The organism is Spongiibacter sp. UBA1325, assembly GCF_002306875.1.
Lineage (GTDB): Bacteria > Pseudomonadota > Gammaproteobacteria > Pseudomonadales > Spongiibacteraceae > Spongiibacter > Spongiibacter marinus.
Map to the genome: position 1 here is coordinate 1 of NZ_DBTD01000007.1, position 57,671 is coordinate 57,671.

A 57,671-nucleotide genomic window follows, 5' to 3' on the forward strand; every position below is an offset into this window, starting at 1 on the left:
CGACCCTGATGCTGACGGCGACGGCATCGCAAACGGTGATGATCCAACGCCCCACGGTGGCGGCTCCGGCCCTGATAAGGGCGATGAAGAGGGCGACAAGGGCAGCGGCACGGCCACCAACTGCGACCAGCCGCCGACCAGTGAGGGCGATCCTCAGCTTGCAGCGATTCATAAACAGCTCTGGATCAACGAGTGTGAGGGCAGCGACGAAGAGTACCCCGAAACCGATGATTATTACGAAAAGGCCACCGATAGCGCGGGGGCTGAGCTTTCCTACGACGGAATAATGACTAAATTCAGGGATCGCATGCAGCAGTCCGCGGTAGTCAGTGGGCTATCAGGTTTCTTTGACGTGTCGTTCACTGGCTCATGTCCTGTCTACAGCGTGAACGCTTGGGTGTTTGATATAACGCTCGATCAATGGTGTTCCTCCCAAGTGCCTTGGGGGCTTATTCAGGGAATTATCATAGCGACAGCGTTGTTTATTTCTGCGCGAATTGCGTTCACATAGGGGGCGCTCGGTGTCTATTGAAAAACTAACGGATTATATAAAAGGCCTTTGGGACGAGTTCGTCGAGTTCCTGCTAGATATTCCGCTTATCGTATTCGATGGGCTAATGAGTGCGCTTGCTGCCGCTCTTGAGGCCGTCCCTGTCCCTGATTTCGTCACGACTGCCGACATAACAAATTACATTCATCCCGATGTTGGCTTTTTTCTCGCGCAATCCGGTGTATCTACTGGCCTCGCTTTCATCGGATCGGCGATGGTGTTTCGCTTCTTCCGTCGAGTCCTCACGCTGGGTATCTGGTAATGATAGTTTTTCACGAAGGTCTGCCTGGCTCGGGTAAAAGTTACGAAGCCTGCGCAATGCACATACTGCCGGCCATAGAGCAGGGCAGGCGGGTAGTCACAAATATTGAAGGCATCAACCACGAAAAATTCTCCGAGCTGTCCGGCGTCCCTTTGCCTTACGTCGTGGAAAAACTCCAGTGCATCTACACACCGGACGTTGACGAGCAGCGCCAGGCATTCCTTGAGCATTCCGGTAAAGACGCGCTGATAGTCTTGGACGAAGTGCAAAACCTGTTCCCCAGTGAGCGGCAAAAGCTCTCTGACGAATGGAATAGATACATCACCGAACACCGCCATGACGGCCTTGATATTGTGCTGATGGGTCAGGATCGGCGCGACTGCCATTCTATGTGGCGCCGTCGAATTCAGCGTGTAATCACGTTTAACAAGCTGTCGGCTGTGGGCATGGATAACCGTTATCGCTGGGTCGTGCTTGAGGCCACGCGGCCGGAAAAGTACAAAGAAACGACCAGTGGCACCCGAACCTACGACCCCAAATACTTTGGGCTTTATAAAAGCCACACTGACGGCACAGATAACAAAAACGTCTATGCAGACAAGAGGGCCACCGTATTTGCTGGCAAAACGCTGCGCGTCGGTGTTCCCGTTTTCGTCGTTATACTTTTCTTCGCGGTTTCGTCGCTTGGTGGATTTTTCGAGCCTCACAAGCCACTTGAAGCTCCTGAGAATACGCCCAAAATCGCCCAGCAGCAGCTTCGACCAACTGAGCCGCTACCAAAGCCAGCCGCTAAGCCCAAACCTGATCCGGCGCAGGAAAAAGAGCCCGAGCTGCCTCCGGCGTTGGACATTTTCGACGAGTACGCCAGAAAGCATAGAATTCGTCTCTCGGCTGTACTAGTTGGCGATGACAAGCCCGACAAATTCTACGCCCAGATAGATATTCTCAATTCCAGTTATCACCGACAGGAAGTCTTTACCGCCCAAGGGCTGCGCGACATGGGCTGGAAGCTCAATTACCGGCATTCGGGTCTATACATCAAGAAGGGCAACACCGTACACATCGCAAGGCCGTGGCCCATTGATAAATTCGGCAAAGTGGACAACCACACAATGGCGCAGCTTTGACGCCTGACGCGCACGCGGCAGCCGTCAAAGATCGCCATAACATTTGACACTTACAGTTAACCTGCCACATAAAGCGACCAGTAATTAAACCTTCGACTTTGGTTTGAGTCGGTCGGCTTTTTGACCGACTCGGGCCATAGTCCGCCTGCGGCAGCATTCCTCATTATCCCCAGGCTAACCTAAGCTGTGCTTTTTCGGCGGCTTCTTTGCCGCGCTCATAGGCCAATTTTTCAGCCCAGCGCATATTGTCGATTTCTTCCTTGGTGATCAGCTCGCCAGTCGGTGTGGCTATGATCCCTTCGCCGATTTTGAAGCCTTGCCAGTGCGGGTGGTATCCGGCGCGTAACTCCAGTAGTTCGCGCAGTGCGGGTGAAATTTTTTGATGGTGAATTGCGTTGTTGTATTGGTATCGGCTCATGCCGATTTTCTTCGCGTGGGAGGGGGAGTAAATGCCAGCTTCTCGCAGTAAGTCCTTGATATCCATAAAAATGCAGCTCCGTCAATTTCCGCGCCGCCAATCATAGTTACGCTTCAATTAAGCAGCAAGGAGCCTTTTTCTGTCCCAATGCCCTATTTAACATAATATATATTATGCGAACATTTGGTATTTGCTAAATCAACTCCGGATCCTCCCTGGAGCGGTTAACACCGCTCCAACAACATTGCCGTTCCTGTGCCTGCGGCGCCGCTTGCGGCAACAATACCTCGTTTCAGGCCGCGGCGCTCAAGCTCGTCAATTAAGGTGCCTGCCATGATGGCGCCGGTTGCGCCCATGGGGTGGCCGAGTGCGATCACTCCGCCATTGACGTTGAGCTTGTCTTCGCTGATCCCGAGGTCGCGCTGGCATTTGATCACCGTGGCGGCAAAGGCTTCATGCAGTTCGAACAAGTCGATGTCGTCGGCGGTTAACGCCTGCTCCTGCATGAGCTTTTGCGTGGCGGCGCAGCAGCCTGAGATGACGGTTAATGGATCGTCGCAAACACTGGCGACGGCGCAGATACGTGCGCGTGGCGCTTTACCCAGCGTTTCGCCCAATGCTTCGTCGCCCACCAACACCAAGGCAGCGCCATCGGCCATAGCTGGCGAATTACCAGCGGTGTGAATATGCTGGATCTCGGTGAGCTTGGCATGTCCCTGAAGTTGCAGGGCATCGATGCCTTTTGCGCCAAGCTCAGCAAAGGCTGGCGGCATTTGCGCCAGGGACTCCATGTTTGCGTTGTCGCGGATGCATTCATCGTGAACCACATTTGCACCTGCCTCTGGGTTTACGACCGGAACGACCGAGCGGAACCAGCCATTGTCACGCGCTCGGGCGGCGCGCTGCTGACTGGTTACGGCGACCTGGTCGGCGTCTTCGCGACTAATTTGATACTGGGAGGCAATCAGGTCCGCGCCGTTGCCCATCATTAACATTTGGCAGCGGGCCGCCATCTTGGGGTCGGTAAAAACGGTGGCTTTGTCAGACAACATCGGCACGCGGGACATCATTTCCACGCCGCCAGCAATGACCATACCGGCTTGCCCGCCCTGCACTTTCAGTGCGGCAAAATTGATGGCGTCCAAACCGGAGGAACAAAAACGGTTTACAGTAATACCGGGAACATGGCTGGGCCAGCCAGCATATAACAGTGAGGTTTTGGCGATATTTGCCGCCTGATCACCCGCCTGTGTTACACAGCCTAGAATCACATCATCAACCTGACTTTTGTCCAGTGGATTGCGCTCTGCCAAGGCATCATAAAGGGTTTTTAGCAGCGCCAGTGGCGACAATGCATGCAGGCTACCCGTTTCCTTGGCGCGGCCGCGCGGTGTGCGAATAGCGTCGTAAATATAAGCGTGTGTCATTCGTTAATTCCTACTATAAAGCTGGCACAGGTTGTGGCGCTGCCGCCAAGGTTGAAGGTGGCCATGTTTTTGGCATTGGTGATTTGCGTCTCCCCTGCTTGGCCGCTGACCTGCTTGTAGCAGTCCAACAGCATGCGTACGCCGGTCGCGCCCACGGGATGGCCCAGGCCGATCAAGCCGCCGCTGGCATTAATGGGGAAGTCGCCGTCTTTGCATATGCGCCCCTCCTCTATTGCTTTCCAGCTTTCACCGGGCGCCGTTAAACCGCAGTGATCGATCACCATGTATTCGGTAATGGAAAAACAGTCGTGCACCTCAAGGCCGTCGAGTTGCAGCAAGTCAGTCATGTTTGCGCGTTTTAAGGCGTCGCGAATCAGCTGATTAACATGAGGGAAAAGCAGTGGCTGACCCTCGCTAAGGCGCAGCTTGCTGCGCAGATCGATGGCAGACGAGCGATGCCCCCAGCCTTTGATGCGGGGAATGTCACTCAGCGAAATGCTCTGCTGCGCGGCATAGCGTTTGGCGGCCGATTCACTTGCCAGGAAGACGCAGGCGGCGCCATCGGTGATTTGGCCGCAGTCTGATTTACGAACGCGCCCTTCTATCGGTGGATTGTGTGCATCGCTTGAGCTGAAAAATGCCGGCTCGAAGTTCCAGTGGCGACTTTGCGCCAAGGGGTTGTGCTTAGCGTTGCCGTAGTTGATACGCGATATCGTATGCAAGTGGTCAGTGTTAATGCCGTGGCGGCGGTCATATTCATCGATGATATCGCTAAACATGTAAGGCCAGGGGTAGTTAGCCTCTTGCGCCTCGTAGCCCTTCCACGTGGCGGCACCCAAATATTCAGCGCCGGTTTGCCCCGGTACATTGCGCATAATCTCCATGCCCAATACACAGGCTACATCGTAGTGGCCGCATTCTATGTCTTTCATTGCCCCCAGTATTGCCATCGAACCCGAGGCACACGCGGCTTCGTGGCGACTGGTGGGTATGCCGTTTAACTCGGGGTACGCTTGCGCGAAAAAGCCGCCCAGCAGGCCCTGGCCGGTGAATAAATCGCCGACGAAATTTCCTACGTGCCCTACCTCGATTTGCTCCGGCGACACGCCCGTGGCCGCCAGCGCATCGTCGAGAACCGCCTTGAACATATCAAAGCTGTCCAGGCCTTCTCGAGCCCAGTTACGCGCGAAATCTGTTTGGCTGCCGCCCAATATGTATACCGTCATCATGGACTCCTTTTTGCTGAATGGCTGATGCTGTTATTCGGCGGATATCTGTTCTTGCAGGGCAAAACGCTGCACTTTTCCGAGGGCGTTTCGCGGCAGCGTTTCTAATAACTCCAGGCGCTCGGGCAATTTGATTTTGGCAACGCCCTTGGCCTGAAGAAAGGCGATAACATCCTGTAGACTAGGCGGCGCCTCGGCGGCATTGGGCACGACACAGGCGCAAATACGTTCGCCTAAGATGCTGTCTGGATAAGCGCACACGGCGGCCTCCTGTGCGCCGGGCAGCCCTTCGAGCAACACGTCGATCTCCGAGGGAGACAGCTTCATACCGCCGCGATTAATAATGTCTTTACAGCGCCCGGCAATGCGATAGAACTGCTGCTGGTCGCCGCAAATTTCCACCAAATCACCGGTTAGAAAGTAGCCGTCGTCGGTGAAAACATCGCTGTTATCCGTTTGCCAGTATCCGTCGAAAACCGTCGGGCCTTTCACCGCAAGCTCGCCGGCCACACCTGACGCCGTAATTTCTTCGCCAGTATCCGGGTTGAGCACTTTAGTCCAGATGGTTTTGCTCGCGGACGACGGCCACTCCAGCCCGGCACTGCCAAAGCGAGGAAACATAAAGGCGCGCACCGCCGGGTCGGCAACATCTTTCGGCTTAGAAAGGAGGTTAATACCCTCGTTAGAGCCGTAGTAATTGACAATGCATTTCCCGTAGTCGCGCTCAAACTTCTCCATCATCCACGGTGCCAACGGCGCCGAACCCGAGCCGATAGAGCGCAATGCCGAGAAGTCGAACTGCTGCCACATGGCCTCGTTTTTCGCGAGCTGATTGAGCACCGCAGGCGGGATAATGGTGAAGTTCACCTTCTCGTCCTGCATCTGCTGAAGAAAGACGCCGGGATCAAAGGGATGGTGCAGTACCAGGCTGCAACGCTTCAGCAGCCATGCATACAAGAACGCACTGATAGAGGCCATATTGACCATTGGAAAGGCATTTAACAGCACATCGCCGCTTTGGTAGTCGCCGGCTTCAATACAGTTGCGGCCAACAGTTACCCACATATTGTGCGAGCGAGGCACCCCTTTAGGCATGCCAGTGGTCCCAGAGGTCCAGCAGACAGTGGTAATACGGTTGGCATCGCTTGAAACGGCCTCAAGCGCGCGAAGCTTTGCCGCGGCACCCTCATCCGCTCGCGTCTGCAAATGCAGGTCTTTACCAAACAACAATACGCTGAGGTTTGTGGGTAAATTGGCGCCCCGCTCGCTGCCCAGCGGCTCGCCTTTAAACTGCGCGATACTGATTAGTGCGCGAGCGTTTAGCGATTCGGCAAAGTGCTTAAGTTCGTAGTCGCCGTATTGCACCGGCACCGGTGAAATGATCGCACCAATACGACTCAGCGCCAGATAACACACCACCAGTTCGACAATATTCGGCAGTTGTACGATCACCGTATCGTCTTCGCCGATACCGCGTTCCACCAAGGCTAGCGCGAGGTTGTAGCTGGCATGTTGCAGGGATTCATAGCTTAAACGCAGCGGCTCAGAACCGACCAGGTCCTGCCGGTTCGGTGCATCGGCCACGGCCATTTGTTGCGGCACGTTGGCACTGTGCTCGTCGAGTAATTGATGCAATACGCGGCCTTCCCAAAGCCCGCTAGCTTGATAGGTGTCGATGGTATGTTGTGGTGATGTAATCATGGCTTACCGTTCGTTTTATTATTGAATTGGAAAAGACGAGCCGCCCATAGGCGCTATTGGCTCGACGCCTGGCGATATTCTTCTTCCAGCTGGTCGACCACCTCGCTGATCGACTGCTCGGCGCGAATCGCGCCAACGCCCTGCCCCGCTGCCCATATATCGCGCCAGCGTTTGGCATCGCCAGCGGCTTTCATAAAATCAATATCCGCAGCGGCGGGCATATTGGCGGGATCGTAGCCGCCCTGCTCCAGGCTCTTGCGTAGCCAATTGGCTTTCACCCCGGTGATCGCATCACTGGTGATAATGTCGGCCCCGGAGGACTCAACCACCATTTGCTTATAGGCGTCTTGCGCCCGGCTTTCGTGGGTGGGAATGAAGCGAGTGCCCATGTACACGTAATCGGCCCCCATTACTTCGGCCGCGCGCAGGGCGCGGCCACTGCTAATCGCGCCAGAGAGAATGATGTCGCCGTCAAAAAAGCTACGCACCTCTTCAACAAAGGCAAAAGGCGATAATTGACCGGTGTGGCCGCCCGCCCCGGCACAAACCAGCGCCAAACCATCCACACCCGATGCCGCCGCCTTGCGGGCAAACTCCAGCGAAACGACATCTGCATAAATTTTTCCGCCGTAGCTGTGTACCTGCTCCACGGCATCCTTCGGACTACCCAAGGCGGTAATCACAATCGGTGCGCGGTATTTAACGGCTAATGCTAAGTCCTCGTAACAGCGCGGATTGGTTCGATGCATCACCAGGTTCATTGCCCAGGGAGCGGCATCAGGGCTGTCGGCCAGCGCCTGAGTGATTTCCGCCAACCAGGCGTCCAGGTCTTCAACGGTGCGCGCATTCGGCGACGGGAACGAACCAACGATGCCTGCTCGGCAACTGGCAATCACCATTTCCGGCCCTGACAACAAAAACATGGGGGCCTGAATGATCGGCAGACGCAAATTACCGGCGCTGCGGTGGCGTGGATGCGCCCCCTCAGAAAGAGGCTTCGATGCAGGGTGCTGTGACATTTACGGTCGCTCCAAATCAACAATATTACTTTTCTTATTGAACCAACATGCTATACCAAATCCTTTTGAAACGACAATAGAACTCCAGCAATTAAAATTTTTAACACCATAAATATATGTTTTTAAATATCTTTTATCGATTACGATACATCGGCTTATCGACATCGCAAAAAAAGACTTGCGCTATTAGACCATAAATTTATAGACTCCTGATCAAACGCTGAGCGATACCGCCGTAGCGACCGCCGGATAACGTTAATAAAAACAAGGGAGAGGACTATGACCCGCCAAACCAACCCACAGAGTGACTTCCCCATTACTGAGGCCTCTCTGGGAGCGGCGCCACAACTCAACGATGCCCCGTCTTGGATCTATGAGATTGATAACCCCTACTTGCATGGTGTTTACGCGCCGACGGAAAACATCAATATCAGTGCAGATCAGTTAACCGTCGAAGGTGAGATACCCACGGATATGCATGGTGCCTACCTGCGCAATGGGCCAAATCCGCGTCAAAAGCCGAAGAACCAGTACCACTCTTTCGATGGCGACGGCTTAGTTCACGGCGTCTACTTTGCCGATGGCAAGGTGAGTTATCGCAATAGCCAAATTCTGACGGCAGCGTTATTGCGCGAACAGCAAGAGCAGCAAGCCGTATGGCCCGGCGTGATGGGCCCGTATGATTTTTCGCTGCCAGACTTTCCCATTAAAGACACCTCCAACACAGATATCATTTGGCACAACGGCCGCCTGATTACGCTGTGGTACAACTCTGGCATCCCCTACACCATGGACCCGATAACGCTGGAGAATCTTGGGCCACTGGACTCCCCCAGCGCCCTGACGCGCAAAATGTCTGCGCATTCGCGGGTGGACTGGCAAACCGGAGAGATGTTCTTTTTCGACTACGGCGATACGCCGCCTTATATGACCTACGGCGTATTGAATCCGGACGGCACACTCAAGCACGAATGCGCGATCAACCTACCCGCACCACGGCTGCCGCACGAGATCACCTTCACAGAAAATTACGCGATCCTGCACGACCACCCCCTGTTCCATGACATCGATGTGCTTAAACGGCATAACATGCGCGTTATTCGCTTTCATCGCGACATGCCGTCGCGGTTTGGTCTCATTCCGCGCCTGGGTACTCAGGTTCGTTGGTTTGAGTGCGAGCCCTGCTATGTATTGCATACGTCAAACGCGTGGGAAGACGGCGACTGGGTAACCATTGACGGCTGTCGCTCGACCAACCCGATGCCCGATGCCGACCCCAGCGAAGGCGCACTTTCGCACATGCTGGCCTACATGCGCCTGGAGGCAAACAACTATCGCTGGCGCTTTAATTTGCGTACCGGAGAGGTTCGCGAAGGGCCTATTTGTGACCTGAACTCAGAGTTCAATAAATCCAATCAGATCTTTCACGGCGTGAAGACTCGCTATGCCTATCACCAAAAAATCCCCCTGCGCGCCGAAGGCGGCCATACCCTGCGCTTCACTGGCCTAATCAAATACGACAATGATACCGGCCACCGCCAGGAGTGGGATTACGGCCCCGGCGTGTTCGGTAGCGAGGCAGTCTTCGTGCCCAAACGCGGTGCCGATCGCAGCAGTGAAGAGGACGATGGCTACGTCACCAATATCGTGACCGACACCAAAGACTGGACGTCTTATTGCCTGGTGTTCAACGCCAAAGACGTCAGCCTCGGCCCCATTGCCAAAATAAAACTGCCTCACCGCGTGCCCTATGGCTTTCATGGATGGTGGGCGCGGGGCCAGGACATCTACTGATAATTGCCCCACCTGCGGTTACACACATAACAATAAGGTTTTACCTATGACCGTCGTTACTCGCCTCGCGCTGCTGCTTGCCAGTATCGCGATCAGCAGCTCAGCGCTTGCACAACGCGCTGACCCCGAACCCGCGCTGGCAAAACGTTGCCCGAGCTTGGCCGCTCCCGCCGGCACGGTATTGGCCCTGCCTCCCTCGTGGCACAGCAGCGAGCCGCTGCCTGCGCACTGCCGAGTGCGCGGGCAGATACAAGGTCGTACCCATTTCGAATTACGGCTCCCCGAGTCGTGGAATGGCCGTTTTGTGATGGCGGGCTGCGGCGGTTTTTGCGGCAGTTTGCTGCCCGACAAACCGGGGTTTTCCAACAGCATTAACGAGGCACTGAAAAAAGGCTATGCGGCGATCAGTCACGACGGCGGGCACAGCGGCCAAAGCTGGGAGACCCAATGGGCCTATAACGACCCCGAAGCGCTGGCACTTTATGCCCACAAAGTACTGCCAGTGGTTACCGACGTCGGCGTAGCGCTCACCACAGCGTTCTACGGCAAAGCGCCCCACCACCGCTACTTTTCCGGCTGCTCCAACGGTGGCCGACTGGGCATGATAGCCGCCCAACGCTACCCGGACTTGTTTGACGGTATCGCCGCCGGCGGCAGTATTTTCAGCCTGAGCGAAATTGCCGGTAAATGGGGCAATTGGATGACCCGCCAAACCACCCATGACGGCAAGCCGGTGATTCCTCGCCGCAACAACGACTTATTAAAAGACGCCGTCATGGCGCAGTGCGACGGCATAGACGGCCAGCGCGACGGTATTATTTCTGCGCCACAGCAGTGTCGGCCTAGCTTCGCCGCGCTCGCGTGCAAATCGGGCGACGCGTCTGAGCGATGCTTTACCAAAAACGCCATCGCACGCCTTGAGCGCCTGTACAGCGGCCAACCCGTTCCCGGAGCACCGCCAGTCACCCAGACCCTCGCACCTGGCGCCGAGCACTACACCGACATCTGGTTATTTGGCGATGACGAGAACGCGGCATGGGGTCTGGCCGCGTCAACAGGCTACCGCAACCTACTTTCACAGGAACTCTTTCAGCGCGATCACAACGCCGCGCTGGACCACAACACCCTAGCGGCGTGGCTGGACAAATCGGCCCTACCCGCCCTGATCGACGCCGACAATCCCGACCTGTCTGCGCTGGCTCAGACGGGCGGCAAATTATTCCTCTACCACGGCTGGGCGGACCCACTGATTATTCCTGGGCCAATCGTGGATTACTACCGCGCGGCGGCCGCACATAGCGGCGGCGTGGACAAACTGAAGAATCACGCGCGGCTATTTATGCTGCCGGGCTGGGGACACTGCTGGGAGCGCCCCGCCGATGCCCCCGATCAATTTGACCCGCTTGAGCTCGTGGCGAACTGGGTAGAAACCGGTGTTGCACCAGAGCAATTTACCGCGAGTCAGCACGATGATCAGCAGCATGCCGTACGAACGCGCCCCATTTGCGCCTACCCAAATGTCGCGACGTTAAGCAAGCCCTATTCCCCCGATCACGCCGCCAGCTATACCTGCTCGCCGCCGTGATCCCACTAATGATTTCAATTTGGAATAACAATAAAACAGCGGAGAAATAGCGATGTTTACGACCCGTAATTTTAAACTCAAACGGTTACCAGCGGCCCTACTGGCCACTACAGTGTGCAGCGGCGCGGCCGCCGCGACGCAGCTGGAAGAGGTATTAGTCACCGCCGAGAAAAAGTCGGCCAGTATCCAAGATGTCCCCATGTCTGTGGCGGCGATTTCCGGTGATGACGTTGGCATGGGAAAAGTCACTGAAATGAATGACGTGGCGATGCAAACACCGGGTATGTCCTTCACGCAGTTCAACCTGGGCGAGCCACGGGTGTACATTCGCGGCATCGGCAATAGCTCAGACTCAGCGGCCAGCGATTCTGCGGTGGGTATTTTTATTGACGAAATTTATATTGGTCGCGCTGGCGGCTCCGGTTTCGATCTGTTCGACCTTGAGCGCATTGAAATTCTAAAGGGCCCACAAGGCACGCTATACGGTAAAAACACCAATGGCGGTGCCATTAACTTTATCACCAGTCGCCCCGATTACGACCCCATGACCAAGCTGAGCGTAACGGCAGGCAACAAGGGCCTGTTCCATGCGCAGGCGCTGGTGACAGGCGGGTTAACCGATACCATCGCCGGGAAGATAAGTGTGGCGAGCAAGCAGCGCGACGGTTTTCAAAAAAATGTTATTCGTCCCTCCGACGTTACCGTTGATACCAACCTGAGCAATAGCCCCATCATTGGCAACTCAAAGGGAGCATCCGGACAGGGTGACGAGCTGGGCGACATCGAGAGTATTAATCTGCGCGGCCAACTACTGTTCGACCTTAGCGACACCACCCTGCTGTTGCTCAGCGCCGATTACTCCAAGGACGAAACCAATGGCAGTTGCAGTCATTTAATGGACTTGTCGGCCGGTGTAATGGGAACCGGCGCGCTCTGGCAAGCTGGTGTGGACAGCTTGTCAGCGGGCTATCGCAGCAATATTCGCAGCTGTGCATCGCAATTTGATACCTCACAGGAACGCGAGATTCAGGGCTTCAGTGCGCGTGTTGAGCACGGTTTGGAATGGGCTGATCTCTTGTCCATCACCGCTTGGCGCGCCAGCGATGTGTTCCATGTAGACGACCTGACCGGCCTGCCCCTCACCGACATCACGGTTGCCAATTCAGTACCGGAAAACGTGATCAATGGCGCCGAGGAAAGTGCCTCGCAATTCTCCCAGGAATTTCGCCTCAGCGGCAGCCTGGAAAATATCGACTGGATTGCCGGTGTGTTTTATATGCAGGAAGACGTCGAGCGCGATGAGCAATTTTACACGCGCTATAACGCTGCACTCAGCGGCGGTCTGGGCCTGGCGCCGGAAGGCAATGTGCTGTTTCTGCAGGATAACACCACTACCAGCATTGCAACCTATGCCCAGGCTGACTGGCATATCGATAACTGGACCCTGACCTACGGAGTGCGCTGGAGTCAGGACGAAAAAGAAATCAGCCAAGACGCTAAAGACCTACTGGGTACAGGCGCGCCCACAGGGGTACCGCTCATACTTCCTGAATTCCCAACCGCCGTGAAGGGCAAGGAAGACTGGGAAGAGATTACCCATAAAGCCTCGGTAAACTATCGCTTTGGTGAGGATGCGATGGTCTACCTGACCTACTCGGAAGGTTTTAAAAGTGGCGCCTTCCCCTCTCAAACCAACTTGCCGGAGAACGCGACGAAAACCGTTGACCCGGAGTTTGTGGAAAACATCGAAGTGGGGCTAAAGTCCACCTGGTTCGATAACCGTTTGCAATTCAACATTGCCTACTACGACATCGACTACGACAATTTGCAGGTGTTTGAGCTAACCCCCACCCTGCTGCTGGTGCTCAACAGCGCCCAAGCTGAGTCCACAGGCTTTGAAACCAGCGTCGCCCTGGCTGCCTCAGATCGGCTGGTGATCAGTGCCAATTACAACCACGGGAAAGCGCGCTACGAAGACTTTGTCACCTCAGGTGGTAATGACTACAGTGGCAATCAATTGCAGTGGTCGCCAGACCGCTCGGGCAGCATTGATGCCGACTACACCATCCCCCTGGAGGGCGGCTCAATTGTCGAATTCAATGTGAGCTATTCCTGGAAGGATGACTACTACACGGCGGCCAGCAACGCAGCGGTCACCAAACAAAAATCGCTGTCTAATCTGGGCGTTTCCGCGGGCTGGACTAGCGCTGATCAGTCGCTGTCGGTAAGACTCTGGGGGAAAAACCTGGGTGATAAAGACCAAACCACCAATGTGGTGGTGGACCCAACTGGGGTAACGTCAAACAAGTTTGCCGACCCCACTACATTTGGGGTAACGGTAAGCAAAACCTTCTAAACCCTTCCCCGCGCTCATGCCGAGTGCGGGGGCACTACCCAGATTTTTTACTGGCTCCAAGTTTACTGAAAGCGTACTTCATCAGTTCGGGGAACGGTGTGGCAACTGTCGCAAATCACGTCGGTTGCCAGCTCTTTACCGCAGGGACGATGTACCAGGGTTAAGGGGTGCTTCACTTTGGGTAACCACTCAAGCACCCACTGGCGCAGCGCCATGGTGAGTGGGTACAGCGCCTTGCCCTTTTCAGTCAGGTGGTATTCGTAGCGCGGTGGATTACTACTGTATGCATCTTTGGAAAAAATACCGGTGTACACCAACAGCTTTAAGCGGTCGGCTAGCACATTGGTCGCCACACCGAGATGTTGGCGAAAGTCGTCGTAGCGAGTCAGGCCAACAAAGGCCATTGCCATTAACAACAGTGTCCAACGGTCGCCAATGATATCGGTGACGTGACCCAGCATTTGCTGATTGCCACCGCGGGTACGTCGTTGGCTGCCAATTTCAGTCAATGCGCCGGCAGTAGCCCCTTCGGGAGAGGCTTTTACCACGCGCTCTACATCATCGTAATGGAGAGGCTCACCGCAATGTCGACACACCGCCAGTGGCGTGAGGCGATGCCCGTCTCCCTCGCCATAGGAATGCCACAACTGAGTAGGCAATTCCGCGTCGGAGGCATCGGCCCATTCGCTCTCCCACTGCCAGATCAACAGTGCCCAGGGGTAAAGCGCCAAACCTTTTCCGGTCAGCCGGTACTCGTAGCGCAGTGGCGACGTTTGATAGGGGTTTTTATAGAGAATGCCATTGGCAACCAAATTCTCTAAACGAGAGCTCAATGTGCCACGTGACGCGCCGGTGCGGCGCCGGAATTCATCAAAGCGATGTTGCCCGAGAAAGGTTTCCCTAAGAATCAGGATCGTCCAACGGTCACCGAGGATATTTAGCCCGCGGGCCACTGGGTTGGAAAGTAATTGCTGGGCGGCTTGCATGCAGCGAACACTACAACAAAAGTGACAAACGATAAATAAAAAATAGGTAAAAACGCGCTTGTTTACCCTCCCGGCAGACTGTTAGTCTAATAAAGAAAGTAACAAGCCAGCCCAAACAGATTTGGCCATACCAACATTAACAAAGCGCTAATCTAGCGCCGTTTACGATTCACCAACAATAACGAGACTAGCCATGAGCAATTGGTTCACCCGCCATAAATCAATGTTAGACAAAGCCCTGGACGCCTGCGAAAAGCGCTATTCCTGGACCGCGTTCAGCGAGAGTCCCAGCAGTAAAATACATGGGGTTGAGCTTCCAGCGGCTGGGAAAGCACGCTTTGAGGCACTGCTCGGCAAGGACTACCCGCTGCATCAGGCCGGTAACAACGGTTGGGTAGGCGCTGAAATTTCCCCCTACACTGGCGAACGTCTTGGGGTTCGTTACCCCAAGGCGGATGTCGACACGCTGTTTCAAGCCATTTCCAAAGCTCAGCCCGCATGGCGAGATGCCGGCGTGGAAACACGCATGGGGGTGTGTCTTGAAATACTTGAGCGCTGTTCACAGCAATTGTTTGAAAACGCTCACGCCACCATGCATACCGCCGGGCAAAGCTACATTATGGCCTTTGCTGGCAGTGGTGCGAATGCACTGGATCGCGGCCTGGAAGCGCTTGCCTACGCGTATAAAGCAATGCGTGATGTACCGGAACAGGCGGAGTGGCAACGTCAGTTTGGCAGCGATGGCGCAGCGAAACTGACCAAGTTCTATCGACTAATGCCCCGCGGCGTTGCCGTTAATATCTGCTGTGCGACGTTTCCGCTGTGGAATGGCTACCCGGCACTATTTGCCAGCCTGGCAACCGGCAATCCGGTGGTATTCAAACCCCACCCCAGCGCCATTTTGCCCGTTGCCCTGGTCGTCTCGGTTTGTCAGGCGGTGGTAATGGAGGCAGGCTTCGATAGCAACCTGGTGACGATGGTGGCGGATACGCGCGATGAACCCGCCACCATGGCGCTATTAGAGCACCCCGATACCGCCATCATCGATTTCACCGGCAGCCCAACGTTTGGCAGCTGGATTGAGCAGCACTGTCGCAATGCCCTGGTATTCACCGAAACGGCGGGCTGCAACTCTGTGGTCATTGAATCCACCGACGACTTCGAGGGTATGTGCAGTGCCATTGCCCACTCGCTGTGTCAGGCCTCTGCGCAGATGTGCACCAGCGTTCAAAACATTCACATTCCCGCCGAGGGCATTCTGGTCAATGGTGAGCGAAGAAGTTTTGACGATGTTGCGCAGGGCCTGGTGGACGCCGTAGAGACGCACCTGAGCAATCCGAAAAAAGCCGCTTTTCTCTGCGGCACACTGGTGAGCGACGATATCTATCTAACACTGGAGAAAATGCGCGAGCTCGGCGCTCAGCACGGCCGCGTACTGCGCGATTCCGCGCCCTACTCCCACCCGGAGTTTCCAAAGGCGCGCACCGCAACACCGCTAATGATTCAGGTAAGCGACGCGCAGCGCGAACTGTATCGGGATGAATTTTTTGGCCCTATCTCGTTTTTGATCAAAGGCGCGAGCATTGATAGCTGCTTGCACGATGCCACCACAAATGCCCGGGATTGTGGCGCAATAACCTCACATGTCTATTCGGTGAACAGTGAGTTCCTGGAGCGAGCCCAAGATGCCTATAACCATGCAGGCGCCTCTGTTGCCTGTAATTTAATGGGAATGCCCATCAATTTTGCCGCCGCCTATAGCGATTACCACGTTACTGGCCTAAACCCCGCAGGCAATGCTTGTCTTACCGACCTCGCCTTTGTTGCCGGTCGTTTTCGTATTGTACAGCGCAAGATTATGCGTTCCGACGTGTGAGGCAGCGGTGATGACGGAGGTATTTATTTTAGGAATTGGCATGACCGCGCTGGGCAAGTTTACCGAGCGAAGCGTTAAAGATCTGAGCCGCGAGGCGGTTGCCAGAGCGCTCGCGGATGCCGATATTCACCAGGACGACATCGAGGCCGCGTGGTTTTCCAATACACGCCAAGGCCTGCTTGAGGGTCAAAATGGTATTCGCGGCCAGTGTGCTCTTAGACCCTTAGGGTTTTCGGGTATCCCCATCGCCAATATCGAGAATGCGTGCGCCTCGGGCTCTACCGCCCTGCTTCAAGCCATCGCCCATATTAAGGCAGGAATGTGCGACGTCGCGTTGGTAGTGGGCGCTGAAAAGATGTTTTTCCCAGAAAAACGCGAGGCGATGTTCAATGCGTTTAAAGGCGGCACGGATATCCATCGCCTGGAGGAATTTCATCAGCAGGTAAGCGCCCAGGGCGCCGCCCTGATCCCAGATGAGTACCGGCAAGACGACGGTAAACAACGCAGTTTCTTTATGGACAGCTATGCCGCGCAGGCCCGCTTACACATGCAAAAATACGGCACCACACAGCGCCAATTTGCTGCAGCGGCGGCAAAGAACCACTGGCATTCCACCATGAATCCACTCGCGCAGTACCAGCACGATATGACGGTCGACGAGGTGCTCGCCGGGCGCGTTATCACCTGGCCTTTTACGTTGCCGATGTGCGCACCAATTTCCGACGGCGCTGCGGCGGCGGTTGTCTGCTCTGCAGACGTATTACGACGCCTTGGCAAACGGCGCGCTATACGCATTCGCTCCCTGGCGCTGCGCAGCGGCATTCAACGTGACGCCGACGATTTTGCCAACCACATTGGCCGCCTGACAGCGCAACAGGCCTATGAACAAGCTGGTATTGCTCCCTGCGATGTCGATGTCGCCGAAGTGCATGACGCAAGCGCCTACGCGGAAATTCAGCAAATAGAAAATCTGGGCTTGTGCGAGCTTGGCGAAGGCGGCGTCTACACCGAGCAAGGGCACACAGCGTTGGGAGGCGCCACCCCTGTTAACCCCTCTGGGGGGCTGGTCTCCAAGGGTCACCCAGTGGGAGCGACTGGTATTATGCAACTGCATGAGTTGGTCACTCAGCTACGCGGCGAAGCCGGCAAGCGCCAAGTTAATGGTGCGCGCATCGCTGTAGCTGAAAACGGCGGCGGCTTCTATGAAACTGAAGAAGCGGCAACCACCGTCACCGTGCTGGAGGGGCCAAGCCGATGAAACGACCGATTGAATACTTATACCAGGGCTTGGATATCAACCCTCGTGGTATCGCCGCCACCGACCAGCGCGAGCAGGTCAGCTACAGTGAACTCGTCACGCGAGTTGAGGCGCTGGCACAAGCACTCCGGCAACGCCTACCCGACGGCGCTCACGTTGCGTTGTGCGCGCAAAACCACATCGATCACCTCGTGACACACCTCGCCATTATCGCGGCGAATCAGGTATGGGTGCCAATCAACCCCAAAAATGGTCAGCAACTCAATAGCCAATTGATCGAAGTCAGTCAGCCGCAACTCATTTTGGTGGATCGCGCCAGCCTGGACAGCCTGCCGGAAACTCTCACGGAAACCCGCAGCCCTGTGGTAAGCATTGATACGCCAAATGAGGGGACAAAGCAGTGGATTGAACAATTTCGCGGCCGGGCATTTACGCTGGAGCTGCCCTCTTTTGATCGCACAATGGCGATTAAATTTACCGGCGGCACCACGGGCCAACCTAAAGGCGTTATCCAAACTCACGGCAATGTATCGGCGGTAGTCGCCAATATGCAGGCGCAGTTTGACTTTACTCGCGATGACGTCAATCTTGCCGTGGCGCCACTGACGCATGGTGGCTCGCACTATATCCTGCCGATACTCGGCGCTGGCGGTAGCCACTGCTTGCTCACCACCCCGGATATCGCAAAGATCGCTCAGGCATTGCCGCACAGCAGCGTTAGCTTTATGCCACCGACCTTGATCTACAAATTGCTTGAATACCCCGGCCTCGACCGCGATTCAGCACCGAGGCTGCGCCACCTTACCTACAGTGCTGCGCCAATGCCACCGCAGAAAATCAGCGAGGTCATCACCCGTTTTGGCCCATGTTTGTCTACCGTCTACGGGCAAACTGAAGCCCCCATGACCATTACCGCAATGAGCGCCCAGGATATGCAAAATCCTGCGCGGCAGCGATCAGTGGGTCGCCCTTGCCTGCACTCCGAGCTGTGTATACTGGGCCGAGATGGCGCCGCTCTTCCCGCTGGCGAGACCGGCGAGGTCGCGGTGCGCGGCGGCATCGTGATGCCCGGCTATTTCGGCTCACCAGAACAATCTGCCGGCGTCTTCAAAGACGGCTGGTTATTGACCGGAGATTTGGGCTACGTCGATGCGGATGGCTATTTGTTCCTGCAGGGCCGCAGCAAGGAATTGATTATTTCAGGTGGCTTTAATGTGTACCCCGCCGAAGTGGAAAATGCCTTGATAAAACTCCCCGATGTTCAAGAGTGCGCCGTATTTGGCGTTGCGGATGAGTACTGGGGAGAGCGCGTGGAAGCTGCCGTGAGCTTGGTCGATGGCAGCACCGCCAACAGTGACACCCTGCGGGCGCAACTAAAGCCACTATTGGGCGACGTAAAAACCCCCAAGCGTATACACCTGCTTTCGGCACTGCCCCGCAATCCCGTTGGCAAAGTCGTCAGGCGGGAAGTGAAAGCCCTGTGCCACTCGCACGAGAACCCTATTGAACACAACGCGGAGGCCCGTTCCCGATGACACAATGGACCAGCGATACCACCCTTACCGGCATGGAGCGAGTAAAGCAGTTTGAGGCTCAGACCGAGCGCAGCGGTATGGCGGCAAACTTGGGCTACGACATTGTTTCCATCAATGACGGTGAGGTGGTGTACCGCTACACACCAAAAGCGCGCCACCAAAATTTAATAGGCTCCCTGCACGGCGGCATTTTGGCATCACTGCTGGACACGGCAATGGGTGCCGCGGTGATGACGAAGTTAGCGGCGGGTGAATTTCACACCATGACGGACTTGTCGATCAAATTTATCGGCGCCGTTCGCGACCCCGACGAAGAGCTGCTCATTGAAGCGCGGGTCGATCACCCCGGTAAACGCTTGCTGGCAACAGAAGGGGTGATTAAAAATACCCAGGGGCGCATTATTGCCAGGGCGATCGCCAGCGCGATAAGGCTTTAAGAAACTGCGGTGCAAAGCGCCATCGGCCAGTGACGGCTTCGCCAGGCGCCGAGCTCAGTAGTCGCTGTCACTCTCAAAAACAACGAGCAAATCCCGGTTCTCACCACTGCCACCTTCCACGCCATCCGCACCGAAGGTTTTCACGCTGAAGGATGGCGGTGCGTCGGAGCTGTGATAGATATAATCGCGCTTCCACGGGTCGCGAATCAGACTGCTACGACTTAAATAGGGGCCGGCCCAACGCGGGCTGAGAGGCTCCAAGACGGGGCTTTCCAACAGCGCGTATAGCCCTTGGTCGGGGCTTGGGTAACGCAAATTATCAAGCTTATATTGATGCAGAGCCCGGGTAATTCGCTCCAGGTCAATCACCGCTTGCTCATGCAAAGCCTCATCGACACGCTGCTTAACAAGGCTACTTACATATATCGTTAGTGCTGAGGCGATCAGCAATACAAAGAGAATTTCTCGACGGGTAATACCCCGGCTAGCGCCGGGGCCTGAGTTTGCCATACGGAGGCGAAGGTGCATTTATAGCTTTACTCTAATTCTCCCGCTGACTGATACCTCAAGGAAGCGCGCCAAATAGTCAGGCACCTCGTCGAGGGTTATTTCAGTTAGCAGAGCAGACCACGCCGCGTCATCGAGCTTCCACTGCTCGGCAAAACGCTGCCATATATCAGCTTTCCGTTGCTGACTAATTTCTACTGAATCGACACCCAGTAAGCATACACCGCGCAGAATAAATGGGAAAACGCTGCTGTTGATATTCACCCCGGCAGCCAGTCCACAACAGGCGACGGCGCCCTCGGGCTGAATAATTTTTAACAGGTTTGTCAGTGGATCGCCGCCGAGCGTGTCAATTGCCGCATCAAACAATGGCTTTGCCATTGGTTTTTTATCGAACTCTGCCAGCATTGATGGCGCCACACAATGTTGAGCGCCAATACTCTGTAAAAAGTCATATTGTTGCGCCTTGCCACTGATCGCGGTGACCTCCGCACCCAGTTGATTAAGCAATGCAATGGCAACACTACCAACACCACCACTGGCACCCGTTACGGCAATTTTAAGACCGCTCAGCTCGCCCAATTGACGCTGGAGCTTCTCCACACATAGGCCGGCCGTCAATCCTGCAGTGCCGAGTGCCATCGCCTCTGCACTGTCCAAGCCATCCGGGGCGGCCAGTAACCATTCACCGGGCACTTGAATTTGTTCTGCCAGGCCACCGTCGGTGTTCATTCCCAGGTCATAGCCCGTCACGATAACGCGGTCACCCGCCTTCCAATTATCGCTGGATGAGGCCAGCACTGTGCCCGCGGCATCGATGCCCGGCGTGTGCGGGTAGTTGCGGGTTACCCCTTTGTTGCCCGCGGCTGACAGTGCATCTTTATAGTTGAGCGACGAGTATTCTACCGCTACGCGCACTTCGCCATTCCCGGGCTGGGCAAAGTCGTCTTTGTCGACAACGCTGCACTGATAGGCGCCCTGCTCTTCTCTGACCTGTACGGCTTTAAATGTCATTATTTCCCCCGATTTAGCCGACAAAGCGGCTGTTGCGAATTTTTTCAACGACTCCCCAAAAACCTCGATCTATCGCTGTTTCAGCAGCGAAGCCAAGGCGCTCGGGTAGGCTGCGCTTTTGCTTAAAGTGCACCGCATAAATATCGGTGTCTTCACGTTTGCTCAGCAGATAGTCATCGCTGGTGGAAATACCGTCAATTAGACCTTTGTCCAGTGCGCGGCGGCCATACCACACCTCGCCGGTGGCAATGGATTCAATATCCAGTGACGGCCGATTTTCACTGACAAACTCTTTGAACAACTGGTGAGTTTCCTCGAGCTCTTCAATAAATTTTTTCCGCCCTTCATCCGTATTCTCGCCAACCATAGTGAGAGTGCGCTTGAACTCGCCAGCAGTGTGCAATTCGACATCGACATCGTGCTTTTTCAGCAAGCGATGGAAGTTGGGCATTTGCGCCACGACGCCGATTGAACCAATGATTGCAAAGGGTGCCGCAAGCAATTGATTGCCGATACACGCCATCATATAGCCACCACTGGCGGCAACCCTGTCGATAGCGATAGTGAGGGGAATACCCTTGTCGCGCAGTCGCTGCAGTTGCGATGAGGCTAAGCCGTAGCTATGTACCATGCCGCCAGGGCTTTCCAGGCGCAGCAGCACTTCGTCCTGGTCATTGGCTACGGTGAGTATTGCGCTGATTTCGTGGCGTAATGACTCCACCGCCGAGGCGCGAATATCGCCGTCGAAGTCGAGAACAAATAGCCGCTTTTTCGTCTTTTCCTGCTTGGCTTTGCGCTCGGCCTTGTGCTGTTTTTTCTTGTCCTTGCGCAGTTTTTTGTACTTTTCTTCGCTCAGCAAGCCGTAGTTCATGGTGTCTTGCCAGTCTTCAAAACGCTCGTGCAGACGACTGACTTCAACGTGACCGTCTTCGCCCTCGCGTTTGCTGCGCTGGCTAAACGAGGTAATAACGGTGAGCAATAAAACAATAAATACCAATGCCGTAACCGCTTTCGCGAGAAACAGACTGTAATCCACTAGAAAGTCCAAAAACGGGCTCCAAGTCAGTTAGAAAAGGTTCGTCATAGTGGTACGGGGCTGACCAACAGTCAAGTTGACCAGTTACGCAACGCGTTGATAGCAATTGGGTTTTTGGGCCGAATAAACATACCGCTGCGGCCGAGGTAAACATCAAATACCGCGCCGTCCTGCAAGGGTGCATAAACCCCGTTGCCGTAGTCGACATCTACCCAACGCCAAATAAACGCGTAGTTACTGAGCATTGGCCAACTGTCGAGCCATTCGCCACTGGGTAGCGGGTGAACCGTTCGCTGACTATTGGCTTCGCGCTCGGGGTGTTGATAGCGACCGCTAAGGCGCTCAAGGCGAACCAGGTTATTCAAGCCCAGCTTTGCCAGCGCAGCATCCCAACGCAGCACCCTACCCTCAAGCCGCCATTCATCGCCGCGCACGGGAAAGTGAAATGGCATGGGGTTTCCGTCGATATCCAGGCGCAGCGCAAAATTATTCTCACCGGACTGGGCAACGAATACGGTGGCTATGCGCTGTTCCACCGACAAATTGCGATAACTGATTAGGTCTTGGCTGACCAGGACGGTCGTGGCCGTCATCGGCGCAAATGCCAGAAGTAAAAGTCCGCAAGACAGCGGACGACGACGCAGCGACAGCAGCAGAACGATGCAAATTAGAACACTGCCGGCGCAAATCAGCAGTAACAGCGTAGCGAGCTCAGGAAGCGGCATTTCCCGTGTCCTGCGCCATCTCTACCGGAAAGCCCAATTGTTTTAATGAGTCTTCCGCAATAAGCAAAATTTTCTCATCGGGGATGTGGCGCGACTCCAGCTCGCCGAGGTAATACTCGACGCTGATCATCGCATCGGCGAGCGTCTCTAGCGCCTGCGCATCGCGCTGAGCGTCGCTGCGTTCGCGTCCCATAAAGGTTTTAACGAAGCGGGTTGCTGAACCCGTGACCGCCGCCAAACGGCACATTTTCAAAATATCGAAGGCGCCCCGCACCGAGCTCAAACTGCTCGGGACGTTTGCAATATGTGTGCTGTCAAAGCCAGAGTCGATATAGGAGGCGATGGCGCGCTTAATCATGCCAATGGCGCTTTTCGCTTCTTCGATAACAATTGCCGTGGCCTCACTCACCTGATTGTCGGCGCTGATGCTATCGCGTTTATCAATGCTGAGCGCATTGAGCTCATCGTAGTTGAGCTTGCGCCGGTCGATCTGTGCCAGGCTACTTTCGATAAACAGCAGAGTTTCCGCCAACTCTTCAAGTACCGCTCTGGCATTGCTTAGATCAGTACCGATTAGATCGAGCAACACGCCGGCATAGCGCCCCAATACTTCCGAGAGTGATGGCAGGTTGAGCACCAACAGCACATCAGCGCCCTGCTGCAGCAATTCGCTGAGCGGGCGAATTTCTTCGTCGTCGCTGCGGCCGTGTTGTGCAAGTAGCTCGAGAATATCTTTGGCATGACGCAGCTCCGCCCGCAGCTCGTTGAGCACGGAGGAGACCGTGTCGTAGCTTAAACCCAGCATCTGCGTGCGCAGGCGTTGGATTTCTGCATCATTAATATCAAAGGGACGAGTGCCAATCGCCTGCAGTAACTTGCCGTTAAACCCCTCCTGCCAGGACGACAATCGAAGCAGGAATAACAGCTCTTGTTCGAGAATTTCATCCCCGGGCTTATCTGAACCCAGTCGCCGCAGAGCGCCATCCAAACCGGTGAGTAGGCGTTTGCGCCGAGGGTTCAGCTCCAACCCGCCCTGGGCAAAGGCTTCAATGACGGCGCTGGCCAGCAGCCAAAAACGCTGGTTCCGTCCTGCCGGCAGTGCCCCGCACAGGCGACGTAGCGCTCGCGACATTAGGGTGAATTGCATCGCCGGTTGCGCGTCGCGCAGCAGCCCCAATAAGGCACGCTGGTAACTTTGCCGAACACGCTTAAGCAGCTCTGCTAGCGCGCCCGGGGCCATTGCCTGACTGCGCAACTTCAACTCCGAGTCACGGCTAAAGACATAGGCGTCGTTCTTGCAGAAATAGCTATCGGGCAGCAGTAATTGGCGGTGAGCCTCTCGCAGCTCGTTGGCGTGTGTAATCGCCATCAACGGGATTTCGTTACCGCGACTTTGCACAAATTCCAGGTAGCGCGGCAGAACAAAAAAAGCCGTGCTCAAGGCATTTAACTGGGCGTCTGGCAAGGCTGCGGTATTACTGACAATCGCTTGGCAAAGTGAGCGCATTTCATCGGCGATAAGCGCAGCCCCGCGCACTTCGATAAGCCGCAGGGTTCCCCCTATCTGACGAAGGGCCATCTCGCACTCATCCAGCAAGCGCAAATCGTGGCGCTCGGCCAAGAAGGTTTCAAAGATATTGGTGGCTTGCTGCAGGGTATTACTCAGCTCCTCCCCCACCAATGCGTAGGAGCTACTATTAATATCACTCTGCAATGCGGCTTGCTTGAACACTGGTAATGCCCCGTTGTCACGAGCCTGGCGCGGCTCAAACAAAGCTCAACCCACTTGTAAAATTGACAGTTAAGCTGCGGTATTTATTCGCCTTTTTATCAGTTATTTTTGCTTATGCACAGCGTCAAACAGCATAAAGCGCTACTGCGCCACGAAATCAGTTGCCGTCACTCGCCTCTGTGCTGCGCCAAAGGCAATTGCCGCCACTGGCTTTATCAATGATCTGCAGTTGCTCTAAGTGAGCGGCCAGCTCATCCTCACTGGCGCGCACCACCGTCAAAGCAGGCCGGTCCGCCGGCAGGCGCCGAATGCCCTTGTTTCCGCCTTCCCCGCCCTCGTTGCCATCCTCACCGGCAAGCGCCAGATTGGTCTGGCCACCGGTCATGATTAGATAGACATCGGCCAGAATTTCAGCATCGAGCAATGCGCCGTGAAGGTCGCGCTGAGAGTTATCTACATAGTAACGCTGGCACAATGCATCCAGGCTATTCCGCTGCCCGGGGTGCTTCTGGCGCGCCATGACCAAGGTGTCGACCACACCGCAGATTTCTGCAAGCTTTGGCTGCCGGCCCGGTAGCCTAGCCAGCTCCATATCGAGGAAGCCGACGTCGAACGGGGCATTGTGAATGACGAGTTCGGCGCCGCGAACAAAATCGAGAAATTCCTCAGCCACTGCTGAAAACAAGGGCTTATCGGCAAGCATTTCATTGGTAATGCCGTGGACCTCTATCGCCCCCGCTTCCACTTCGCGCTCGGGGTTGATATAGCGGTGAAAGTGCCGCCCTGTCAGCTTTCGGCCAACGAGCTCCACACAACCAATTTCGATAATCCGGTGGCCGTCATTAGGGTCAATACCGGTGGTTTCTGTATCGAGGACAATCTGGCGCATCGTTATCGTCTCAACTCGTCTATGCCGCGATTAGCCAAGCTATCGGCAATTTCATTTTCCCGGTGACCCGAGTGCCCTTTTACCCAGTGCCATTCAATGTCGTGCTGGCTATTCAACGCATCCAGCTCGCGCCACAGATCCGCGTTTTTCACCGGTGCTTTGCCGGCCGTCTTCCAGTTGCGCTTTTTCCAGTTGGCCATCCACTCGGTGATGCCTTTTCTGACGTACTGGGAATCAGTGGTTAGTGCCACCTGACAGGGCCGCTTTAGGGCCCGAAGCGCTTCGATAGCGGCGGTCAGTTCCATGCGGTTATTTGTTGTATCGGCTTCTCCGCCGTACAGCGTTTTTTCTTGCCCGCGGCTGCGCAGCAGTGCACCCCAACCGCCGGGGCCGGGGTTACCCTTGCAGGCGCCATCGGTAAAAATTTCAACTTTACTGTCACCGCTAGTCATTCAGTTACTCATGTTTAATATCACGTGTTGCCCCGAGCATACTTGGATGCCGGAGAATTTTAGCGCGCTTACGAACCTCTGCTGCCGGAGTGAGCGGCGCGCGGTATTTTGTCGCGCTCAGCACAAAAACACCACCCATTGGCATGGACGGGGAAAATGGCCGGTGGTTCATAAAGAAACTGGGAGAACTGATCGGCAGGCGGTGAAAGCCATAGCGCACGTCTGCGGTTTCAAAACCAAGCAATGACAGCCAGTCATTAATGCGATTGATACTCAGACTGTGGTTCTGCCACATTGCGCTGCGTTTAAGCCTGCCCATTAGCCCTCGCAGGGCCAGTGGAGACCATGGATTGATACTGCATATGACCAGTTTGCCGTGGGGCACGATCAGCCGCTCGACCTCGCGCAATACGGTATGGGGGTTTTCTACAAACTCCAGGAGGTGGTGCAATACCACCATATCCACAGATTCATTAGCCAGCGGCAATTGGTCGAAATCACAAACGGCATCCAGTATCTGACTGTAGCCATATTGCCCCAGCCCGCCGAGGTGCAATTGGCGCTGGCATAACTGTGGATCAACATTAAAACGCTCGGGAATCACGCTTAAATTCAACAGTTGACGGCCGGAGGTACTCCGGTCGCTGAGTGCGTGGTGCACCAAACGCTGCTCTTCGTGTAACACGGTGCCACCGACGGGCCCGCGAAACCATTGCCGCAGTGCGGGCAACAATACTTCAGGCGAATGCTGAGCGCGCCATCTAGCCATGATTTCACCCCTGTGTTGACCCTGTCACCATGAGCTAATACCTTGTCTGACAAGGGAAAACTGTATACCCTGACGCTAAATGAGGGTTTATTTATGGGCAAGCTGTCGGTCACGCCAATAGCGGCATTCAGCGACAATTACATCTGGTGCATCTCATCTGGCGAAGACGCTGTTGTCGTCGACCCAGGCGATGCAGCGCCCGTCATCGACTTCCTTAAGCATGCCCAGCTAAAGCTTACCGCAATTCTAATTACCCATCACCACTGGGACCATACTGGCGGAGTTGAGGCCCTACTGGCGCAATACCCCAACGTGGATGTCTGTGGCCCGGAAACATCCTGCGAGCACATCACCCGCCCTTTGGCAGACCACGACACCATAGGCATGCTGGGCGAAACATTTCGCGTATTGGCCGTTCCCGGCCACACCCTGGATCATCTGGCATTCTATAATGAAGAGTCTGCTCTGCTTTTTTGCGGCGATACGCTGTTTGCCGGCGGATGCGGCAGGCTTTTTGAGGGTAGCCCGGCGCAAATGTTGAACTCGCTGAGTAAACTTCAGTCTTTACCTGGCGCTACTCGGGTTTACTGCGCTCATGAATACACAGCAAGTAATTTGCAGTTCGCCTTGAAGGCAGAGCCCAATAACGCCACACTGCGCAATCGTTATGAGCAGGTGCTGGCTTTGCGTGAACGCGGAGAGATAACGCTTCCCTCCACCATTGAGGAAGAGTCGGCAACCAACCCATTCCTTCGCACCGCACAAGACGGTGTTCGTCAGGCCATTTGCCTGCGTGAAGGCAACGATAACTTAAACCAGCAAGAGGTGTTCGCCGCGCTTCGAAGCTGGAAAGACAACAGCTAATTTTGCATGAAAAACACGACCTACCAGCTCTTGTTGAGGCTAACTCTCGCCACCGCGCTTATCAGCGTGGGCGCTTGTGCAACTAATCGCAGCCAGCCCACGCAAGCCAAGAACGACGCACCCGCTTGTACAGAGGGTTGCAGTGAGCATATCGCTAAACTTGAGAATCAATTACTGCCGCCACCGATTCCTGCCAGTGAGCGCCGCTACAGCGATGTTTGGGAGCGCTTGAGTGCACAACTGAGTTTCTTGCCGCTAACCGAGCGCCGCGAAGTCGATAAACTGGAAGACTGGTATAGCAAGCACGGCCACTACATGGCCAAGATGAGCGCCCGCGCCGGGAATTATATCTATCACGTCGTGAAAGAGCTTGAAGCCCGCGATATGCCGATAGACCTGGCGCTACTGCCTTTTGTCGAGAGCGCCTACGACCCTTTCGCCTACTCCCATGGCCGCGCCGCAGGTCTCTGGCAATTTATTCCGAATACCGCCAAATACGTCGGCATTCAACAAAACTGGTGGTATGACGGTCGCCGCGATGTTCTGGTCGCCACCGACGCCGCGCTGGATTACCTCACCACCTTAAACAAGCGCTTCGACGGTGACTGGATGCTGACCCTGGCGGCGTACAATGCCGGCGCGGGCACGGTGAATCGCGCCATTCGCCGCAACCGCAAGGCGGGTAAGCCGACAGATTTTTGGTCGCTAAAACTCCCCAAGGAAACCAAGCGCTACGTGCCAAAACTGCTGGCGCTGGTCAAAATTTACCAAAACCCCGCACGCTACAACATCAGTTTGCCGGCCGTTGCCGACGCGCCGCGTTTTGAAAAGGTGGCCATAGACAGCCAGATAGACCTCGCCAAAGCCGCTGCCCTGGCGGATATCAGCGTCGAGGAGCTATATCGCTACAACCCAGGCTTCAACCGCTGGGTGACAGCGCCGGAGGGCCCTCACCACCTTCTGATTCCCAGCAAGCAGGCCGAAAAATTTAAAACACGCTTGGCCGCCCTGCCCAAAGAACAGCGCATTGCCTGGCAGCGCTATCGAGTTTCACCGGGTGACAACCTGATTAGCATTGCCAAGCGCCACCACATCGATATTGCCAGCATTAAGCGTTTCAACAAGCTCAATGGCGATATGTTGCGCGTCGGCCAAGAGCTCCTGATACCGGCCAGCAGCCAGGCAACCACCTCCCCCAACTTAGACCGTGGCATTGCTGAGCGCGGCCGTCACCAGTCGCAGCATATTGTTCGCCGCGGCGACACGCTCAGCGGCATTGCTCAACGGCACAAGGTGTCAGTCAAGCAACTCATTCGCTGGAATCGCCTGGATCAAGGTGCCCTCATCAAGCCGGGGCAAAAACTGGCGATCTGGAAAAAAGGTCCATCGTCAGGCAATGGTATCGTGCGTAAGGTGGGCTATAAGGTTCGCAGCGGCGACTCGCTATCGCGTATCGCGAGCCGCTTCAAGCTGAAAATTGCCGATATTCTGGAGTGGAATTCAATTGGCCGCAGCAGTTATCTGCAACCCGGCCAATCGCTGACCCTCTACGTCGACGTGACGCGGGCCGACCTGTAGTTGACAGCCACCTGACTGGAAGTACCTATGCTTGGCTATTTCGTTCGTCGCGGCCTGTTGATTATCCCTACATTCATTGGCATCACCCTGCTGGTGTTCAGCATCACCCGCGTTGTTCCCGGCGGGCCGATAGAGCGAATGATGACCCAGGCCCAGCTCGGTGGCGAGGCAGGCAGCCTGCACCGCAGCGAGGGCGGTGGCACGCTATCTGACGAGCAGCTCGAAGAGCTCAAACGCTACTACGGCTTCGACAAACCCTTGCTAAGCAGTTATGCCAGTTGGCTAAAACAGGTGCTGCGCTTTGACCTGGGTCTCTCCACCCGCTATCAGGACCCCGTTTGGGACATCATCAAGGAGCGCTTTCCTGTCTCCGTATTCTACGGCGTGACAACACTGGTGCTCACCTACCTCGTCTGTATCCCGCTGGGCCTGCTCAAAGGCATGAACCACGGCAGCCGCTTTGACAATCTGTCGTCAGCAGTGGTGTTTCTGGGTTACGCGCTACCCAGCTATGTCATTGGTATTGCGTTGATTTCGGTGTTTGCCGGTTACTACGACTGGTTTCCTCTCGGCGGCTTTGTCTCCGACAACTTCGAGGAACTCTCGCCGCTGGCCAAGGCCAAAGATGTTTTTCACCACGCTGCGCTGCCGCTTATTGCCTATTTAGCGGGAAGTTTTGCGGTGACAACCCTGATGATGAAAAACGCCTTGATGGATAATTTATCAGCTGACTACATGCGCACAGCGGCGGCAAAGGGCCTCAGTTTAGGAAAAAGCGTTCGCCGGCACGCGCTGCGCAATAGTCTCATTCCCGTCGCCACCTCCTTTGGCAACAATATTTCCTTGCTGATTGGCGGCTCCTTTTTGATCGAGACCATTTTCAACATCGACGGTATTGGACTACTCGGCTACGAGGCCATTATTGAGCGAGACTACCCCATCGTGATGGGCATCTTGGTGATCTCTTCCCTGCTCTACCTGATAGGCAATATTCTTTCCGATATCTGTGTCGCCATTGTTGACCCGCGCATTCGCTTTGGTGGAGGGAGCCGTTAATGAATCTGCTGCGAAACCCCGTCGCCCAAAAGCGCTGGCAGCGTTTCAAGCAATCCCGTCGAGGCTATATCTCCGCTTGGTTGTTGCTGGTGTTGACCACGCTCAGTTTTGGTGCGGAGCTGCTTGCCAACCATCGGCCACTGCTGGTGAGTTACCAGGGCGAGCTTTATTTCCCCACCTTTGGGGCACAGCACAGCGGCAAGGATTTTGGCCTGGGCATCGACTACGAGCCGAATTACCGCGAACTACAGACGCAGTTTCGCGACGCCGACGAGGGCAATTGGGTGCTCATGCCCCCGATTCCCTACGGCCCGTTGGAAAATGACCTGATAGCCGGGGATTTCCCGCCTCACGCACCCTCGCTCACCACACGGCATTATCTGGGCACAGACACCAGCGGGCGCGACGTCCTTGCCAGGCTGATCTACGGCTTTCGCACTGCGATGCTATTCTCGCTTGTGCTATTGGTATTTAACTACGCTATTGGCGTCGCCATTGGCTGCATGATGGGATATTGGGGTGGCGCCTTTGACTTATTTTTCCAGCGCATTATCGAAATTTGGTCCAATGTCCCCTTCCTGTACGTGATCATGATTGTCGCCTCCATCATCACCCCGGGGTTCTGGACCCTGCTGTTCATTATGGCGTTCTTCGGCTGGACCGCGATGACCTGGTATATGCGTACCGCAACGTACAAGGAGGTCTCTCGGGATTACGTGATGGCGGCGCGCGCGCTCGGCGCCTCGGGTAGCCGCATTGTTTTTCGGCATATCCTGCCGAATAGCGTATCGACTCTGATCACCTTTGTTCCCTTCTCCGTGGCGTCGGGTATCACCGCACTTACCGCCTTGGACTATTTAGGCTTTGGCCTTCCGGCGCCAACACCCAGCTGGGGAGAACTGCTCAAGCAGGGCACAGAAAACATGGAATCGCTGTGGCTGGTTGGCTCGGTAGTGGTGGCCATGACCCTAATATTGATGCTTGTTGCCTATGTCGGCGAGGCGATTCGCGATGCCTACGATCCACGAAAATTCAGTTTCTATGAATAAACGCCTCTCACAACTGCTGTTGTTATTCGTCGCGGCTTTCCCCTTATGGATTTACGCCGCCGAAGACGCCAAGCTACCCGACCAGTTGCCCGAGAATCTGTCCTGGCAAACCAACCTGAGCGACCCCATTTTCGCCAGCCCTGAAGCCAAACGCGGCGGCCGCTTTCGCAGCTTTATTACCACCTTTCCGCTCACGCTGCGTTTGGTAGGCCCCGACTCCAATGGCAGTTTTGCGAGCTATATGCGCGCCAACCATCTGGGACTGGTCGGCATACACCCGAACACGCTGAACCCCATACCGGAACTTGCCACGCACTGGGCGTTTGGCGACGACGGACACAGTCTCTACTACCGTTTAGACCCGGACGCTCGATGGTCCGACGGCAAACCCGTTACCGCCGATGACTATCTGTTTGCGCTGCAATTTATGCGCTCTAAATTCATATTGGCACCGTGGTATAACAACCATTACAACACCGTGATCCTCGATGTCGTAAAGTATGACGACCACACGATTGGCATCCTCGGCAGTGTTGCCAAACCCCGCGATGAAATGCTGTTTGAATACAGCATTTCGCCGGTACCCGCCCATTTCCACAAACTGGATGAAAACTGGGTACGCGACTACAACTGGAAGATAGCGCCGAACACCGGCCCTTACGTTATCGACACCATTCGCAAGGGCAAATATATTGAGTTCCGCCGAAAGCAGGACTGGTGGGGGAATAACAAGCGTTACTTCCAGCACCGCTTCAACCCCGATTTTTTGCGTGTAAAACTCATACGGGACATCAATATCGCGTATCAGTACTTTCGCAAAGGCGAGCTGGATAGCTTCCCCCTGCTCATGCCGCGGCTGTGGCATAAAAAAGCCCAGGGGCGCATTTTTGAGCAGGGCTATGCGGGTAAAATCAAATTTTATAACAGCGTTCCCAGGCCGATTTCCGGGTTGTTTCTCAACGAGGATGTCCCTCTGCTCAGCGACCGCAATGTTCGCTATGCCATTGCTCATGCCCTTAATATCGACAAAGTGATCAACACCGTGCTGCACGGTGACTACGAACGCCTACAGACCGCCCACGAAGGCTATGGCGATTACAGCAACCCCGATATTCGCGCCCGCGAATTCGACTTAGACAAAGCCAACCGCCTGCTAAATGCCGCCGGTTGGGACACCCGTGGTCCCGACGGTATACGGCAAAAAGACGGGCAGCGCCTGAGCATTCGCGTAACGTACTACAGCAGCGGCCACAACGACCGCTTGGTGATCTTGGCACAGGAGGCGCGCAAAGCGGGTATAGAGCTGTCACTGCAACTTCTCGACCCCTCTGCCGCCTTCAAACAAATTCTGGAAAACAAACATCAAGCGGCTTGGATGGCGTGGTCAGGCGGCGGCTTGTCGCCACGCTATTGGCAGTTCTACCACTCGGACAACGCCCACAAGCCCCAAACAAACAATGTGACCAACACCGACAACCCGGAGATCGACGCAAAAATCGATGCCTATCGCACAGCCACAGACAAGGCCAGTCGGGTCAAATTAGCACGCGAATTGGAACAACTGGTGTTCGAGCAGGGCTCATTTATTCCGACCTTTAAAGTGCCCTACACCCGCGAAGCATTCTGGCGCTGGCTAAAATTGCCGGACTTTCACGGTACTCGCAGCACCGACAGTCTATTCGATCCGCTGGGCAGCACAGGCGGCCTATTCTGGATAGACAGTGATGAACAGCAGCGGGTTGACGAGGCCAAATCCCGCAATAAGGCCCTGGATCCAGTCATGATTGTGAATAAACGCTGGGCAACTGGCGATGAATGAGTCAGCCGTTATCCGCGCAGATAAGCTCTGCATCAGCATTACCGACGATGCCGGTCGGCAGCATCAACTGGTTAATCAACTGAGCTTGCAGATTTTCCCAGGCGAAACACTCGGGCTGGTCGGCGAATCAGGCTGCGGCAAGAGCCTTACCGCCATGTCGCTGATGGGCCTGCTACCCCGGCCCCAGGCGGAGATCTCCGGTGGGCGAATTCACTACCGCGGCAGCGAAATCGACTGCCGCGATGCACAGGCCTTCCGGTCACTACGCAGTCGCGATATCGCGGTTATTTTCCAGGACCCGATGACCGCCCTGAACCCGGTACACACGATCGCACAACAAATTGGCGAAACACTGCGCTTGCACTGCCCTGAACTCAGCCGAAAACAGCGACGCGAACGCTGTATTGCGCTGTTGCAAGACGTTGGGATGCCCGCCGCCGAGCAGCGGCTTTCCAGCTACCCCCATCAACTCTCTGGCGGCATGCGCCAGCGCGTGATGATTGCCATGGCACTGGCCGGCGAGCCCAAACTGCTTATCGCCGATGAGCCGACCACCGCGCTGGATGTCACCATTCAAGCGCAAATACTCCAGCTACTTAAAACCCTGCAACAAAAACGCGATATGGCAATGCTGTTTATCACCCATGACCTCGCGCTGGTTTCTCAGCTAGCCGATCGCGTGGCAGTGATGTATGCAGGGGAAATTGTTGAGCAAAATCGTGCCGCAGCGCTCTTTGCCAAACCCAAGCATCCGTATACAAAAGGCCTGTTAGCCGCACTGCCCGCGAAAGCCGCAGCGCCGAAGAGCCGCTTAAACGCGCTGGGCGGTCAGGTGCCCAGCATTGACGCCATGCCGCCAGGCTGCCGCTTCGCCAATCGCTGCGACCATGCAACGCCGCTGTGCCAGCAAAGCGCTCCACCTATGACGCCGCGAGACAATGGCGCAGAGATTGCCTGTCACCACTGGAGGGTAATTGATGACTGACGCACTGCTACGGGCCGAAAACCTATCACTGCACTTCCCTCAGTCTCAGGGCTTCCTAAAACCAAAACTGCTACTGCGCGCAGTGGACGGCGTTAGCTTCGCTTTACAGCAGGGCGAGACGCTGGGTTTGGTTGGGGAGTCCGGCTGTGGCAAAAGCAGTCTGGGTAAAGCACTTCTCAACCTGCACCGCCCTACCTCCGGCACAGTAGCGTTCGAGGGAAGAGATATAACCGGCCTCAGCGCTGCGCAAATGCGCCCGCTGCGGCGCGATATGCAGATGGTGTTCCAAGACCCGTTCGAGTCCTTGAACAGCCGTCACACAGTGGCAACAATTCTTGAAGAGCCGCTGATCATCCACCGCTTAGGCAGCAGCAGTTGGCGTCGTCGCCGCGTCAACGAATTACTCGAACTCGTTGGCCTTCCGGCCTCTGCACTTAGCAAATACCCCCACGAATTTAGCGGCGGTCAGCGCCAGCGCATTGGTATTGCGCGCGCCATTGCCCTGGAGCCCAAACTGCTGATCTGCGACGAAGCCGTTTCTGCGCTCGACGTCTCAGTACAGGCGCAAATCTTGAATTTGCTATTGGACATACAGCAACGGCTGTCACTGGCGATGCTGTTCATTTCTCACGACATCTCCGTTGTGAAACACATGAGCGACCGCATCGCGGTGATGTACCTGGGAGAGTTAGTAGAAATCGGTGATGCCCGGTCGCTGTGCGAACGCCCTGCCCATCCCTACACCCGCGCCCTGCTTTCTGCAGTACCACAACTCGCCAGCCCGACGCTGCCCCAAGCTGCCCTAAGCGGCGATATGCCATCCCCTATGGCAATGCCCGAGGGGTGCCGCTTTGCCGGGCGCTGCCCCCACCAACGCGCCGAGTGCCTTACGCAGCCGCCGCGTTTGGAAAAGCGTCACGACGGCCGGGAAATTGCGTGCCACTTCTGGCGGGAAATTCCCGATGATTTACCGTAAACTAGCCAGCAAAACTGATCTCGGATAATCGTCGTGCGCAGCAACCCCCACGCTAAAAGAGACCCCGTGCCGCTGAAATATGCCCGCAGCATGCTGCAGGTTGCCGAAGCGCAGGGCTACAACGGTGCCGAACTCCTCAGGTCTCTACAGTTACCGATTGACCCGCTGTCTCCCAGCGCGGACCTGGACTCGCCCATTGACGCCCAGTATTACTCGCAGATCTATCGCCGCGTTATGTGGCTGCTGCAAGATGAGTCCTTTGGATTGGGCCTTCGTCAGCGAACGCCGGCCGGCAGTTTTCGCATGCTGTCATTATTTATCATCCACTGTGAAACACTGGAACAAGCACTACGCCGCGCCGCCGAATTTATCGTGTTTTGCAGAACCTTGAGCGACGTTCCCAGCGCGGCGCGCCGACCGGTAGAGCGCCTCGGCGACGGTACCGCCTTTTACCGCTTCCCCAGCGACGTGGAACTGGCAGAAAGTGATGACACCATTGACCAGCGCTACACCATGGCACACACCATGGCGATCTGGCGCCGCTTCTGCCAGTGGCTTATCGGTAAACCGCTCGAGTTGATTGCCGTGCACATGCAGGCCAGCGCACCCGACAATCCCGAGTACTTTGAGCACTTGTTTAACTGCGAAATTCACTACGGCCGTGAACACAACGCCTTCTTATTGGCCGAGCACTGCCTGGACTGCCCATTGATTCACACGGAGGAATCACTGCGCAAATTCCTTCGCGATGCCCCCTACCACCTGCTGGTATCGCAAGACGATGACGACAGCTCTCTGCTGTCACAAATGAAGCGCATCGTCGGCAACGATCTCAGCCACGAATTCCCCAGTGTGGTGACAATGGCAGAGAACCTGAATATGTCGGTGCGCACCCTGCGCCGCCGTCTCAAAGATTTGGGCACCACCTATCAGCAATTCAAGGACGAGCTACGCAAGGAGCACGCTCTGCGTTGGCTCAATCAGCCGGAGCTGAAAATCAATGCCGTGTCAGCACTATTGGGCTTCGATGAACCCAGTGCTTTTCACCGCTCCTTTAAAAAATGGACCGGCATGACACCCGGCGAATATCGCGCCAGCCGGCAGTCACCCCACTCCGCCGAGAAACCCGCCCAATGAGTCAGTACGACGAGATTGCAAAGAGCCTTCACTTGGCCTCCCAACACCGTGGTTTGACTGCGGCGCAGCGGCCAATTCCCAGCCAGTTGCCCCATCATGAACGCCACAGCCTTCGCAAACTGCCCTTTGAACAGGCGCATAATTTTCGCGACCTCGGCGGCTATAAAAATCGCGATGGTCAGCAACTTAAATGGGGCATGATTTATCGCACCGACAAGCTGTCATCACTCAGCGAGGAAGACCAGCGTTACTTGCAGAGGCTGGAGGTAAAGCGGATCGTCGACTTTAGATCAGATGAAGAACGCCTGTCAGCACCCCATGCACTGGCCAGCGGTTACGCCGTTCGGGTCGATGCCATGCCCATTACCGTCGATGCGGCACAAATTGAACTGGTCACCGCGCGCCTGCAACAGGAAGATGTCAGCGCCGATGATATGGCGGCTTTTCTGGTAGACGCCAATCGCGAGATGGTGGTGCGCTACACACCCGTTTATCGTCAGTGGATGCACTCCCTTTTGGAACAGGACCACTACCCCCAGCTCTTTCACTGCACCGCAGGAAAAGATCGAACCGGCCTTGCCGCCGCGCTACTGCTTCACGCCCTGGACGTCCCCGAAGATACGATAATGGAGGACTACCTGGCGACCAATCACTACACGGCGGAGCGCATCGACCAGGTGATCGAGCAGATTGCCCAAATGGACATGTTAACCGCCGACGAAGCGGTAATTCGCACCTTATTTCATGTTCAGCCACAGTTTATTAACGCCGCCTTTGAGGCGATCGATGAGCATTACGGCAGCTTGGCGGATTACTTTGAGCATGGCCTAAAACTCGACGCGCTGGCACGTCAGCAGCTTCGCGAGCTTTTACTCGAAGACGGCTAAACCTTTGAACACCACCACTCTGGAAAGTCCTTTCGGCGAACTCACCCTGCAGCGCCGGCCCCGCCGTCGCAACGAAGTACTTCAGGCCTGGGATGCGGCCGACCGCTACCTGCTCAATTACCTTGCCGAAAACCCTCCGCCACAGGGCAGTCGCCTACTGCTCGTGAACGATGCCTTTGGCTGTCTCGCTGCCGCGCTGTCGGACTATGAGTGCATTTCCTGGTCAGACTCGGCGGTTGCCCACCGCGCATGCCTTGAAAATTGCGCGGCAAACCAACGCCGTGCTCCCGCGCTGCTGAGCAGCTGCGAGGCACCCACAGGCAGCTTCGATCGCGTTATCTATCGCTTGCCACGCAACCACAGTTACCTGCGCTATCAGCTCCAGCACATCGCTCAGCTGCTGCGCTCACCCGACGTATTTATTGGCGCCTGCATGGCCAAGTACTTGGACAGCTCAAGCATGGCGGTGTTTTCAGAAAGCGTTGGCGAGGCCGCAGCCAGCCTGGCATGGAAAAAAGCCCGCCTGATACACCTGCAATCACTCAGCCCCGGCGCGGCCGTCGATGACGACTCGCTGGCTCTAGACAGCAGCGAACTGGGCATTTCACTCAGCAATCGCGCCAATGTTTTTTCTCGGGGCAAGTTAGACAGGGGTAGCCGCTTGTTGCTCAATGCATTGGGCGACCTTCACACGCCAGACTCACTGGCGGACTTAGGTTGTGGCAATGGGCTGTTGGGCATTATGGCGGGAAAGCGTTGGCCCGAGACGGCGCTGCATTTTTTCGATGAATCCTATATGGCAATAGACAGCGCCAGGCGCAATGTGCGCGATAATCTGCCGGGCGCAGTTGCCCAGTTTTATGCTCGCGATTGCATGCACGGTTACGACGGCGCCCCGTTTGACACCATCGTTTGTAACCCGCCATTCCACCAAGAGCAGCAGCTGGGAGATCACATCGCGCGCCAGATGTTCTCAGACAGCCATGCGCATTTGGCACCCGGCGGCCAATTCTGCGTTGTGGGGAACCGCCATCTTGACTACCACAAACTGTTAAAGAAGCGCTTTGGCAACTGTGAGGTGCTGCGCTCGGACGCGAAGTTTGTCGTCTTGCTAGCGCAGAAATAGCGGCCCACCAAATGGGTGATGCTGCGCTCCGGTACAGCATGCTACTTTGGCGGCCCTGTTATTTATTGAGCTGTTTATGTCTATTCACGTAGTGTTTGTTTGCCTGGGGAATATCTGCCGTTCGCCTGCGGCCCAGGGTATTCTCGAATATAAAGTCGCCGAGGCCGGGCTTAGCGAGCATATTTCAGTGGACTCCTGTGGCACCGCAGCCTTTAACATTGGCAAGGCGCCCGACCCACGCTCCATTCAGGCCGCTGAAAAAGCGGGCTACGATATTTCCCAACAGATCGCGCGGCAAATATGCGATGACGACTACCATCGCAGTCACTACGTCATTGTGATGGACCGCAAAAATCTCAGTAATGTTGAGGCCTGGGCACCCGCGGACTTTAACGGGGAGATCAACCTACTGCTTCACTATCAGAGCAACGGCGGTAACAGCCAGATTCCCGACCCCTTTTATGACGACGCCGAACAGTTCGACCATGTCATACGTACGCTGGAAAACGCCATAGACGCCTTACTGAGTCACATTCGTCAGCAGCACCAACTTTAGCGCGTCACGCCCCAAATAATAATCAAATACGGCAGGAACCTACTGTGAAATTCGTTCTCTCTTCGTCTTTTTGCCCCTTGAAAGAACTCCGTGAACTCGCCATCGCCGCCGATGAAAGCGGCTGGGAAGCCATGTCGTTTTCCGACCACGTGGTCAATCCCGAAACATTGAGTCACGACTATCCCTATACAGAAGATGGCGAGCGCCGCTGGCAGCCTTTCACCGATTGGCCAGACCCTTGGGTAATGATTGCCGCTCTGGCGGCGGTGACCGAAAACCTTAAATTCACCAACAATATTTTTGTGCTGCCGATGCGCAACCCGTTTCTCGTTGCCAAGGCGATTAGCACCGCGGCTATCGTTTCAGATAATCGCGTCATTCCCGCGATCGGTGTCGGCTGGTCTAAGGATGAGTTCGGGCTGTTGCAACAGGACTTCCATACTCGCGGAAAACGCGCCGATGAAATACTGGAAATATTGCCGCTGCTCTGGAGCGGTGAGATGGTGAGTTACGAGGGACAGTTCTACCAATTTCCCCGTTTAGAAATGAACCCGGCGCCCACTGAGCTGCCGCCGATCTGGGTGGGCGGCATCAGTAAGGCTGCCATGCGTCGCGCGGCCCGCCACGACGGTTGGGTGAGCGATTTACAAACCAGCGACGAAATCATCGACTCCGTCAAACTGATTCGCCGCTACCGTGAAGAGCAGGGATTCGACCCCGAGCAGTTCTCAGTGATGGCGACCCCGTCAGACGCCTTTACCCCCGATGCCTACCGCAAACTCGAAGACAATGGCATTACCCATATCCTGACTCAACCCTGGCCGTTCTACCATGGCAACACCGACGACCCGGTGAAAAAACGCGACGGCGTGCTGCGCTATGCCCAGGACATTATTGCAAAAATGGCCTAGCGCTCCAGCAAAATCAGCGACTCCATATGGTGGGTATGCGGGAACATATCTACCATCGCCGCTTTTTTGATCTCGAAGCCCGCCTCACACAAAATTGCGAGATCGCGGGCCAAGGTCGCGGGGTCACACGACACATACACCACCCTGCGCATCGAAGGTGAGCCAGCAATGGCTTCGCACACTGCCCTGGCGCCCGCCCTTGGAGGATCCAATAAGGCGGCGCTGGCCTGGCGAAGCGGAATCTGCGCCGAATCAAACAGGTCGGCGCAGGCAAACTCAATGGCTAATGCCTGCTCCTGCGTCCGCTGCCGCGCCCGCGCTAACATCTCCTCGCCGGCATCGACCGCGAGCACGGAGGAGCCCGACTGGGCAAGGGGGAAGCTGAAATTACCCAGCCCGCAGAAATAATCGATGACGAATTCCCCGGCCTGCGCGTCCAACCACGCTACACTGCGCGAGACCAGCTGCGTATTCAGCTCGCGGTTAGCCTGGGTGAAGTCAGTCGGCGTAAAGTGCAAGGCATGGGAAACCGAGCTGCTGTAGCGAAGCGGCTCGCATTCATTTACCCAGATTCCGTCCGAACTACGCACCTGATACAACTGCACCGCTGGCAATAAGGCGTTTGCTAACGATTCGCTCCACTCTCTGCTTCTGCGGCGACTGTCCTCAACGGCCAAACCGACTCTGCCGCCCTCTCCCAGGCTAAAAAGCAATTCGGCCTGGTGGCTCTGTTTTAACGCGTGCAATAGGGGTTCGCGAACGGCAGCAATTGCCGCGTTCAGCGCTGGCTCTAACACTGAACAGGCTGCCGTATCGACAATATGGTGGGTCGCCGCTGCCTTGAACCCCAGGTGCCCCGCGCGGTATGACAAGCGCGCTCGGTGGCGGTAAGCCTCTGGCGGCCCGGCCATTACCTCTACATCAACGCACTCATCAATGATCGCTGACAGGCGTGAACGCTTATGCTCAACTTGCTCGGGATATGCCAAATGCTGGAGCTGACACCCTCCGCACTGCCCGTACTGCGAACACGGCGGTGCGACTCGATGTTCGGACGCCGCCAACAGCTGGACACTCTCCGCTTCATCGAAGCGCTTGTGGCGCTTGAGCAAGCGCGCCTGCACACGCTCGCCAGGCAATGCGCCCAGGACGAACACCACCTTGTTGTTATGATGGGCGATGCCCCTGCCGTCATCTGCCAAGCGCTCAATGTGCAACTCAAACACGCCCTTATCGGCAGGCGTTGCGCGTTTAGCGCGAGCATTGCGCTTCGAAGGTTTGAAAATTGTCGCCATCTAGCGCAGCCCCGTCGCTGGAATAAATTGCTGGTAGCGTTGCAAGCATTGCTTTTTCCGCTCTCGCAATTGCCGCTGCTGTTTATCACTCGCGACAGTCACCTCGCTGAGACGGTCGCAGGGCCACTGTGCGATCGCAGGCTCAGACGCAGGGCGAACCGCTGGCGACCAACGCTCTATTGGCGGCTGTGCCGTCGGCGTCTCAGCCGCCACAGGCGCTGACACCGCGAGCATGAAAAGCAATGGAAAAGCGGTTGGCATAGGGCACTCTTGCAATTATTCGTCGAAAAGCCGCTATTTTAGCCCTGTTCACCGCCAGTTGATATTTTATTGGCACGCTTTTCAGTTAGAATATCAGGCTCTATAACGTTTTGATTCGGGACAGAATCCGGTAAGCCATGTCAGAAACCATCATCGAAAACCTTAATGTCGAAGCACAGGAAGTGCTGATTACTCCTGCGCGCCTGAAGGCGGCCCTGCCAATGAGCGACAGCGCCAAAGCCGTTGTCTCTGCCGGTCGCGAAACCGTGCGCAATATCCTGGACGGCAAAGACCACCGCATGTTTATTGTGGTTGGCCCCTGCTCTATTCACGATGTCGAACTGGCTATGGATTATGCTCAGCGCTTGAAAACGCTGGCTGATGAGCTTCAAGACACGCTAGTGATCGTTATGCGCGTGTATTTTGAAAAACCGCGTACTACCGTGGGTTGGAAGGGTTTGATCAACGACCCCTACCTTAACGACACCTTTAAAATTGAAGAGGGTTTGCATATCGGCCGCAAATTGCTGCTCGATATTGCCGAGCTGGGCTTGCCGACCTCAACCGAAGCTCTGGACCCTATTTCGCCTCAGTACTTGCAGGATTGCATTTCCTGGTCGGCGATTGGTGCGAGAACAACCGAGTCGCAGACTCACCGCGAAATGGCCAGCGGCCTGTCTTCTGCCGTCGGCTTTAAGAACGGCACCGACGGCGGCTTAGACGTTGCCATGAACGCTATTGGCTCAGCGGTAAAACCCCACCGTTTTCTCGGTATTAACGGCGAAGGCCAGGTGGCAGTGATCCACACGCGCGGCAACCGTTACGCCCATGTGGTATTGCGCGGCGGTAGCGCCGGGCCTAACTATGACTCTGTTCATATTAAATTGTGTGAAGCCGCCCTGGATAAAGCCGGATACCCACTCAATATTATGGTGGACTGCAGCCACGCAAACTCCAACAAGCAACCGAGCCTCCAGCCTCTGGTTATGGAGAATGTCACTAACCAGATCATCGAAGGTAATACCTCGATTATCGGTTTGATGATCGAAAGTAACCTCAAGCCCGGCAACCAAAAAATCCCGGCTGACCTTTCTAAGCTCGAATACGGCGTATCAGTCACTGACGGCTGCATCGGTTGGGAGGAAACTGAGGCTGCACTGCGCGATATGCGCGATAAACTTCGCGATGTGCTCCCCGGCCGCAAGCGCGGTTGAAAGCCCCACCAGAAAGATTAAAAGGCGCCAATTGGCGCCTTTTTTATTATTTATTGATCCACCCGAATATTTTTGGCGTAAAGCTAAGTGCTTCTACACCATCTATGGCTTTGCCCCGGTTTATTCGGGGCTTTTTTTTAGCAATTGGGTAAAGCAAATTCAGCATAAAGGGCGCAGTGATCAGACAGCGACCGCCACGGCTCTCCGCGAAGCACCTTCGCCTCACGCAATACCAAGCCCTTGTAGTAAATGCGATCCAGCGGCAACAATGGATACGGTGCGGGGAAGCTCTTTGCGGGGCGCCCCTGTATTTCCGTCATCGCCTCCCGAACATCCAGATCACGATAGAAATGCTTGTGCAGACGCAACTGCCAGTCGTTAAAATCTCCGGCGATAATCAAGCCCTCAGCAGCGCTATCTCGCGCCATAAGCTGATGCTTCAATTGCTTGAATTGGCGGCGTCGCTCCCAAGCCAACAAGCCCATATGCGCACAAACAAGCTGAACACCGGGGGTAATTTGCGCGAACAGTAAGCCGCGCTGGGAGCGCTTCATCACTGACACATCGACATTATCGCTGTTAACAATGGGGTATTTGCTGAGGATGGCATTGCCGTGATGACCGTGCTGATAGATCGCGTTGCGGCCGTAGGCAAAATGCGGCCACACGCTGTCAGCCAGGTACTCAAACTGGCCAGCGTCCACCCAATTTTCCCAGCGTTTAGCGTGGTCGCGGTTTTCGCCAACAACTTCCTGTAGAAAGACAATGTCGGCGTTTACACTGCGAATGCCTTCGCGAATTTCATCGAGCAAATAGCGCCGGTTACGGGCGCTGAACCCTTTGTGCACGTTATAGGAAAGTATTCGCAGCGATTTCACAAGTTAGCATTCCGCATGGCAGTGTTTCTGTTTGCGGCCACTGCCACAACAGCAGCGGTCGTTGCGCGCAAGCTTGATAGCTGGCAGTTGATCACCTTCGGTGTAGTACCACCTGCCGTCCATACGAATAAACCGAGAGCGCTCATGCAACTGCGCTACGCGCCCCTGCTGACTATAAAATGCCACAAATTCGACGGTCGCCGCGTCCGCCTGTGGGGCTGGCGCAGCCAATATACGCAGGCCTAGCCAGGGCGTGTCATCGCTAATAAGTGGGTCTTGCGGGCGAAAATCGGGGTGCCAGCTATCGCGAAGGTAGCGATTGTCGCCCACCACGAATGCACAGTAGCGCGAGCGCATCAATTGCTCGGCCGTGCTCGCGGTGGCCTGATGAGTGTGATAGCGCTGACAGCAATCCGCGTAGTTGCTATCACTGCCGCAGGGGCACGCCGCGTCCATCAGGCCGGTTTTGCAGGAATTAAACTGGGATCAGTGACTTGCCAGTCACTTGGCAGCGCAATGGCGCTGCGCGTCTCGCGATCAAAACCGACAATCACACTGCTCGAGGTGGTGGCACATTCGCCATTGGCATAGATGTGGTGTTCGATGGTCATGCTTTTGTTGCCAACGTGCGAGCACCAGGTATCGACAACAACCTCGTGGTCGAAGCGAATTTCACGCAGCATATCCATTTTCACACTCGCCACCACGTTATGAGGCGCTTTGGAGACTTTATCCAACTCGCGAAAAAAATCGATGCGCGCCAAGTCAAAATATTGCGCGTAGACGCTGTTGGACACGTGGCCGAGAAAGTCTAAGTCGGAAAAGCGCACCTGTATGCAGGTGCGCGTATAGGGAAGCGAAATCATGGCAAATCCTTCTGGCGCCGCCAGGCGGCGCGGAATGCGAGGAAGCGGACTTATTTAAAGTAGGCGTTATCCGTGTTGCTGTGGTCGGTCATATCCCGCACGCCGTTCAATTCGGGCACCTGCTCAACCAAGGTTTTCTCAACCCCCTCTTTGAGGGTGACATCGACCATGCCGCAACCCTGGCAACCGCCGCCAAATTTCAAAATGGCAATATGGTCTTCGGTAATTTCAACGAGCGACACTTCACCGCCGTGGGCAGCGAGTGAGGGGTTAACCTCGTTGTACAACACATAATTGATGCGATCTTCCAGGGGGCTGTCGGCACTGACCTTTGGCAGACGAGCGTTGGGCGCCTTGATCGTTAGCTGACCACCCATGCGATCTTTCGAATAGTCGATCAGCGCATCTTCCAAAAATGGCACGCTGCGACCCTCGAAATAGGCCTTGAAACCGCTGTAATCAATGACGATATCGTCATCTTTCGCGTCGTCATCGCGACAATAAGCAATGCAGGTTTCCGCCTTTGGCGTGCCCGGTTGCGTAATAAACACACGAACACCGATCACGTCGTCTTGTTTGGAAAGCAGTTCAGCCAGGTAGCCCTGCGCGGACTCGGTGATGGTTAATTTGACCTCGGCTTGCTCTGTCGTCATATGTACCTCGTATGGACTCCGGACGGATCGTAAGCGGCAGTGAGATGAAATTTCTATGCCAAGCTGACAATCTGATAGAATTGCGCAGTTTAGCACGAAGGCCATTCCGGCCACAGCCTATGAACGGCTACTTGCCCCACGTAAAACAGCATCAGGACCTACATGACTCACTCTACTGCCCGCGCCGATCTACTAAAAGCTGCCATCAAAGACCGCATACTGGTAATAGATGGGGCCATGGGCAGCATGATTCAACAGTACAAACTGGAAGAATCTGCTTACCGAGGCGAACGCTTTGCCGATTACCACAAGGACGTGCGTGGCAATAATGATCTACTAACACTGACCCAGCCTCAGCTGATTCGCGATATTCATCAGGCGTTTTTGGATGTTGGTGCCGATATCATCGAGACCAATACCTTTAACTCCACCATGGTCGCGCAGGATGACTATGAACTGGGCGAGATCGCCGAAGAGCTCAATGTTGTAGGCGCCCAGCTTGCCCGAGAGGTGGCTGATGCCGAAACGGCCCGCAACCCGGATAAACCCCGGTTTGTGGCCGGTGTTATCGGCCCCACCCCGCGGACCGCGTCTATTTCTCCCGATGTAAATGACCCGGGCGCGCGCAATATCAATTTCGACAAGCTGGTCAGCGACTACTATGCCGCCACCCGCGGCCTGGTGACCGGTGGCGCGGATCTGCTGCTAATCGAGACCATCTTCGACAGCCTGAACGCCAAGGCCGCTGTATACGCGGTGCTGCAGTATTTTGAAGACCACAATATTGAGCTACCGATCATGATATCGGTAACGTTTCCCGACACCAGTGGGCGCACCCTTTCCGGCCAAACCCCGACGGCGTTCTGGAATAGTATTGCCCACGCCAAGCCGCTGATCGTCGGCACCAACTGTGGCCGCCGATTCAGCGAAATTCGGCCCTTTGTTGAAGAGCTCGCCGACGCGGCAGACTGCTATTTTAGCGGCCACTTTAATGCTGGCTTGCCTAATGAATTCGGCGAGTACGACGAAACCCCCGATGATATGCACGGCGAACTGCGCGAATTTGCACAGCGCGGCTACCTGAATCTAGTGGGCGGTTGCTGCGGCACGACCCCAGCCCATATCGAAGCAATCGCACGCGCCGTGGAAGGTATCGCTCCCCGCGCATTGCCGGAGCGAGCGCCCGCATGTCGCCTATCTGGCCTGGAGCCCTTCAACATCACCGCCGACAGCCTGTTCGTCAACGTCGGTGAACGCTGCAATGTAACGGGTTCGGCGATCTTCAAGCGGCTGATTTTGGAAGGTAATTACGACGAAGCGCTATCTGTTGCTCGCCAGCAAGTGGAAAATGGCGCGCAGATCATCGACATCAATATGGATGAAGGCATGCTCGACGCCCAGTCGGCAATGGTGACCTTCCTCAACTTGATTGCCTCTGAACCCGATATCTCGCGCGTGCCCATCATGGTGGACTCGTCTAAGTGGGAGATTATCGAGGCTGGCCTGAAGTGCATTCAGGGAAAACCCGTGGTCAATTCGATCTCACTCAAAGAAGGTGAAGAGGAATTTCGCGATCGCGCTCGCCAGTGCATGAAGTTTGGCGCCGCCGTGGTGGTGATGGCCTTTGACGAAGACGGCCAGGCAGATACCTTTAAGCGCAAAGCAGAAATCTGTAAGCGCTCCTACGATATTTTGGTCGATGAAATCGGCTTCCCAGCTGAAGATATTATTTTCGACCCCAATATTTTTGCGGTAGCCACCGGCATCGACGAGCACAACAACTACGCCGTCGACTTTATTGAAGCCACCGCCTATATCAAAGCCGAACTCCCCGGCGCCATGGTTTCTGGCGGCGTTTCCAATGTGTCGTTTTCGTTCCGTGGCAACAATCCGGTGCGCGAGGCGATTCACTCAGTGTTTCTCTACCATGCGATCAAAGCCGGCATGGACATGGGTATCGTTAACGCGGGTCAGCTCGCCATCTACGACGACCTGCCGGACGAGCTGCGCGACGCGGTAGAAGACGTCATATTGAATCGCCGCGACGACAGCACCGAGCGGCTACTCGATATCGCCGAGAAATACCGCGGTGACGGCAAGGGCATGGCCCAGCAGGAAGATCTTAGCTGGCGTGAATGGCCGGTCGCCAAGCGTATAGAGCACTCTCTAGTAAAAGGAATCACCACGTTTATCGAAGAGGATGCCGAGGCCGCAAGACAAGAAGCGGCAAAACCCATCGACGTGATAGAAGGCCCGTTGATGGACGGCATGAACGTTGTTGGTGATCTATTCGGCGATGGCAAGATGTTCCTGCCCCAGGTTGTAAAATCTGCCCGGGTGATGAAACAGGCCGTTGCCTACCTAAACCCCTTTATTGAAGCTGGCAAAGAGGTCGGCGCCAAGGCCAACGGCAAAGTGCTAATGGCGACGGTGAAAGGCGATGTTCACGACATTGGCAAAAACATTGTTGGCGTTGTTCTACAGTGTAATAACTTTGAGGTAATCGACCTGGGCGTTATGGTCTCGGCCGATAAGATCTTGGAAACGGCGAAAGCCGAAGAGGTAGACATTATCGGCCTTAGCGGGCTGATCACACCCTCACTTGACGAGATGGTCCACGTGGCGAGTGAGATGCAACGTTTGGATTACCAAGTGCCACTGATGATCGGCGGTGCCACAACATCGAAAGCGCATACCGCGGTAAAAATTGAGCCGAAGTATCAAAATGATGTCACTGTCTACGTGCCAGATGCCTCCCGCAGCGTCGCCGTTGCCACTCAGCTGATAAGCCAGGACCTGAAGGCGCAGTTCGTCGCTGACCGCCGCGATGAATACGAGCGCATTCGCGCACGCCGCGCAGGCAATGCTCAGAAAACCCGACTGCTGGACTATTCAGCGGCCTGCGAGCGCGCCCTGCCTTTCGATTGGAGTGACTATCAGCCGCCCAAACCCAGCTTTACCGGCACCAAAGTCTTTGAAGGCTACCCGTTGGAAGCCTTGCGCGAGACCATCGACTGGACGCCGTTTTTCATCTCCTGGGGACTGGCGGGCAAGTATCCAAAAATTCTCAACGACGAGAAAGTCGGCGAGGCTGCGCAAAATCTATACAACGACGCGCAGAAAATGCTCGATAAATTAATTAACGAGAAGCACATCAAGGCCAACGCCGTGATTGGTTTTTGGCCCGCCAAGCGTCGCGGCAGCGATGATATTGCCGTGTTTAACGAGCAGGGCGAAGAAATCGCCCTGCTCCATCACCTGCGCCAACAGGCCCAAAAAGCGGACAATAAACCGCAAATGAGCCTTGCCGACTACATTGCCCCCGAGGGTAGCGATGTCGAAGACTACGTGGGCGGCTTTGCGGTGACCACAGGAATCGGCGCGGAAGAGCTAGCGAAGCGTTACGAGGAGGCCAATGACGATTACAGCGCCATTATGGTGAAAGCGCTGGCTGATCGCCTGGCAGAATCGTTTGCCGAACACATGCATCTGCGTGTTCGCAAAGAGTTTTGGCCTTACGCCCCAGAGGAAGACCTGGACAACGAGGCGCTGATTAAGGAAGCCTACCGTGGCATACGCCCTGCTCCCGGCTATCCGGCTTGCCCCGACCATACAGAAAAGGAAACACTGTTTACATTACTCGATGCCACCGAGAACACGGGCATTAGTTTGACAGAACACTTGGCGATGTTCCCTGCGGCCGCCGTGAGTGGTTTCTACTACTCCCACCCGGAGTCACGCTACTTTGCCGTGGGGCGCGTGGGCAAGGACCAAGTGGCCGACATCGCGAAGCGAAAAGGGATGGAAATGGCGACAATGGAACGCTGGCTGTCACCGATTTTGGACTACGATCCCTAACAGTGGCGAAACAAAAAAGGCTGCCAATTGGCAGCCTTTTTTGTTGCTGACGGGTGATGGCTTTAAGAAGGCATACCTGACAACCAGTATACGACGGTTGCAATAACAATCGTCAGGATCGCTACAGACGCACAGGCGTCAGCAAAATTATCTTCACGGGCTTCTTGGTTTTGGTCAGACATGACAACCTCAATGGAATGATGACGTTAACACCCGGCGAACCGGCTTGGAAAAGCCGCCAGTATAGCAAGATTATGAAAAAGACTGCTATTTGCTGAGATAGAGAGTGAAGTAATCGGTCAAACGCATAAGGCTTATCCGCAAAAAGCGTTAGTGGCAGAACCGATTAAAATTTATCATTCGCTCCGATTTATAATTAAGCGCCCCGCCGTCACACGCCGGGACCGCATGACACTTAACGCGAGAGATTACACGTTATATGTACGCATACGACCAGTACGATCGGCAGATCATCAGCCAACGCGTCGCTCAGTATCGGGATCAAACCGAGCGCTATCTGGCTGGCAAAATCACTGAGGAACAGTTTTTGCCGCTGCGCCTTCAAAATGGCCTGTATGTTCAGCGCCTTGCTCCCATGCTGCGCATTGCGGTGCCCTATGGCACGCTGAACAGCCAGCAGCTGCGCAAGCTAGCCTTTATTACCCGCGAGTACGACAAGGGCTATGCACACATTAGTACCCGCCAAAATGTTCAGTTGAATTGGCCGAAACTGGAAGAAGTTCCCGATATTCTGGAGCATCTGGCTGAGGTGGAAATGCACTCCATCCAGACCAGTGGTAACTGCATTCGCAATGTCACCGCAGACCAGTTCTCTGGCGTTGCCGCCGATGAAGTTGAAGATGCCCGGCCGTGGTGTGAAATCATTCGTCAGTGGTCCACTTTTCACCCGGAATTTGCCTTCCTTCCCCGTAAATTCAAAATCGCTGTGTGCGGCTCTGAGCAAGACCGGGCGGCGGTATTGGTTCACGACATCGGCTTGCAGATCGTCAAAGACGACAACGGCAATACCGCGTTCAAAGTAATTGTAGGCGGCGGTTTGGGTCGTACGCCGGTTATCGGCAGTGTTATCCACGAGGCCTTGCCACCGCGCCACTTGCTCAGCTATCTGGAGGCCATCGTTCGGGTTTACAACCAGTTGGGCCGCCGTGACAACAAATTCAAAGCGCGTATTAAAATTTTGGTTCGCGCCATGGGCGCAGACGCCTTCAAAGCTAAAGTGGAAGAAGAATGGGCCTTTATTAAAGATGGCAATTTAGACCTTCCCGACGAGGAAATTGCCCGCGCTCAGTCATTTTTCACTCGCCCGGATTACGAGGCGCTGGAAAATGAAGATCTCCAGGCCCTCGCCCTCGAGAATGTCGATTTCGCCCGCTGGCTCAACCACAATGTGCACGCCCATAAGCAACGTGGCTATGCTATCGCGACCCTATCGCTGAAAACCACCGGCGTCGCACCGGGTGATATCACTGCAGAACAGTTTGAAGCGGTCGCGGACCTCGCCGAGGAGTTTGGCTTTGGTGAAATTCGCTCAACCCATCAACAGAACCTGGTACTACCTGATATTCAGCAGCGCCAGCTTTTTGCTCTATGGCAAAAACTTGTCAGCCTGGAGCTTGCCAGCCCGACGGTAGGCACGATGAACGATATCATCTGCTGCCCCGGCGGTGATTTCTGCTCGCTGGCCAACGCCAAGTCGATCCCCATTGCAGAAGCCATTCAGCGCCGCTTCGACGATCTGGACTACCTTTACGACCTGGGCGACATAGAGCTGAATATCTCCGGCTGTATGAATGCTTGTGGCCACCACCACATTGGTAATATCGGTATCCTCGGCGTCGATAAAAAAGGTCAGGAGTTCTATCAAGTGTCGCTCGGCGGTCAGCAGGGGCTGAATGCATCGCTGGGTAAGATCCTTGGCCCTTCTTTTGCGCAAGACGAAATTCCCGACGTCGTTGAGAAAATACTCAACTGCTACCTTGAAAAGCGCCACCCCGAAGAGCGCTTTATCGATACCTACGAACGCATAGGCCTGGCGCCGTTTAAGGAGCGTGTATATGCCTAAGATTATTAAGAATGGTCAGGTTGTTGACGACAACTGGCAAGTTTGGCGCGACGCCGAGACCTTACCGAGTGCCGACCACGTTATCGTTCCGCTGGCGCTCTGGCAGCAGCAGCGCGACGCCCTGCTCGCCTTGGGCGAAATAGCCGTTTATCTGGCCAGTGACGAGTCACCTAAATCACTGAGCGACGATGACTTGTCAACGCTCAGCTTTGTGGCGGTAGACTTTCCGAAGTTTATGGACGGCCGCGGCTTCAGTTATGCCCGCGAGCTACGCGAGCAACGCCGATATCAGGGCGAAATTCGTGCCGTTGGTGATTTTATTCGCGACCAGCTGTTCTATATGAAGCGCTGCGGGTTTTCCAGCTATGCCCTGCCCAGCGACGAGCTGGAAGCCGCGCTGGCCAGCCTGAACGACTTCAGCGAAAGCTATCAGTCCAGCGTGGACCAGCCACTCCCCCTGTTCCGGCGTCGCCAAGCGTAATTGCACACTAAACCCGCTATGCGGGTTTTTTTACGCCTCTCATTCGCTCCGCTATGCTGAGTAGTGCCGGATCATTGTGATACGGCGCAAGTAGAGCAGCAGGAGCGCGTGTGGAAACCAGCCTGACCTTCTCATTTTTTCTTATTTTTAGCGGCGCCGCCTTGCTGGCCTCGCTCGTCTTAATCAGCCGTCAGCCGCTACTCATTGCCTATATTGCACTGGGCGCAATCATTGGCCCCTACGGTGGCGGCTGGGTTACCGATTTAGGCTTATTGGCAGAGATCGCCGAGTTTGGCATCGTGTTTTTGCTTTTTCTGCTCGGTCTGGATATGCAGCCCCAAGCGCTGCTGCACAGCCTGAAAAAAACCACAGGCATGGCGCTAATTAGCTCCACAATATTCCTGGCCATTGGTTACAGTGTTGGCGTGGCGTTTGGCTTTACTCAGGCCGAGGCGTGGATAATCGGGGCCGCGATGATGTTTTCCAGCACGATTATCGGCATTAAATTACTGCCAACCACCGTTTTGCACCACCGCGAAAACGGCGAACTAATGGTCGGGATTTTATTGCTGCAAGATATGATCGCCATACTCGTACTACTGTTAATTTCCAGCGTTAGCCAAGGCGAATTATCGCCCATCAGCCTCGGTAAAACCCTCGTCGCGCTCCCCCTGCTCTGCGCCCTGGCGTTTGTCGCTGTACGCTACTTATTACTGCCACTTATTCAGCGCTTTGACCGCTTTCAGGAATACATTTTTTTGCTGGCAATAGGTTGGTGCTTAGGGCTTGCCGAGGCGGCCCATGCGATGGGACTTTCTGCGGAAATGGGCGCCTTTCTCGCCGGCATAAGCCTCGCTACCAGCCCGATATCCCAGTACATCGCAATTAGCCTTAAGCCGTTAAGAGATTTCTTTTTAATATTGTTTTTTTTCTCGTTGGGGGCACGCTTCAATCTGGCGCTGATCACAGAAATAGCCACCCCAGCCCTCCTTCTCGCCGCGATACTACTCACGATAAAACCACTGAGTTTTCGCTTTCTTCTGCGGCGAACATTAGCGTCTAAGCGGCTATGCTGGGACCTGGGGCTTCGCCTGGGGCAGATCAGCGAATTCTCGCTGTTGATCGCCTACCTGGCTTTTGACCAAGGCGTCATTGGCAGTAGCGCGTCTCATCTCATTCAAGCTACAGCCATTCTGAGCTTTGTTGTGTCATCGTATATTGTTGTGCTCAACTGCCCGACGCCCATCGCGATTCGCGATGAGCTACGCCGGGATTAAGCGCTTTATTGAAACAGCACTGAAAAGGTGACGGGCACCGCCAGCGTAATGGAATTCAGCCCAGCAAGTTGTCGCAGTTTGTCTATGCCCTGCTCCAAGCCCAAAGCGGCGATATCGATAAACGCCGGCGACGTGGTTACCACACGAATATCACCATTTTCCAGCCGGCTTACCAGCGTATTAAAACGCAATGCCTGGCGCTTGCCGCCCAGCATCAGTTCGCCCTCAACGGTCATCGCTTGCGGCGAAGATACCTCAATAGCAGCAAGGGCATCCGTATCAATTGTGGCGTTGAACGTGGCCAATGGCTGGCTATCGACATCAAAAAGGTATTTTTTGATTCGCTTGTCGCGAATATCAATCCCTGAGTCAATGCTTGCCAGGTCGATATTGATAAGCGCTTTGCCGGTGGTGGTATTAAGCTGCCCGGTAACAGCATCAAAGCTAAACAACTCGGCAACGCGATTGTTTTTTACGCTCACCACATTGAGCATCGACGATTCGCTAGCCAGTTCCAAGGCCTGAGTCGCCATCGCTGCGGCATACAAGCAAAGCCCAAATACGATTTTTTTCATTACCTGTCTCCCACCGTGAACAGACGCCGGAGTACCCGACCTCCAATTGTCTTTATCTGACTCTATTTACTACGCTAAATTCCCGATATTGCGAGCACAAAAAACCCGGCCTAAGCCGGGTTTTTTGTGCTCACTAGCTGAAGGGCTATTAGATAGCGCTTTCCAGCTCAGGCAAGGCGTCAAACAGGTCTGCAACCAGACCGTAATCAGCAACCTGGAAGATAGGAGCATCTTCGTCTTTGTTGATAGCAACAATGACTTTTGAGTCCTTCATACCAGCCAAATGCTGGATAGCACCAGAAATGCCGACAGCGATGTACAGCCCCGGTGCGACGATTTTACCCGTCTGACCTACTTGCATATCGTTAGGTACGAAGCCCGCGTCAACAGCCGCGCGCGATGCACCAACTGCGGCACCAAGCTTGTCTGCCAGGGAGTACAGCATGCTGAAGTTGTCGCCATTTTGCATACCGCGGCCACCAGAGACAACGATGTCTGCGGCAGTCAGGTCTGGACGATCGCTCTTAGCCAGCTCTTCTTTCTCGAAGCTGGACTTACCCGCATCGTGTGCGCTAGCAACCGCTTCTACGGCAGCAGAACCACCTTCTGCGGCAGCAGCATCGAACGCCGTTGCACGAACAGTGATGACTTTGATCGCGTCAGAAGACTGAACAGTGGCGATAACGTTACCGGCATAGATGGGGCGCTTGAAGGTATCCGCGCTCTCTACCGAAATGATCTCTGAAATTTGCGCAACATCCAGCAACGCGGCAGCACGCGGAAGCGTGTTCTTACCGTTAGTGGTCGCAGGAGCCAGGATGTAACCGTAGTCTTTGCCCAGTTCTGCGACCAACAGCGCCACATTCTCAGCCAGCTGGTGGCCGTAGGCAGCGTTGTCTGCAACCAGCACCTTGCTAACGCCGTCGATTTTAGCCGCCGCTTCAGCCGCTGCACCACAGCCTTCACCCGCAACGAGTACGGCGATATCACCACCGATAGCTTTCGCTGCGCTGACTGTGTTCAGGGTTGCCCCATTGATAGAGGCGTTATCGTGTTCTGCAATAACTAGAATACTCATTAGATTACCTTCGCCTCGTTCTTCAGTTTCTCAACCAGTTCGGCAACGTCCGCAACCTTGATACCCGCTTGACGCTCTGCAGGCGGCTCAACCTTCAAGGTTTTCACACGTGGTGTAACATCGATACCCAGCTCGTCTGGCGTCAGTGTATCGAGAGGCTTCTTCTTCGCCTTCATGATGTTAGGCAGTGACGCGTAACGAGGCTCGTTCAAGCGCAGGTCAGTCGTTACGACTGCGGGCAATGCCAGCTTAACGGTTTGCAGACCGCCGTCAATTTCGCGAGTCACTGCAACGCTGTCGCCGTCAACGGCAACTTCTGATGCGAAAGTACCCTGAGCCATTCCGGTCAGTGCCGCCAGCATTTGGCCGGTTTGGTTGTTGTCGCCGTCGATCGCCTGCTTACCCATGATCACGAGTTGCGGCTGCTCTTTGTCAACAACGGCTTTGAGTACTTTAGCGATACCCAGTGGCTGAACGTCTTCTTCCGTTTCTACCAGGATGCCGCGATCAGCGCCCAGGGCCAACGCAGTACGGATCTGCTCTTGAGCCACTTTAGGACCGATTGAGACAGCGATGATTTCAGTAGCAACACCTTTCTCTTTCAGGCGTACCGCTTCTTCAACAGCGATTTCACAGAATGGATTGATCGCCATTTTGACATTATTCAGATCAACGTCTGTACCGTCCGACTTCGGACGCACTTTGACGTTGTAGTCAACAACTCGTTTGACAGCAACAAGAACCTTCATGGATTCCCCAGTAAACGCGTAAATGAAATGAAACAGCTAGTCGTCTTTACGCTGCGGATCAATAATTCGATCCGTCCAGACGTTTAGCCCCGTTAAAAAAAGCGCCGTTATATTGACGGCATTGGCCGTCAAGGTCAACATGAGTGCGCTATTCAGCCGCTGAATAACAGGCATAGCGCAGTTCTATTTCGCTGAATATCGCCGAAAATACGATCTGCGCGGTCATTCCTGCCATATAAAAAAGGACAACCCCGGGTAATACTGAAGTTAAGTTTGACAGCCGAGCGGTGCTTATGTGGCGTTTTTACGTGCTGACACTTATACTTGCGCCTTCAAAAATGGTGTCAAAACGCCCAGCCAATAAGGGCTACACCTGTGCTTAATCTTAGAGGAGAGAGTCTGTGGAACGCGAATCAATGGAATTTGACGTCCTGATCGTCGGTGCTGGGCCTGCAGGTTTGGCAGCAGCTTGCAAAATTCGCCAGTTAAGTGAAACCAGCGGAAAAGACATCAGCGTTTGTGTTGTAGAAAAAGGTTCTGAGGTCGGCGCCCACATTCTATCTGGCGCAGTATTTGAACCCACCGCGCTGGACGAGCTATTCCCGGACTGGAAAGAAAAAGGCGCGCCGCTGCACACGCCAGTGACTGGTGATGATATCTACTTCATGACCAGCGGTGAAAAAGCCATCAAAGTTCCCGACTTCGCTGTGCCCAAAACGATGCACAACGAAGGTAACTACATTATTAGCCTGGGCAACCTGTGCCGCTGGCTGGCCGAGCAGGCCGAAGGCATGGGTGCAGAGATCTACCCCGGCTTTGCCGCTGCTGATGTTCTGTACAATGACGACGGTAGTGTAAAAGGTATCGTCACTGGCGATATGGGCATTGCCGAAGATGGCAGCCAAAAAGACAGCTACATGCCCGGCATGGAGCTGCATGCAAAATACACCCTGTTTGCAGAAGGCTGCCGCGGTCACCTCGGCAAGCGTTTGATGGAAAAATTCGACCTGAATGCGGGCAAAGAGCCCCAGCATTACGGCATCGGCATTAAAGAACTTTGGAAAATCGATCCCGCCAAGCACGAACAAGGTAAGGTCGTTCATACTGCCGGCTGGCCACTCTCTGAAAATGGCGCCCTAGGTGGCTCTTTCCTCTACCACCTGGAAGACAACCAAGTCGCAATCGGCCTGATTACCGACCTCTGCTACGATAACCCGTGGCTGTCTCCCTTCGAGGAATTCCAACGCTATAAGCAACACCCCGTCGTCAAGCAGTACCTCGATGGCGGTGAGCGCGTGTCCTACGGCGCTCGGGCTATCGCAAAAGGCGGCCTGCAGTCTCTACCAAAAATGACCTTCCCAGGTGGTCTGCTGATTGGCTGTGACGCGGGCACGCTGAACTTTGCCAAGATCAAAGGTAGCCACACCGCGATGAAGTCCGGTTTGCTGGCCGCAGAAGTTGTCCACAAGGCGCTGACTGAAGACAATAAATCCGGTGAAGAACTCACCGAATACACCACTGCTTTTGAAGGCTCCTGGCTGTATAAAGAGCTGTACGCTCAGCGCAACTTTGGCCCAGCTCAGCACAAGTTCGGCAACTTCTTCGGCTCAGCCTATGCCTTTATCGATCAGAATATCTTTGGCGGCAACCTGCCTTGGACGCTGAGCGATACCAAGCCTGATTACGCGCAAATGAAGCCTGCAGACAGCTGCAAAAAGATTGAGTACCCCAAGCCTGATAACAAGCTGAGCTTTGACCGCTTGTCGTCAGTATTCCTCTCTAACACTAACCACGAAGAAGATCAGCCCTGCCACCTGACGCTGAAGGACGCCGAGCTGCCTATTCGTGACAACCTGCCCAAGTACGCCGAGCCCGCTCAGCGTTACTGCCCAGCAGGGGTGTATGAGGTGGTCGAAGACGAAGGTGGCCAAGCGCGCTTCCAAATCAACGGGCAAAACTGCGTGCACTGCAAGACCTGTGACATTAAGGACCCCGCCCAGAATATTGTGTGGGTGACTCCTGAAGGTTTGGGCGGACCGAACTATCCCAACATGTAGTTAAGACGCTTCAACAAAAAAGGCAGCCAGATGGCTGCCTTTTTTGGTTTTCATCTCCCCAAAGTGTCCGGGGTTACTTATACACGCCCTAGCTCAAATTGTTCACCGGCGCTGCGAACAATGAGTCGATCGCCATGCTGCTCAGCCAGATCTACCAGGCGGTAAAAACAGGCGCGATTGACTCTTGCTGACAAGCCGTGCTCGAGAGAAACGGCCGGCCTCGGCTCCCCCGAATCAGGTGACTCGGTCACACTGAGCCGATGCTGAGGACCGAGCTCATGCCATGTATCGACGTTAGTTTTAACGGCAATTCTACGCCCTTCCGACGTTGATTCGCCTACTTCCATGTCAATGATCAGCAGCGGGAGGTCTTCAACCTGTAAGCGCCATTTCTCGACCGGAGTGACTAAATAATAGTGACCATCCGCTTCGCACCGCAAAATAGAGGCAAATAGCTTAACCAACTCATGGCGCTTGATTTCGCCACCTTCGTGAACCCAACGCCCGTCAGCCAAAATCTGAATGTCGATTTCGCCACTCAGCGCCGGCTGCCACTTTTCAATCGGTGGTCTGCCGGCCTGGTCTCTCAATAAGCGTTCAATGGTTTCAAGGCTACTCATGGGGCTCTCCCTAGGGTCGCCAAGTGAGCTGCACTCAGCGAATGACTCGCACGTTAACCACACCGTCTAGGTCAGCAATTTTTGCAAGCAATGCGTCGTCG

General features: G+C 55.1%; 53 protein-coding genes (1 of these 53 running past the window's edge). 28 read left to right on the forward strand and 25 right to left on the reverse strand.

Annotated elements, in window-relative coordinates; translation table 11 throughout:
• From B3K78_RS08010 to B3K78_RS08020, 3 genes are all read left to right on the forward strand, one after another.
• The coding region (locus B3K78_RS08010; protein ID WP_286695039.1) for a hypothetical protein at positions 1-511 on the forward strand (511 nt) is incomplete at its 5' end.
• Positions 512-521: 10 nt separating this feature from the next.
• Positions 522-812: a hypothetical protein gene (locus tag B3K78_RS08015; RefSeq protein ID WP_286695040.1), complete on the forward strand. Its 291-nt coding sequence runs from the start codon at positions 522-524 to the stop codon at positions 810-812.
• A complete protein-coding gene (locus B3K78_RS08020; RefSeq protein ID WP_286695041.1) occupies positions 812-1,939 on the forward strand; it encodes a zonular occludens toxin domain-containing protein in 1,128 nt (375 codons plus the stop codon). Before B3K78_RS08015 ends, B3K78_RS08020 begins: the two co-directional genes overlap by 1 nt.
• A gap of 163 nt (positions 1,940-2,102) precedes the next feature.
• On the opposite strand, the gene B3K78_RS08025 is transcribed toward B3K78_RS08020, so the two are convergent.
• From B3K78_RS08025 to B3K78_RS08045, 5 genes are all read right to left on the reverse strand, one after another.
• Entirely contained in the window at positions 2,103-2,423 is a 321-nt protein-coding gene (locus tag B3K78_RS08025) for a hypothetical protein (RefSeq protein ID WP_286695042.1), read from the reverse strand.
• A gap of 158 nt (positions 2,424-2,581) precedes the next feature.
• A complete protein-coding gene (locus B3K78_RS08030) occupies positions 2,582-3,784 on the reverse strand; it encodes an acetyl-CoA C-acyltransferase (RefSeq protein ID WP_286695043.1) in 1,203 nt (400 codons plus the stop codon).
• Positions 3,781-5,010 (reverse strand): acetyl-CoA acetyltransferase, encoded by a 1,230-nt coding sequence (locus tag B3K78_RS08035; protein WP_286695044.1) that lies wholly within the window; start codon positions 5,008-5,010, stop codon positions 3,781-3,783. Before B3K78_RS08035 ends, B3K78_RS08030 begins: the two co-directional genes overlap by 4 nt.
• 33 nt (positions 5,011-5,043) lie before the next feature.
• Positions 5,044-6,711 carry a class I adenylate-forming enzyme family protein gene (locus B3K78_RS08040; RefSeq protein WP_286695045.1) on the reverse strand — a complete coding sequence of 556 codons (1,668 nt, stop codon included), beginning with the start codon at positions 6,709-6,711 and terminating at the stop codon, positions 5,044-5,046.
• Positions 6,712-6,764: 53 nt separating this feature from the next.
• A complete protein-coding gene (locus tag B3K78_RS08045) occupies positions 6,765-7,730 on the reverse strand; it encodes an NAD(P)H-dependent flavin oxidoreductase (RefSeq protein WP_286695046.1) in 966 nt (321 codons plus the stop codon).
• A 279-nt stretch (positions 7,731-8,009) separates the two neighbouring features.
• On the opposite strand from B3K78_RS08045, the gene B3K78_RS08050 reads away from it, so the two are divergent.
• The 3 genes from B3K78_RS08050 to B3K78_RS08060 are packed head-to-tail and all read left to right on the forward strand — an operon-like array spanning position 8,010 to position 13,465.
• The gene (locus B3K78_RS08050; RefSeq protein WP_286695047.1) at positions 8,010-9,524 is read left to right on the forward strand and encodes a carotenoid oxygenase family protein; all 1,515 of its coding nucleotides are present in this window, start codon (positions 8,010-8,012) and stop codon (positions 9,522-9,524) included.
• A 46-nt stretch (positions 9,525-9,570) separates the two neighbouring features.
• Positions 9,571-11,109, forward strand: a complete 1,539-nt coding sequence (locus B3K78_RS08055) for a tannase/feruloyl esterase family alpha/beta hydrolase (protein ID WP_286695048.1) — start codon at positions 9,571-9,573, stop codon at positions 11,107-11,109.
• 52 nt (positions 11,110-11,161) lie between these two features.
• Complete coding sequence (locus B3K78_RS08060; RefSeq protein ID WP_286695049.1) at positions 11,162-13,465, forward strand: TonB-dependent receptor; 2,304 nt, start codon at positions 11,162-11,164, stop codon at positions 13,463-13,465.
• 62 nt (positions 13,466-13,527) lie between these two features.
• Here B3K78_RS08060 and B3K78_RS08065 read toward each other — a convergent pair whose 3' ends face one another.
• Positions 13,528-14,451, reverse strand: a complete 924-nt coding sequence (locus B3K78_RS08065) for a winged helix-turn-helix transcriptional regulator (RefSeq protein WP_204996537.1) — start codon at positions 14,449-14,451, stop codon at positions 13,528-13,530.
• 193 nt (positions 14,452-14,644) lie between these two features.
• On the opposite strand from B3K78_RS08065, the gene paaN reads away from it, so the two are divergent.
• Genes paaN through B3K78_RS08085 form a run of 4 tightly spaced genes read left to right on the forward strand, consistent with a single transcriptional unit; the run spans position 14,645 to position 19,557 of the window.
• Positions 14,645-16,327, forward strand: a complete 1,683-nt coding sequence (gene paaN, locus B3K78_RS08070) for a phenylacetic acid degradation protein PaaN (protein ID WP_286695050.1) — start codon at positions 14,645-14,647, stop codon at positions 16,325-16,327.
• A gap of 10 nt (positions 16,328-16,337) precedes the next feature.
• The gene (locus B3K78_RS08075; RefSeq protein WP_286695051.1) at positions 16,338-17,585 is read left to right on the forward strand and encodes a thiolase family protein; all 1,248 of its coding nucleotides are present in this window, start codon (positions 16,338-16,340) and stop codon (positions 17,583-17,585) included.
• Positions 17,582-19,120: a class I adenylate-forming enzyme family protein gene (locus tag B3K78_RS08080; protein ID WP_286695052.1), complete on the forward strand. Its 1,539-nt coding sequence runs from the start codon at positions 17,582-17,584 to the stop codon at positions 19,118-19,120. Before B3K78_RS08075 ends, B3K78_RS08080 begins: the two co-directional genes overlap by 4 nt.
• A complete protein-coding gene (locus B3K78_RS08085) occupies positions 19,117-19,557 on the forward strand; it encodes a PaaI family thioesterase (RefSeq protein WP_204996533.1) in 441 nt (146 codons plus the stop codon). The genes B3K78_RS08080 and B3K78_RS08085 overlap by 4 nt, the downstream gene beginning before the upstream one ends.
• A 54-nt stretch (positions 19,558-19,611) precedes the next feature.
• On the opposite strand, the gene gspG is transcribed toward B3K78_RS08085, so the two are convergent.
• The 8 genes from gspG to B3K78_RS08125 all read right to left on the reverse strand — a co-directional run bounded on the left by gspG (position 19,612) and on the right by B3K78_RS08125 (position 26,681).
• Positions 19,612-20,085 (reverse strand): type II secretion system major pseudopilin GspG, encoded by a 474-nt coding sequence (gene gspG, locus B3K78_RS08090; RefSeq protein ID WP_204996532.1) that lies wholly within the window; start codon positions 20,083-20,085, stop codon positions 19,612-19,614.
• Complete coding sequence (locus B3K78_RS08095; protein WP_286695053.1) at positions 20,086-21,078, reverse strand: YhdH/YhfP family quinone oxidoreductase; 993 nt, start codon at positions 21,076-21,078, stop codon at positions 20,086-20,088.
• Between the two features lie 13 nt (positions 21,079-21,091).
• Positions 21,092-22,126, reverse strand: coding sequence for a protease SohB (gene sohB / locus B3K78_RS08100; protein ID WP_286695054.1), 1,035 nt, complete (start codon positions 22,124-22,126; stop codon positions 21,092-21,094).
• A 59-nt stretch (positions 22,127-22,185) separates the two neighbouring features.
• Positions 22,186-22,839, reverse strand: coding sequence for a hypothetical protein (locus B3K78_RS08105; RefSeq protein WP_286695055.1), 654 nt, complete (start codon positions 22,837-22,839; stop codon positions 22,186-22,188).
• On the reverse strand, positions 22,826-24,571 hold the full coding sequence (locus B3K78_RS08110; RefSeq protein WP_286695056.1) for a FimL-related protein: 1,746 nt from the start codon (positions 24,569-24,571) through the stop codon (positions 22,826-22,828). The genes B3K78_RS08105 and B3K78_RS08110 overlap by 14 nt, the downstream gene beginning before the upstream one ends.
• Positions 24,572-24,728: 157 nt before the next feature.
• Positions 24,729-25,460 (reverse strand): DNA polymerase III subunit epsilon, encoded by a 732-nt coding sequence (gene dnaQ / locus B3K78_RS08115; protein ID WP_286695057.1) that lies wholly within the window; start codon positions 25,458-25,460, stop codon positions 24,729-24,731.
• Positions 25,461-25,462: 2 nt separating this feature from the next.
• Entirely contained in the window at positions 25,463-25,912 is a 450-nt protein-coding gene (gene rnhA / locus B3K78_RS08120) for a ribonuclease HI (RefSeq protein WP_204996526.1), read from the reverse strand.
• A gap of 4 nt (positions 25,913-25,916) precedes the next feature.
• On the reverse strand, positions 25,917-26,681 hold the full coding sequence (locus tag B3K78_RS08125) for a class I SAM-dependent methyltransferase (protein ID WP_286695058.1): 765 nt from the start codon (positions 26,679-26,681) through the stop codon (positions 25,917-25,919).
• Between the two features lie 42 nt (positions 26,682-26,723).
• Between B3K78_RS08125 and gloB the strand changes: the two genes are divergently transcribed.
• From gloB to B3K78_RS08185, 12 genes are all read left to right on the forward strand, one after another.
• Positions 26,724-27,545 (forward strand): hydroxyacylglutathione hydrolase, encoded by an 822-nt coding sequence (gene gloB, locus B3K78_RS08130; protein WP_286695059.1) that lies wholly within the window; start codon positions 26,724-26,726, stop codon positions 27,543-27,545.
• Between the two features lie 6 nt (positions 27,546-27,551).
• On the forward strand, positions 27,552-29,123 hold the full coding sequence (locus B3K78_RS08135) for a lytic transglycosylase (RefSeq protein ID WP_286695060.1): 1,572 nt from the start codon (positions 27,552-27,554) through the stop codon (positions 29,121-29,123).
• A gap of 27 nt (positions 29,124-29,150) precedes the next feature.
• The gene (locus B3K78_RS08140; RefSeq protein WP_286695061.1) at positions 29,151-30,179 is read left to right on the forward strand and encodes an ABC transporter permease subunit; all 1,029 of its coding nucleotides are present in this window, start codon (positions 29,151-29,153) and stop codon (positions 30,177-30,179) included.
• Positions 30,179-31,228 (forward strand): ABC transporter permease, encoded by a 1,050-nt coding sequence (locus B3K78_RS08145; protein ID WP_286695062.1) that lies wholly within the window; start codon positions 30,179-30,181, stop codon positions 31,226-31,228. The genes B3K78_RS08140 and B3K78_RS08145 overlap by 1 nt, the downstream gene beginning before the upstream one ends.
• Complete coding sequence (locus B3K78_RS08150; RefSeq protein WP_286695063.1) at positions 31,221-33,047, forward strand: extracellular solute-binding protein; 1,827 nt, start codon at positions 31,221-31,223, stop codon at positions 33,045-33,047. The genes B3K78_RS08145 and B3K78_RS08150 overlap by 8 nt, the downstream gene beginning before the upstream one ends.
• Positions 33,040-34,032 (forward strand): ABC transporter ATP-binding protein, encoded by a 993-nt coding sequence (locus tag B3K78_RS08155; RefSeq protein WP_286695064.1) that lies wholly within the window; start codon positions 33,040-33,042, stop codon positions 34,030-34,032. The genes B3K78_RS08150 and B3K78_RS08155 overlap by 8 nt, the downstream gene beginning before the upstream one ends.
• Positions 34,025-35,008, forward strand: coding sequence for an ABC transporter ATP-binding protein (locus B3K78_RS08160; protein ID WP_286695065.1), 984 nt, complete (start codon positions 34,025-34,027; stop codon positions 35,006-35,008). The genes B3K78_RS08155 and B3K78_RS08160 overlap by 8 nt, the downstream gene beginning before the upstream one ends.
• A gap of 66 nt (positions 35,009-35,074) precedes the next feature.
• On the forward strand, positions 35,075-36,145 hold the full coding sequence (locus tag B3K78_RS08165) for an AraC family transcriptional regulator (protein ID WP_036256146.1): 1,071 nt from the start codon (positions 35,075-35,077) through the stop codon (positions 36,143-36,145).
• Positions 36,142-37,032, forward strand: coding sequence for a tyrosine-protein phosphatase (locus B3K78_RS08170; RefSeq protein WP_286695066.1), 891 nt, complete (start codon positions 36,142-36,144; stop codon positions 37,030-37,032). Before B3K78_RS08165 ends, B3K78_RS08170 begins: the two co-directional genes overlap by 4 nt.
• A gap of 4 nt (positions 37,033-37,036) precedes the next feature.
• The gene (locus tag B3K78_RS08175; RefSeq protein WP_286695067.1) at positions 37,037-38,158 is read left to right on the forward strand and encodes a class I SAM-dependent methyltransferase; all 1,122 of its coding nucleotides are present in this window, start codon (positions 37,037-37,039) and stop codon (positions 38,156-38,158) included.
• Positions 38,159-38,234: 76 nt separating this feature from the next.
• Positions 38,235-38,714, forward strand: a complete 480-nt coding sequence (locus B3K78_RS08180) for a low molecular weight protein-tyrosine-phosphatase (protein WP_204996515.1) — start codon at positions 38,235-38,237, stop codon at positions 38,712-38,714.
• 44 nt (positions 38,715-38,758) lie between these two features.
• Positions 38,759-39,625, forward strand: coding sequence for a TIGR03619 family F420-dependent LLM class oxidoreductase (locus B3K78_RS08185; RefSeq protein ID WP_286695068.1), 867 nt, complete (start codon positions 38,759-38,761; stop codon positions 39,623-39,625).
• Here the strand turns inward: B3K78_RS08185 and B3K78_RS08190 are convergent.
• Both B3K78_RS08190 and B3K78_RS08195 read right to left on the reverse strand, forming a co-directional pair.
• Positions 39,622-40,920, reverse strand: coding sequence for a methyltransferase domain-containing protein (locus tag B3K78_RS08190; RefSeq protein WP_286695069.1), 1,299 nt, complete (start codon positions 40,918-40,920; stop codon positions 39,622-39,624). The two genes, B3K78_RS08185 and B3K78_RS08190, sit on opposite strands and share 4 nt — an antisense overlap.
• Complete coding sequence (locus B3K78_RS08195; protein ID WP_286695070.1) at positions 40,921-41,181, reverse strand: hypothetical protein; 261 nt, start codon at positions 41,179-41,181, stop codon at positions 40,921-40,923.
• A gap of 137 nt (positions 41,182-41,318) precedes the next feature.
• Here B3K78_RS08195 and B3K78_RS08200 point away from each other — a divergent pair, with 137 nt between their 5' ends.
• Positions 41,319-42,395 (forward strand): 3-deoxy-7-phosphoheptulonate synthase, encoded by a 1,077-nt coding sequence (locus B3K78_RS08200; RefSeq protein ID WP_286695071.1) that lies wholly within the window; start codon positions 41,319-41,321, stop codon positions 42,393-42,395.
• Positions 42,396-42,532: 137 nt separating this feature from the next.
• On the opposite strand, the gene B3K78_RS08205 is transcribed toward B3K78_RS08200, so the two are convergent.
• Genes B3K78_RS08205 through nfuA form a run of 4 tightly spaced genes read right to left on the reverse strand, consistent with a single transcriptional unit; the run spans position 42,533 to position 44,792 of the window.
• The gene (locus B3K78_RS08205; protein WP_286695072.1) at positions 42,533-43,273 is read right to left on the reverse strand and encodes an endonuclease/exonuclease/phosphatase family protein; all 741 of its coding nucleotides are present in this window, start codon (positions 43,271-43,273) and stop codon (positions 42,533-42,535) included.
• Between the two features lie 3 nt (positions 43,274-43,276).
• Entirely contained in the window at positions 43,277-43,729 is a 453-nt protein-coding gene (locus B3K78_RS08210; RefSeq protein ID WP_286695073.1) for a YchJ family protein, read from the reverse strand.
• Positions 43,729-44,139, reverse strand: a complete 411-nt coding sequence (locus B3K78_RS08215; protein ID WP_286695074.1) for an acyl-CoA thioesterase — start codon at positions 44,137-44,139, stop codon at positions 43,729-43,731. Before B3K78_RS08215 ends, B3K78_RS08210 begins: the two co-directional genes overlap by 1 nt.
• A 50-nt stretch (positions 44,140-44,189) precedes the next feature.
• On the reverse strand, positions 44,190-44,792 hold the full coding sequence (gene nfuA, locus B3K78_RS08220; protein ID WP_027873774.1) for a Fe-S biogenesis protein NfuA: 603 nt from the start codon (positions 44,790-44,792) through the stop codon (positions 44,190-44,192).
• A 162-nt stretch (positions 44,793-44,954) separates the two neighbouring features.
• Between nfuA and metH the strand changes: the two genes are divergently transcribed.
• From metH to B3K78_RS08240, 4 genes are all read left to right on the forward strand, one after another.
• The gene (gene metH, locus B3K78_RS08225) at positions 44,955-48,650 is read left to right on the forward strand and encodes a methionine synthase (RefSeq protein WP_286695075.1); all 3,696 of its coding nucleotides are present in this window, start codon (positions 44,955-44,957) and stop codon (positions 48,648-48,650) included.
• 439 nt (positions 48,651-49,089) lie between these two features.
• Positions 49,090-50,733: a nitrite/sulfite reductase gene (locus B3K78_RS08230; RefSeq protein ID WP_286695076.1), complete on the forward strand. Its 1,644-nt coding sequence runs from the start codon at positions 49,090-49,092 to the stop codon at positions 50,731-50,733.
• Positions 50,726-51,214: a DUF934 domain-containing protein gene (locus tag B3K78_RS08235; RefSeq protein ID WP_286695077.1), complete on the forward strand. Its 489-nt coding sequence runs from the start codon at positions 50,726-50,728 to the stop codon at positions 51,212-51,214. Before B3K78_RS08230 ends, B3K78_RS08235 begins: the two co-directional genes overlap by 8 nt.
• Before the next feature lie 110 nt (positions 51,215-51,324).
• Positions 51,325-52,491 (forward strand): cation:proton antiporter, encoded by a 1,167-nt coding sequence (locus B3K78_RS08240; protein ID WP_286695078.1) that lies wholly within the window; start codon positions 51,325-51,327, stop codon positions 52,489-52,491.
• 5 nt (positions 52,492-52,496) lie between these two features.
• Here the strand turns inward: B3K78_RS08240 and B3K78_RS08245 are convergent, their stop codons facing one another.
• The 3 genes from B3K78_RS08245 to B3K78_RS08255 all read right to left on the reverse strand — a co-directional run bounded on the left by B3K78_RS08245 (position 52,497) and on the right by B3K78_RS08255 (position 54,893).
• Positions 52,497-53,066 (reverse strand): YceI family protein, encoded by a 570-nt coding sequence (locus B3K78_RS08245; RefSeq protein WP_286695079.1) that lies wholly within the window; start codon positions 53,064-53,066, stop codon positions 52,497-52,499.
• 148 nt (positions 53,067-53,214) lie between these two features.
• Positions 53,215-54,144, reverse strand: coding sequence for an electron transfer flavoprotein subunit alpha/FixB family protein (locus B3K78_RS08250; protein ID WP_204996502.1), 930 nt, complete (start codon positions 54,142-54,144; stop codon positions 53,215-53,217).
• Positions 54,144-54,893, reverse strand: coding sequence for an electron transfer flavoprotein subunit beta/FixA family protein (locus B3K78_RS08255; protein ID WP_204996501.1), 750 nt, complete (start codon positions 54,891-54,893; stop codon positions 54,144-54,146). Before B3K78_RS08255 ends, B3K78_RS08250 begins: the two co-directional genes overlap by 1 nt.
• A 401-nt stretch (positions 54,894-55,294) precedes the next feature.
• Between B3K78_RS08255 and B3K78_RS08260 the strand changes: the two genes are divergently transcribed.
• Positions 55,295-56,950, forward strand: a complete 1,656-nt coding sequence (locus tag B3K78_RS08260; protein ID WP_204996500.1) for an electron transfer flavoprotein-ubiquinone oxidoreductase — start codon at positions 55,295-55,297, stop codon at positions 56,948-56,950.
• A gap of 77 nt (positions 56,951-57,027) precedes the next feature.
• Here B3K78_RS08260 and B3K78_RS08265 read toward each other — a convergent pair whose 3' ends face one another.
• A complete protein-coding gene (locus B3K78_RS08265; protein ID WP_286695080.1) occupies positions 57,028-57,570 on the reverse strand; it encodes a DUF1285 domain-containing protein in 543 nt (180 codons plus the stop codon).
• A gap of 34 nt (positions 57,571-57,604) precedes the next feature.
• A protein-coding gene (locus tag B3K78_RS08270) for a phosphoglycerate dehydrogenase (protein ID WP_204996498.1) crosses the window boundary here: on the reverse strand, positions 57,605-57,671 show its final stretch. The gene runs 1,109 nt beyond the window's last position; the window shows 67 of its 1,176 coding nt (coding positions 1,110-1,176); its start codon lies off the right edge, out of view — the gene reads right to left on this strand; its stop codon occupies positions 57,605-57,607.

What these genes read in the sequence shown, in the direction of transcription:
- B3K78_RS08155 (WP_286695064.1), top strand. Translation starts at nt 33,040, where the DNA reads ATGAATGAGTCAGCCGTTATCCGCGCAGATAAGCTCTGCATCAGCATT.
- B3K78_RS08160 (WP_286695065.1), top strand. Translation starts at nt 34,025, where the DNA reads ATGACTGACGCACTGCTACGGGCCGAAAACCTATCACTGCACTTCCCT.
- B3K78_RS08035 (WP_286695044.1), bottom strand. Translation starts at nt 5,010, where the DNA reads ATGACGGTATACATATTGGGCGGCAGCCAAACAGATTTCGCGCGTAAC.
- B3K78_RS08235 (WP_286695077.1), top strand. Translation starts at nt 50,726, where the DNA reads ATGCCTAAGATTATTAAGAATGGTCAGGTTGTTGACGACAACTGGCAA.
- B3K78_RS08250 (WP_204996502.1), bottom strand. Translation starts at nt 54,144, where the DNA reads ATGAGTATTCTAGTTATTGCAGAACACGATAACGCCTCTATCAATGGG.
- B3K78_RS08095 (WP_286695053.1), bottom strand. Translation starts at nt 21,078, where the DNA reads ATGACATTTAAAGCCGTACAGGTCAGAGAAGAGCAGGGCGCCTATCAG.
- nfuA (WP_027873774.1), bottom strand. Translation starts at nt 44,792, where the DNA reads ATGACGACAGAGCAAGCCGAGGTCAAATTAACCATCACCGAGTCCGCG.
- B3K78_RS08085 (WP_204996533.1), top strand. Translation starts at nt 19,117, where the DNA reads ATGACACAATGGACCAGCGATACCACCCTTACCGGCATGGAGCGAGTA.
- B3K78_RS08045 (WP_286695046.1), bottom strand. Translation starts at nt 7,730, where the DNA reads ATGTCACAGCACCCTGCATCGAAGCCTCTTTCTGAGGGGGCGCATCCA.
- B3K78_RS08105 (WP_286695055.1), bottom strand. Translation starts at nt 22,839, where the DNA reads ATGCCGCTTCCTGAGCTCGCTACGCTGTTACTGCTGATTTGCGCCGGC.
- B3K78_RS08230 (WP_286695076.1), top strand. Translation starts at nt 49,090, where the DNA reads ATGTACGCATACGACCAGTACGATCGGCAGATCATCAGCCAACGCGTC.
- paaN (WP_286695050.1), top strand. Translation starts at nt 14,645, where the DNA reads ATGAGCAATTGGTTCACCCGCCATAAATCAATGTTAGACAAAGCCCTG.
- B3K78_RS08050 (WP_286695047.1), top strand. Translation starts at nt 8,010, where the DNA reads ATGACCCGCCAAACCAACCCACAGAGTGACTTCCCCATTACTGAGGCC.
- B3K78_RS08245 (WP_286695079.1), bottom strand. Translation starts at nt 53,066, where the DNA reads ATGAAAAAAATCGTATTTGGGCTTTGCTTGTATGCCGCAGCGATGGCG.
- B3K78_RS08065 (WP_204996537.1), bottom strand. Translation starts at nt 14,451, where the DNA reads ATGCAAGCCGCCCAGCAATTACTTTCCAACCCAGTGGCCCGCGGGCTA.
- B3K78_RS08265 (WP_286695080.1), bottom strand. Translation starts at nt 57,570, where the DNA reads ATGAGTAGCCTTGAAACCATTGAACGCTTATTGAGAGACCAGGCCGGC.
- B3K78_RS08255 (WP_204996501.1), bottom strand. Translation starts at nt 54,893, where the DNA reads ATGAAGGTTCTTGTTGCTGTCAAACGAGTTGTTGACTACAACGTCAAA.
- B3K78_RS08020 (WP_286695041.1), top strand. Translation starts at nt 812, where the DNA reads ATGATAGTTTTTCACGAAGGTCTGCCTGGCTCGGGTAAAAGTTACGAA.
- B3K78_RS08080 (WP_286695052.1), top strand. Translation starts at nt 17,582, where the DNA reads ATGAAACGACCGATTGAATACTTATACCAGGGCTTGGATATCAACCCT.
- B3K78_RS08025 (WP_286695042.1), bottom strand. Translation starts at nt 2,423, where the DNA reads ATGGATATCAAGGACTTACTGCGAGAAGCTGGCATTTACTCCCCCTCC.
- B3K78_RS08190 (WP_286695069.1), bottom strand. Translation starts at nt 40,920, where the DNA reads ATGGCGACAATTTTCAAACCTTCGAAGCGCAATGCTCGCGCTAAACGC.
- metH (WP_286695075.1), top strand. Translation starts at nt 44,955, where the DNA reads ATGACTCACTCTACTGCCCGCGCCGATCTACTAAAAGCTGCCATCAAA.
- B3K78_RS08170 (WP_286695066.1), top strand. Translation starts at nt 36,142, where the DNA reads ATGAGTCAGTACGACGAGATTGCAAAGAGCCTTCACTTGGCCTCCCAA.
- B3K78_RS08200 (WP_286695071.1), top strand. Translation starts at nt 41,319, where the DNA reads ATGTCAGAAACCATCATCGAAAACCTTAATGTCGAAGCACAGGAAGTG.
- B3K78_RS08180 (WP_204996515.1), top strand. Translation starts at nt 38,235, where the DNA reads ATGTCTATTCACGTAGTGTTTGTTTGCCTGGGGAATATCTGCCGTTCG.
- B3K78_RS08145 (WP_286695062.1), top strand. Translation starts at nt 30,179, where the DNA reads ATGAATCTGCTGCGAAACCCCGTCGCCCAAAAGCGCTGGCAGCGTTTC.
- B3K78_RS08030 (WP_286695043.1), bottom strand. Translation starts at nt 3,784, where the DNA reads ATGACACACGCTTATATTTACGACGCTATTCGCACACCGCGCGGCCGC.
- B3K78_RS08055 (WP_286695048.1), top strand. Translation starts at nt 9,571, where the DNA reads ATGACCGTCGTTACTCGCCTCGCGCTGCTGCTTGCCAGTATCGCGATC.
- rnhA (WP_204996526.1), bottom strand. Translation starts at nt 25,912, where the DNA reads ATGACTAGCGGTGACAGTAAAGTTGAAATTTTTACCGATGGCGCCTGC.
- B3K78_RS08150 (WP_286695063.1), top strand. Translation starts at nt 31,221, where the DNA reads ATGAATAAACGCCTCTCACAACTGCTGTTGTTATTCGTCGCGGCTTTC.
- B3K78_RS08215 (WP_286695074.1), bottom strand. Translation starts at nt 44,139, where the DNA reads ATGATTTCGCTTCCCTATACGCGCACCTGCATACAGGTGCGCTTTTCC.
- B3K78_RS08040 (WP_286695045.1), bottom strand. Translation starts at nt 6,711, where the DNA reads ATGATTACATCACCACAACATACCATCGACACCTATCAAGCTAGCGGG.
- gspG (WP_204996532.1), bottom strand. Translation starts at nt 20,085, where the DNA reads ATGCACCTTCGCCTCCGTATGGCAAACTCAGGCCCCGGCGCTAGCCGG.
- B3K78_RS08060 (WP_286695049.1), top strand. Translation starts at nt 11,162, where the DNA reads ATGTTTACGACCCGTAATTTTAAACTCAAACGGTTACCAGCGGCCCTA.
- B3K78_RS08140 (WP_286695061.1), top strand. Translation starts at nt 29,151, where the DNA reads ATGCTTGGCTATTTCGTTCGTCGCGGCCTGTTGATTATCCCTACATTC.
- B3K78_RS08195 (WP_286695070.1), bottom strand. Translation starts at nt 41,181, where the DNA reads ATGCCAACCGCTTTTCCATTGCTTTTCATGCTCGCGGTGTCAGCGCCT.
- B3K78_RS08125 (WP_286695058.1), bottom strand. Translation starts at nt 26,681, where the DNA reads ATGGCTAGATGGCGCGCTCAGCATTCGCCTGAAGTATTGTTGCCCGCA.
- B3K78_RS08210 (WP_286695073.1), bottom strand. Translation starts at nt 43,729, where the DNA reads ATGGACGCGGCGTGCCCCTGCGGCAGTGATAGCAACTACGCGGATTGC.
- B3K78_RS08075 (WP_286695051.1), top strand. Translation starts at nt 16,338, where the DNA reads ATGACGGAGGTATTTATTTTAGGAATTGGCATGACCGCGCTGGGCAAG.
- B3K78_RS08135 (WP_286695060.1), top strand. Translation starts at nt 27,552, where the DNA reads ATGAAAAACACGACCTACCAGCTCTTGTTGAGGCTAACTCTCGCCACC.
- dnaQ (WP_286695057.1), bottom strand. Translation starts at nt 25,460, where the DNA reads ATGCGCCAGATTGTCCTCGATACAGAAACCACCGGTATTGACCCTAAT.